The organism is Pedobacter sp. NO84 (assembly GCF_059703915.1).
In genome coordinates this window covers 1-57,671 of the sequence record NZ_AP046575.1, presented here as the reverse complement: position 1 = coordinate 57,671, position 57,671 = coordinate 1, and the positions used below count along the sequence as shown (strand labels likewise).

The window sequence follows — 57,671 nt, the reverse complement described above, 5'->3', positions numbered from 1 at the left end:
CCAAAACTGAAGCAACTAGGTTAAAAAGAACCGAGACCACAATTGAGTGGCTTACGGAAGGTAAACCTCGGCATTGGAAATATCAACGTTAAAGTTTCCAAACAATATTTGCTCCAATTATACCCTCATGATATACTGGAACTGCAACTATTTGTTCTCTTAAAAATGGGCGAATAATTCTTTTAAGATAAGGATAAACCCCAATAGGTAAATTTAGTGGATAGAATTCCAAATCCAGCGCCAGCAACTACATCACTTACCCAGTGCCTGTCGTTGTAAATTCTCAATATTCCAGTGGCTGTGGCTACTAAATATCCACCATACCCATACCACCTGGATACGCCTTTAAATTCTTGATTTAGAAATTCAGCTGCAGCAAACGCAGTAGAAGTGTGTCCCGAAGGAAAGGAATTATAGCTTGTTCCATCCGGTCGAAGACGCTTGGTCCAAGCTTTAAGCTTTGTCACAACAGTTATATTTAAACCTTGGCTCAACATCATCAACGCCGTTTGGTCTATTACATTATGCTTTCCTTTTACTCCAATTAAATCTAAACTGTACACTGTGGTTAAGGGCACATATTTCAGATAATCATCAAGGTGGGCTATAAAATTGGGATGATCTTCTTTAATTTCATTTCTTGTGCTTATGTCGAGCTCGTTTAGTTCGCCTCTGCCCAGTGCAATAGCCCCATAGGTAATAAATAGGGCTGGAATGATATACCTGTTTACTGGTGAATGTAAAGGTGGTGAATTAACTTTCTTAAAATTGTTGATCAAGCTGTCTGATCCCTGACCATAAGCTGTAAAATTTAAAAATAGTAGGGCAACCCACACCAGTGGCTGAATTGTTTTTTGCATTAGCTTTTTGTTAATTGCTTATGAGGGGGGATGTCTCTTCTAAGATAACAGAAAAGTTACATAAAACAACTGCGACAAAAACAAAACGTAAAACCATGAGGAATAGTATTTTATCAGTGATTATTTTCCCAAGATAGTTTTCACACCCTCTCGGTTAGGTTTTGACACGGGAATTTTATCTCCATTTTTCAATAATAGCATTCCACCATCTTCTTTTAGCCAACTTTTTACAAAATTGGGGTTAATTAAGTGGCTTTGATGCGTTCGCAAAAATCCATGTGGTTTTAATAAATCCGAGTATTCTTTAAGCGGTTTTGAGACGAGAATTTTATCTCCACTAATTAAAAAGAAGAAAGTATAGGTATTATCAGCTTCACACCGTAGAATATCACTAATTGCCACATATCTAATTTCATTTTGCTGGGGAAGAGCTATTTTGGGAACTCTAGCTTCTGTTTTTCTAAGTTGTTGAAGTAAAAAACCCAACTGTTCATTCTCTAGTTTATTTTTAAAACGATGCTCGGCCTTAACCACTGCATTTACAAGTTCATCCGGATTTACAGGTTTTAATAAATAATCTAGCGCAGCAAATTTTACTGCCTGAATTCCATATTGATCATAGGCCGTCACAAAAATTACTTCAAACGATTTTTCAGAAAGCTGGGTTAAGAGGTCAAATCCGGAGTATTTTCCCATCTGAATGTCTAGGAATAACAGATCAGGTTGTTGTAGGCTAATCAAATCAATTGCTTCATCTACACGTTGCGCTTGTCCAACTATTTTTACCATTGGGCAATGTTTAGCCAATAAAATTGCTAGATTTTCGAGGTTTGCCCGTTCATCATCGATTAATAGCGCACGCATTACAGCCATTGGGTTAAAGTGATGATAATTTCTGTTCCATTTTCATTAGAATTCATGTTCAATAGAAAAGGTGTGGTAGTGTAAATTGAATTTAATAAAGATATCCTGTTTTTACTGAGTTGCAAACCCAGGCCTTCATATAGTTGCGAAGTATCAAATCCTGTCCCATTATCTTTTATCGAAAGGATTAGATCTTTGTTTTGGGTGGCAAATGAAACCTTGACATGTCCTTTATCTAATTTGGATGCGATGCCGTGTTTTATTGCATTTTCTACAAAAGGCTGTAACAGCATCGAAGGGATTTCGATATTTAAATCGATCGTTTCGGCCAACTCTATTTCGTAGGCAAAACCAAAACGGAACTGCTCCATTTGCAGGTAGTCGGTTAATAATTCTTTTTCTTCGGCCAAACTCACCATTTCTTTTTGATCGAGCACATTTCTTGTTAACCGGGCAAATTTGCCCAAGTAGGTATTGGCCTCGTCCGTCTTATTTTTATTCATCAAGTTTTGGATGCCTGCTAAAGCATTAAACATAAAATGAGGATTGAGCTGAGAGCGAATGCTATTTAACTGCATTTTGATGATATCTTTCTGTTGTTGCGAAAAAAACAATTTTTGCTGGTTTTTCTTTTTGAGAAAAGCCAAACTTGCGGCTAATATGGCTCCGAATATAGCTGCGGTAACTATGCCTAGGATGATTACTTCGCGGGTTTTGAAGGTTTTTTCATCACCTTTGGCTACTACAAACCTAAATTTGGAAATATTAAGTTGATATCTGCCAATATTTTTTTGAAGATCATACCCAAGTTTTGGCTGTATCTTTATTTCATAGTCTCCAGGTTTCTTAAAATATTTTGCATCTATTTCAAAGCCAACCATTCCCTTCCCTACATATTTCCATTTCCCGCTCACCCCCCTCATTAGCTCTTTACTTATTAAATCTATATCGTAAGCGAATGAAAGGTCATTATTTTCTATTACCACCATAACATATTTAGTAGAGCTATCATTTTTAATGGTGTCCCCACTTTTAAATGCATTTCCTATATAATTATAGCTTTTATCAGTAAAAACGGAGACATAAGAGATTACTGCGGGAACTATTTTTTTATTATAAATGACAACTGTGTTAATTTTCCGATTTTCCTTGGTGTAATACATTTGTACGGTAAATTTTTTATCGAAATTATTATACACACCTAGATCTAGAGTTAAATAACCGGGATGATCACTTCCATCCGGCCATTCAAATTTTATTTTTTTCGGAATAGCATCCTTTACTAAATAATTTGTATCATTTTCTATAATAGAATACCTGTAATATTTCAAACTATCCTTATGAATTCGGCTTTCTAATTCTATTTGTTTTGTCCCTTCTAGGTAAACTAAATTACTTAGCTCCCCGAGGTTTATAAACGGATCAATCCTTTTTGTTCCTCCGTCTACTAACAATAAAATGTTGCATTTAGACCATGGTGCAAATACAGAATAATGATTCGGGTTGCCAAACTCATCAACCAAATATTTGTTTGTTTTCTTCTGCGCAAATGCACAAAGTGATAAAACGAATAGCGCAATAACAAGGAATGATTTTTTCATACACAGTGGTTTAATTATATCTAAACCTCTTCTAAATTTTTGGCAATAAAAACCGTAAAATAGTAAATAGAACTTATCAATTAGTATTTGTGGGGAGCAGGATAGAATTGGGCTTCGCCGTTTATTACGTTGACAACTATGCTTTCATCGATTTTTCTTCGAACATTTACGAATATCACCCTCGTCCGCGTTTGAAACGCGGATGCTTGAACACTGCGATTGTATCGCAATTTGTAAATTATGCAACCCTTGTTACCTGCACTGCCTTTTGTTGGCTAAACCGGATTGAAATGGAAATACTTTGTATCAACCTCGTAGGTTCTACAGAACCTACGAGGTTGTAAAAGATTGGAATGTAAAGCCGGACTATCATTCCCAAGTACCACTGCCCGTGCTTTTCTAAAGAAGAAAAATCATAGATTTGCGAAGTTTCTTTGGCTTTCGCACCTGCAAACTTCCTAAATCTAATTTAATCACAATAGATCACAGTTTGCTTAATAATTAAATACAATGCTAGTGCCCATAAAAACAAGGCTATAGATCGATTAATGATATGACTGCTCAGCGCAAATTTCTCTTGAATGTATTGTGCAAAATGAGCATAACCATATAGAGCCAAGGCCGAGCCCATACCAGAGCCCAAACTAAAAATAACCAAGGATAAATAATTGGTACGGATCCATTCGTGTAAGATTACATAATTGCCAAAAAATAGCCAGAATGGAATTTGGACCGGATTTAAGACGCCCAGCAACATGCCATAAAAAACGCTTCCCTTTTTGCTTCGATTATCTTCGGCTTTGGTCTTGGGCACTTTTTTCCGGTTGATCCAAGTAATTGTCCCCATAATAATGAAAAGCATGATCATGAAGGCATCTACATAGGTACCCAACCTCACATCACTAATATTCGAATTGATATTTACGTCACTGGATACCCATCTTGCAAAGCGCATCATACCGAATGTAAAAAAAACCTCAACGCAAGAAAATGCAAGAATAAAATATAGGGCTTGGCGCATTCCCTTATTGATCGTAAGCTGCGCTACAGTAAGATTTATATTCCCAGGAGGAATATAACCCATTGCATTTAATAAGACGCCTATAATTAAGGTTATAAAGAGCATATTTTACTAAGATACTATTTCCTCTAATTATATTATGTTTTTGATGGTTAGATGTCTCATCAAATTAAAATAATCATTTTTAATAGATTTAACGATTTTTAGTTTTAATGGTTCAAATGAGCTTTTAAAAATTGACCCGTATACGAACCTTTTTCATTCACTAAATCTTCTGGCTTGCCCTCAAAAACCACATTGCCACCTTTATCTCCACCTTCTGGACCGATATCGATTACCCAATCGGCACATTTGATCATATCCATGTTGTGCTCAATAACCAAAATTGTATTTCCTTGCTCGATCAAGGTATTTAATGCCTTCAATAACTTTTTAATATCATGGAAATGCAGGCCCGTTGTTGGCTCATCAAAAATAAACATGGTTTTATGCGCATTATTGCCCTTGATTAAGAAAGAGGCCAATTTAATCCGCTGTGCTTCTCCTCCCGATAAGGTGTTGGATGATTGTCCCAAATGCACATACCCCAGACCTACATCTAATAAAGGATTTAACTTTTGCAATATTTTGGGTTCTTTCAAGAAAAATTCTACAGCCTCTTCAATGGTCAGATCTAGGATATCAGCAACGTTTTTATCTTGATAGGTTACATCCAAAACCTGTTGCTTAAACCTTCTTCCTCCACAGGTTTCGCATGGCAAATAGATATCGGCCATAAACTGCATTTCGATCTTAACTTCGCCTTCGCCCTGACACACGTCGCAACGGCCACCTTCTACGTTAAATGAAAATGCCGCTGGTTTTAATCCACCTGCCTTTGCAGCCGGCAAGGCCGAAAATAAAGCTCTAATATCATCCCAAGCTTTAACGTACGTCACCGGATTTGAACGTGACGAGCGGCCAATCGGATTTTGGTCCACCATTTCTACTTGACTAACAAGATCGATGTTGCCAAAAATACCATCATAAGAGCCCGTTTGTTCACCGGCATAATTACCAATTGCTTTTTGAAGTGCGGGATAGAGGATTTTTTTTACCAAACTTGTTTTCCCAGAGCCTGAAACACCGCTTACGCAGGTAAAAACCCCCAAGGGAAATTTGACGTCTATATTTTTTAGGTTATTCTCTCTTGCTCCTTTAATTAGGATATGATCTTTCCAGGTTCTTCTTTTTGTAGGAACCGGGATGGATTCTTTCCCCGCTAGATACCTTCCAGTTAACGATTTGTCATCTTTGATAATTTCTTTCAACGTCCCGCTAAACACAAGGTTTCCGCCATGTGTTCCTGCCTCTGGACCGATATCGATGATGTAATCGGCAGCTTTCATCATTTCCTCCTCATGTTCTACTACCAAAACGGTATTCCCAACATTTCGAAGTGATTCTAATACGCCAATTAATTTATGTGTATCACGTGGATGCAGTCCGATACTCGGCTCGTCTAATACATAAACTGATCCAACTAGGCTACTTCCTAATGAAGTGGCGAGGTTTATCCGCTGACTTTCGCCGCCAGATAGCGTATTTGATAATCGATTAAGTGTTAAATATCCTAAACCAACATTATTTAGGTATAAAATTCTATTGGTAATTTCTGCTAATAGGCGTTTCGCTATTTTTGATTCGGTTGTAGAAAGTGGCAGGCCTTCGAAAAAAGGAAGAATGGTATCCAAAGGCATCAACACCATATCCAATATCGATTTACCATTGATTTTAACATAGGATGCATCTTTGCGCAGGCGAGTACCTTTACAATCAGGGCAAACGGTTTTACCGCGATAGCGTGATAGCATTACCCGATATTGGATTTTATAGGTCTGCTCTTCTAACTCTTTAAAAAATTGGTCAAGACCATTAAAGTAACTATTTCCGGTCCAGATTAAACGCTCCTGCGCTTCAGTTAATTCGCTATACGAGCGATGGATGGGAAAATCGAACTTATCTGCATTTTTGATAAATCTTTTAAGCCATTCACTCATTTTTTCACCTCTCCATGGAGCAATGGCATTATCGTACATGCTCTTGCTTTTATCAGGAATAACAAGGTCTTCGTCAATGCCAATCACATTTCCATACCCCTCGCATCTTTTACAGGCACCATAAGGATTGTTAAAACTGAAAAAATTAGGTGTTGGCTCTTCAAATTTCACGCCGTCTAGTTCGAAACGATCACAGAAAAATACTTGTTCCTCCTTATGTTCTACAAAGCAATCTCCTTTTCCCTCAAAAAATGCAGTCTGTACCGAATCGGCAATGCGGCTTATCGTTTCTTCTTCTTCGTTTACCACAATTCTATCAATTAAGATGCGTATGGTTGTGGTATCCGTAAGTTCGATATCCTGAACGTCCTTATCTTCTAGAACATCTTCAATTTTGGCAATAACACCTTTGAAATAAACGCGCAAAAATCCCTTTTGGAGCAATACAGCTAACTCTTCCTTGATTGAACGATTATTATGGGGATGCAAGGGACAGAAGATCGTAACTACACTATCATTGCCTAATCCTATAATATAATCCACCACAGTGGTTACCGAATCTTTTTTAACAATGGCACCTGATATTGGCGAATAAGTTACACCAATTCTAGAAAAGAGTAACTTCAGATAATCGTAGATTTCTGTAGAAGTACCCACTGTTGAACGTGGGTTAGATGTTATCACTTTTTGTTCAATAGCAATGGCAGGGGCAATACCTTTTATATAATCTACATCAGGTTTATTCATTCTGCCCATAAACTGGCGTGCATACGAAGATAAACTCTCCACATAGCGGCGTTGACCTTCGGCATATAGTGTATCGAAAGCCAAAGAAGATTTGCCGGAACCAGACATACCTGTGATAACAACTAATTTGTTTTTTGGAATTGCTACATCAATGTTTTTAAGATTGTGTACCCTTGCGCCTTTAATGATGATGTTTTTATGTGGATCTTTCTCTATTTCCTTGCTCATTTACCGCTTTCTAGACTTGGATATTAAAAATCAAAATTACGACTTTCGTTTTAACAGTGTCAAAAATAAAGTGGCTTTTACAAAATTTTACATTTTTTAACATATTTATTATTGGATTATTAAAAAAAAATACGTCTTTTGTATGTGATAACTCACACAAGTTAGAAACCAACATCTTAAAAACAAGGAGACAAGCTATAGATTAAAACAGCTACTTATTTATTTTTTAATAAAAAGAGAGATTTTAGTATACGCTCCTATGAAATTACAGCAGTATAGTGATCAGGATTTGGTGAAGTTATATCTTAACGGAGAGGAATCTGTTTTAGAAGAATTACTACGAAGACACAAATCAAAAATTTATACCTCCATTTATTTATTAGTTAAGGATCAATACCTAGCCGAAGACATTTTTCAGGATGCTTTGATTAAGGTTATTAATACCTTACGTGGTGGTAGATACAATGAGGAAGGCAAATTTTTACCATGGGTTATGCGTATTGCACATAATCTGGTAATCGATTACTTCCGCCGCGAAAAACGCACTCCGGTAATAACAAGTGCCGATGGGACCGATGTGCTTAACCTTTTGCAAGTGTTCGAAGAAAGTGCAGAAGATCGCTTATTACGTGAGCAAACACATGTTGACCTAAGAGCGATGATCCATCTTTTACCAGACGAGCAAAAAGAGGTGCTAATTATGCGCCATTACGCAGATTTAAGCTTTAAAGAAATTGCAGATCTAACCGATGTGAGTATCAATACCGCATTGGGCCGAATGAGGTATGCCTTAAGCAACCTGCGTAAAATGATGAAGGTTAAGGAGGTTAGTCCTAAATAATCGTTAGCCGAAAGTCATTGGTCTGGAGTCGAGTTATGAGTTGGGAGTGGAGATTTTTAAACACCCGGCTTGCCTCTATGCCCTTTGCCCTTCTCCCCCTGCTATATAACAAATTTGTTACGCTTCCATTTATTTTGATGTAACTCCTTAGAAATTGGCTCTTTGCGTCTAAAATCCTCATTTTTTGTCTAGAAAAACGTTTTAGGAAATTTAATTTGGAAAAAAAGGAAATTTTCTTTTGCCTATGAAATAAAATATCCGCAAATACGTTTATTTTTAAAAACCTAATTAAAATATTTCCTATTGCGTATGACAAAAACCTCTACTCCAAATCACATTGTAAACTTCCCCAACATTGCTGCAGAAGAAAAGGCTGTAGATGAGGCAGAGCAACAAGACGCTTTGTTTTATAACAGCATTAAACCTCAACTAAATGAGCTGATCAAAAATCCATCAGATGAAACCATCGATAAGATTTTGGCTTATAGCAAGCAGAAGTAAACACAAAGGCCCATCAAATTAGATTTGATGGGCTTTTTAATTGGGTTCTTCCTTCAATTTTTCATCAATGCAATTGTTTCATTAGTTCATTAGTGGGTCGATTGGTCTTCCTTTACCGTAGCAACTACTATTCTAATAGCCAGTACAGCTAAAAACCTATCCCATTCCCATTCTTTTCAACAATTTGAAATGTGACTTAATTCCCCCAAAATAGGAAGTCTGATTGGGTTGCACCCCATGTTCTTGTAACAATCGGTACAGAATTTTACTGATTTTTGGATAGTGGATGTGATGATAGTGAGGAAATAAATGGTGTGCAATATGATTATTAAATCCGCCAAGAATAAAATTTGCCGTTTTACTAAATGGATGCATATCATTTGAGCTTTTTACTTGGTTCATGAGCCACGAGCACTGGATGTATCCCCTTTCGTTGGTAGTTGGGTAGTCCAAGCCCTCCACGTGGTGGGTCATAAAAAAAGTAAACAATAAAAAAAGGGATTGCATCAAATGCATGGCTATAAAACCAGCAATAACAATATACCAAGGTTGCAAACTAAAATAAAGTGGCAGTACGAGAATGATTATAACATAGGCTATTTTTTGGAACCAAAACGAGAGATGATAACCAATTCTTTTTTTGGCGGTGTTCTCGTCCTTTTCAAGCAAAATTACTATATCTTTTATAAATACCCAGAACAGCGAATAGGTGGTATAGGCAATTGGGGCGTACCAATGCTGATATTTATGGAACCATAAATATTCGCTTCCCGGAATTACTCGAATAATCTTTGAAATCTTAAGGTCGGAATCATAATCTTCTACGTTTGGCGCATAGTGATGTGAATTGATATGGCGCGATTTCCAGGCTTCGGCGTGGGCACCTACGAGCGTATAGATTAAAGTAAAGCAAAGATTATTTAATTTTTTGCTTTTAAAAATGGTATTGTGCGAAAAATCATGGGAGAAATTGAAGGCAAATAATAAGGACATAAATCCGTATCCAACAAAACACCCTATAAAAACCATGGGATTTTCTATGGTATATAGCAGATAATAAAGCCCAAAAGTACCCGAACAAAAAAAGGTAAATTTTACTAAAATCAGCATTATAAATTTATTATCGCCAGTTTGTATTTCGTCAGCTACTTGCGCATAAATTGCCTTCAGCAGTGTACTCTCGGCGGCTATGTGAATATGTTTATCTTTCATAACGTAGGGATTTAAACGATTTTTGTGTACCCATTAATTTCAAAAACCTGAAATGTGATCGAAGTGATTCCAGGTAAGACATGTTCATATAGTTAAGCCCATGCTTTTTGGCAAGAAGTTTAAAAATAGGTACCAGTTTAGGGTAATGTACGTGAGAAACGTTTGGCAATAAATGATGAACAGCATGCGCATTAAAGCCACCAATTAAAAAGTTAAGCAAGGCGCTTTCGGCGTGATAATCAACTGAGGTAACCATTTGGAGTTTAGGCCAGCTCATGCTTAATTTATTTTGGCTATTGGGCATTGGATGTGCTACGAAATCTGAAAGATGTGCAACCGTAAGCACACCAACAAATAGAATAGAAATGATAAAATGTGAAAGTATAAAAGCAATCCCTATACTGGCCCATCCAAAAGGCAAAATATAGATGGGAATCACAATCATGTAACCGATGTAAAAAAATTTATACCCGATCAATTTAAAGGCCTCCAGAGGAGGAATATTGATTTTTATCGTTCTGCTAGAAAATTTAAAAAGCATCAGTGTTTCCCTTAAAAAAAACCAGTTAATGGTATAAAACAAATAGAGGAAAGGAATATAAATTCGTTGATAGCGATGATACCAATGCAAAGGCTGACTTTCGGTCATCCGTACCAGGGGATTATTCAACACATCAATATCACTACCTTCAACATTGGTATATAGATGATGCGACTCCACATGATTTTTGCCCCATACATAGGCATTATTGCCCAAAAGATTGAAGCTTAACGAAAAAAGAAATTCGTTCCAAAACTTACTTTTAACCGCCACTCCATGCGCTGCATCATGAGAAATATTAAAGGCAGTTAATAATACAGCAATTCCCATTAAGATGTAAAAGGCATAAAAAGCAATCAAAGAGGCACTTGTAATCATCAATAAATAGAAGAAAAGGTCTAGGCCAAAGAAAAAAAAGATCTTGATAATCATTTTATGGTTACCTGATTTTTGCAAATCATGTATAGTAAAATAATGGTTCACCAATTCATTCAGTTCTTTATAAAATGCAGTCCCTTCGTCGGGTGTAAATTTTAATTTTTTCATGGGTTGGGTTAAATTGAATGGTTTGATGAACGTATTTTTAAGGTCTTAAAAGCTATTAAAGCTGCAGGTCGAAACAACCGTAGATTACTCCAGATCAGCTGGTATTTAGATATTATCTTTAAAATTCCATCCTATTAGAGGTGTCTTTCTCTTTTGGTTTACATTCCAAAGGCCAAGCTGTACGCCTTTAAATTGCTTTGCTTTATTAAAGATTTCGATTTGCACGCCCTTCCCTTTTTCCAAATAATTATACAGACCCAACTGGGTACCTGTTCCTTGGATGGCTTCATTAAGCATCCCTAATTGAATGCCATTCATTACGTTGCTCCTCGTTAAACCTCCAATCTGAACTCCGTTGTGCTCAAAAACCATATTTAAACCTTGTACAACCGAAATCCCATTCACCTTGGCTACCAACTGACCAATCCAGCCAACACTCAGCCCATTGATTAAGCAGTTGCAAATCGTTCCTGTTGCAGACAAGCTCAATCCGTTGATCCGCTCAGAATAATCTCCTCCGGTTAATAGATCAGTCTCCATTGGGTCTTTAGGAAATAATGGCAATAATATGCCCGTTCCTATCGCTTCTAATTTGATTCCATTAGTATTGGTGCCTCTAAATTCATATCCCGATACTAGTCCAACAGAAAGGCCATTAACATTTATATCTTTTTGTTGATAGGTCCAGATAGGAAAATAGCTTTTCCTTTTAATCTGAGCCTCGGCCCCTAAACAGCAGTAGCTGATTAGCAGTAGTGTGATAAATATTCTTTTCATTTTCTTTTTTTTTTAGTTCCAACGTAAAATTAAAATATCCACAACTGGCAATTAATCCTATTACGACATTATGAATTTGATAATTTTCTAATGGTGATTAAAATTCTGACTTATAAGTAAATATTTATCCAAAATCATTACTAAACTGAATAATTTAATCTTAAATCATATAAATTAATTGTATATTCAACTTATAAATTATTCTTTATGCATACTTATCAGCAAAAATTTTTTAACAGCATCAAATCGGCATTGCCTGATTACCAAAATTTTGCCCAAAGCATTGCGGAAGCATTAGACATTAGTGTTAATGAAGCCTATAAAAAAATTAGGGGCGATAGTGGAATGAACTTAGAGCAGCTCGTTAAATTGGCAGATACCTTTGAAGTGCCTTTCACCTACAAACCAGATCAGTTACCAACGGTTACGTTTGATTATTTAAGTATAGATAAGGAAACGCCCAATATGATCGCCTATCTAAAGGACCTTTTAGAAAATCTGAAATTGATCCAGCGGAGCAAAACAAAGCATCTTACCATAACAACAGACGACATTCCGGTTTTTCATTTTTTTAAGTATCCAGAATTAACCAGTTTTAAACTCTTCTTTTGGGCCGATACCTTAAATAACACCGAATTCAAGTTTGATCAGTCCTTTATTTCTGAGGAGATGATCAGCATATCACAACAACTTAATCAGATCTATTTAGAGATACCGAGCACGGAAATTTGGGCTAAAGACACGGTGCATGGTACGATTGAGCAGATCAGATATGCCTTTGAAGCGGGTCATATTACAGATAAGGCACTGGCCGAAAAAATAGTAGAACAGGTGAAGTATTGCTTAACCGATATGAATATGTATGCCATTAGCAGTAAAAAAACCATCGACCCAACACATTCTTTCAATTGGTATACCTGTGACGTACTCGGGAGTATCGCGTATTTGGTTGATTTTAGGGAAAACATGCGTTGCTTTAATCGGTTTAACACCTTTAACTACCTTAAAACTGATGATCAATTTTATTGCATGCAAACCAAAGAGTGGATGCAGGGATTAATTAAAAAATCTGTTTCATTTAGCGGTCAGGGAGAAAAGCACCGGAACAAATTTTTATACAATGCCTTTGCCGAATGTGATAAGTTAATTCTAGAAATTAATAATTAGAGTGGTAGGGAATTAAAGATGATAGCTGGCCACGCCTCTGGACCGATAAAAATCGACCATAAATCTATATCCCTTCCAGAAGATCAACCAACGAAATTATATCCTTTTTAGATAGTTCGCTTTAATTCTGATGTCCTTATTGATAAACGGGCCCTCTGAAAATGTATGAAAACTAATTGTTGTTTGGGCATCGTTTTTTATCATCCGCTTTGCTTCTTTAAAATCTTGATTGATGGCGGCTAATTGTTCAAAAAAGAGAGACTGCATTTGGGAGAGATCAATATTAATCAAATCTTTATGCTGTTGTAATTCAAAAGCCACTATCAGTTGCTTATTTCCTTCGCTATCCTCAAAAGCGTTTAGATAAAAAGAATTAACAATAGCAACCAGCTCCGGGATTTCAGAAACTGCTTCCTGAATATCTACTGGGTTTATATTGGCGCCAAAAAAAGATACGGTCATATCGGCCCTGCCATAATGTAAAAGTATGGGCAAGTCTGTTTGGGGACTCAGCAATTCATTAGAAGTGATCCCCAGTTCATTCAAAATAGAATAAAGTTCATTAATTTGAACGAGCTGTCCCTTATCGTGCAAATTGTATCTAATTTTTGGGGCCACATAGTGAGGCCTGCAAACCGTAATTATAAGCTCACCCATCTCACTGATCTCCATAAGAAAATCGGCAGGATTATATTGAAAAACCATAGGCACCGACGTGGAATAAGCTAAAAGCCGCTTTTTCAATGATTCATTGGAGCGGATTAAACGTCTTAAACTAATTGTAAAATCATTTTCGGCAGCGATGTTCAGTTCTAAATCAGAGGCGCCAAGAGAACTATATATTCTTTTAATTCCTTTTTCCGTCAAATAATCCCTCATTCCCTCAGCCATAGACTCGCCACCAAAGATAAAAGATACCTGATAGGCCGACCAGTTAATTTTCGTTTCATCTGCAAGCAGCTTCAAAAACGGCGGGTATCCCATAATTACATAATGATGGTCTTTCCCGAAATGATTTATCGTATTGGTTATTTTAAGTAGGTCGGGGCCAACAGATTTAATTTTGGCAAAAGGAACACAGGCCATCGTCACGTTCATACCTGTTGCCCAGGCCCCTAGTGCAAAAGCATTAATGATAAACAAAGGTTTGCTTCCAAGTAAATTTTGAAGTCCAAACTTGATCATCCGACCATTTAATTTCCTTTCCCTTTTTCCTCTGATCCAGTTTGTTGCCGTGCCGCTACTGCCCGAGGATTCATCTATAATCACCCCTTTTGCAGGAATAACCCCGTGGATACAACGGGCCTCAATGGGATATATTTTAACATAATTTTCTTTATCGGTAATTGGGATTTCATGGATATTAGGTGTTAACCCGATGAATGAAGGCCGAGCAAATCCATTTTGTTTCAAAAAATCGCGGTAGGCAGGTACATTTTTCTTTGCCCTAACAAATACTGCATAGGCTTTGGCCTTGGCATTAAAATTCCTCAGCCCATTAAAGCCAGGAATAAACAATAATTTTAAACTGGAGTTAGACCAGAACAAAGGTTTACTAATAAATTCGATTAAAAGTACATAGCCCAAAATGAACAAATGACGCATGCGCTGATTATTTAAGTATAATTTCATCGGTAGTTAATCGGTAACTGCGTGTTGGCTCCTCGCTATATCCGGCCCTAAAAACCATCCATACCTCATTATCGTCGACAGAATTCCTGAATTTCGTGTTGATTTTTTGAAAGGCGTTTGGATTGGTGATTAGAGAGCCAAATGGCTGAATAAAAGCATGATCAGCAGTAACTAACAGCCAGGTCCTTGCAAGCATCCTTCCAGCCCTCAACCAGTCGTTGGTATGCCTAAATTTTCCGGAGAAACCACAAATTGTAGCCGTACCCCTAAAAGAATGTTTATAATAGCTAGCCAATATATGTTCCTTATTTCCCGTTAACCAACTTTTTGGATGCCGAAAAACAGCCTTCATCAGCAAGCCCGGAAAACACATGCACTTTGACCAAAGTCCATCTCTTTTGGCGAAGGCCTCTTTTTGGCTATACCTAAACAAATGATCAAGCTCTTTTCTGTTTAATGTAGATTGTAGGTCTTCGAAAAGTGTTTCTTGATTAAGTTCTATGATAAAATCAACCACTTTAGGATTTGAAGATGAAAAAAAGTCAAATCCAAATATTGCCGACTCCGTTTTAATTTTATTTAATAGCTCTGGTTTCAACGGTCGCCCATCGTAATTCAATCGAGATGTTTTCCTGTTAAAAATCAATCTTCTATCTATTGGTTCTTCTTGGAGAGTGGGTGAGAGCTTTAATTTTGCAAACAGGGTATTCCTCTTCGCATTGATAGTGATAGGTTCAAATACTTTTACAACCTCCACTTTTGTGGCGTAGGGTGCTGCTGCAATCGAAAGATGCTCGATAAAAATACCCATAGCAATCGTTACGAAAATGGAATTTGGATCACCTTGGGGCAGCAGGCGGGTAGGATCGTAATAGAGCTCGGCCTCTATTTCGGAGATGATTTTTATCCGATGAGGCTGCAGATTATGAACATTTGGGCACCAACGGGCGTAATCAATCAATTCTGTCCAAGTGGGCATTGTTTTACCAGTGCTAAATAAAAAACCCGTTGGATTATGAAATGCAAGCAATGTGGCAAGTTTAAATCCGCTTTTCAAAAACATCCTTCTATTATTGCGCAGCATGATTAGTTCTTTTTTCTTACAATGGTATTGTATTTAAACCATCGAAATAATTCTAAAACGATTGTCATTATAAAAAATTAATCTTTATCGACATAAAATGAAAAAATTTTAGGTTTACAATCACAAAAAGATAACTTATTAGAAATAGTGTAGGGATACGTTAAAAAAAATCGACTGGTGGCTTTAAAAATTTTTTTTACATACCGTTCTCAACTTGTCGACTTAAAAAATAGGCCGATTTTACTTTGCGATTGCACATCTTCTCGCCACTATTAACTGAACTGCTTATATTTGCCTATGCTTAAAAAAGAACGCTATCACCTTTTTGTATCGCATTTTGCGGCTAAGCAACCTAATGCCGAAACTGAGCTTCATTACAATAATCCATATCAATTATTGGTCGCGGTAATTTTATCAGCCCAGTGCACTGATAAAAGAATAAATCTGGTTACCCCTGCCCTGTTCCAACGCTTTCCGAACGCGAATGCCCTTGCAGATGCTACACCAGACATAGTTTTCGATTATATTAAAAGTGTAAGTTATCCCAACAATAAGGCAAAGCATTTGGTCGGAATGGCGAATATGCTGGTTAATGAATTTAATAATCAGGTGCCCTCGGCAATTGACGAGCTTCAAAAAATGCCGGGCGTAGGCCGAAAAACCGCTAATGTGATCGCCTCTGTAATTTATGATGCTCCCGCGATGGCCGTTGATACCCATGTATTTAGGGTTTCGAATAGAATTGGATTAACAAAAGGCAAAACCCCACTTGCTGTTGAGAGGGATTTGGTAAAACATTTGCCAGAGGATACCATCGCTATGGCACATCATTGGCTGATTTTACATGGAAGATACGTATGTGTAGCACGGAGCCCAAAGTGCAGCATTTGCGAAATAACACACTTTTGTAGGTACTTTGAAAACCACTATAAAACTAAAAAAATTAGTGATGTTGATAATTTTATTAAAATAGTTTAAATATTATTTGCATAAATCAAAATAAAATTAATATGTTTGCTAAAGTTATTAGCATTATAACATTTATTATTAGCCGATACATATACTTTATTTACTTAGCGAATTACGAACATGAATCCAAACGCAGAAAAATTAAAAGCCCTCCAATTAACATTAGATAAACTAGAAAAATCATACGGTAAAGGATCGGTGATGAAATTAGGTGATGCAGCTGTAGAAGCTATTGAATCTATTTCTACCGGCTCTATTAGCTTAGACATTGCATTAGGCATTGGTGGCGTTCCGAAAGGCCGAGTGATCGAGATATACGGTCCAGAATCATCGGGTAAAACAACTTTGGCCACTCATATTATTGCAGAAGCTCAGAAAAAGGGTGGAATAGCTGCCTTTATTGACGCGGAGCATGCTTTTGATAAGGGCTATGCAAAAAAATTAGGTGTAGACGTAGATAATCTTCTCATCTCTCAGCCAGATAATGGAGAGCAAGCTTTAGAGATCGCAGACAACCTGATCCGTTCGGGCGCAATTGATGTGATTGTAATCGATTCTGTTGCTGCATTGGTGCCAAAAGCAGAAATTGAAGGTGAGATGGGCGATAGCAAAATGGGATTACAAGCCCGTTTAATGAGCCAGGCCTTACGTAAACTAACCGGTACTATTTCCAAAACGGGATGTTGCTGTATTTTTATCAATCAACTACGTGAAAAAATTGGAGTTATGTTCGGTAATCCCGAAACCACTACGGGGGGTAACGCTTTGAAGTTTTATGCTTCAGTTCGATTGGATATTCGGAGAACTTCTCAAATTAAAGACTCTGATGAAGTTTCTGGAAACCGAGTTAAAGTTAAGATTGTAAAAAACAAAGTTGCCCCTCCATTCCGAATTGCAGAATTCGACATTATGTTTGGAGAAGGGATTTCTAAAACAGGAGAAATTATCGATCTAGGTGTTGATTTTAACATCATCAAAAAAGCAGGATCTTGGTTTTCTTATGGAGATACTAAACTTGGACAAGGGAGGGATGCAGTTAAACAATTGCTAATGGATAACCCTGAACTATCTGAAGAAATTGAAGCAAAAATAAGGGAAGAAGTTACTGGAGATAAATTAGAAGATAAATTATAGAAATAGATAACCTAAGATTAAAATGCTAGGGCTTTAAGTGTTAAGAGCCATGGCGAATCTAAGGTGTTGTAATGACGTCAGCTGTATCGGATTATTCTGATTGAGCTGACGTTTTTTGTTTCAGTTCCATCATGATTTTACAGTAAGGTAAGTTGAATGAAAAAAATTATCCGAAAGCGATTAACAAAAAAATTTAAGGCTGCCTTATATAATTTAAACACTATTGCTCCTTACCTAAAACTAGAAGCCTTCGGAGCAGTTTGATTATTATCTTCCATGAAATTTTTATCCAAGGTAAGGATTGTGTACGTTGCGATTATTATTCCTATCACCAATAAAGCCAAACCGATATAATTTTTCTTTTTGTCTTGTTTAATTACCCAAACCAGAAAAATTAACAGCGGAATTAGCATCAAACCGAAAAAAACATAACTCATCGTTCCCATAATCTATTTATTTAAAAATTCATTCTCGCCATAGGCGATACTTCTTGTCCTACAAACTCTCCAGCTAAAAACTTGTGGTAACCAGCAATAGCGATCATCCCCGCATTATCTGTACAGTACTCAAAAGCTGGGATAAACACCTTCCATCCCAAGGTTTCCTTTCTTGTTAACAGCGCATTACGCAAACCCGAATTGGCCGACACCCCCCCTGCAATGGCAATATCTTTAATCTGATAATGTTTCGCAGCTTTTTGGAGTTTATTTAGCAATATATTAACGATATTGTATTGAACTGACGCACAAATATCGGCAAGATTTTGCTCAATAAATAATGGATTTTCCTTTTGCTTATCCCTTACAAAATATAAGATCGCAGTTTTAAAACCGCTAAAACTATAATTTAGGTCTTTAATCTGAGGTTCAGGAAATTTAAATGCTAATGGATTGCCCTGTTGCGCAAATTTGTCGATTAATGGCCCTCCAGGATAAGGAAGATTTAAAATCTTTGCTGTTTTATCAAAAGCTTCGCCCGCAGCATCATCCAATGTTTCGCCTACAATCTCCATATCAAAGTAGTCTTTAACTAACACGATTTGCGTATGGCCTCCGGAAACCGTTAAACATAAAAAAGGGAAACTCGGTTTTGGATCATCCTTGCCGTCAGAATTGGAGGGTATGAAGTGCGCCAATATATGTGCCTGCATGTGATTTACAGCTATCAAGGGCAAATTTAACGCGAGGGCAAACGATTTTGCAAAGGATACGCCTACCAATAAGGAGCCCAATAATCCCGGACCTCTGGTAAAAGCAACCGCATTTAGCTCCTTTTTATTAACTTTAGCGATTGCTAACGCCTGTTGAACAGCAGGCACAATGTTTTGTTGGTGAACTCTTGATGCTAATTCGGGTATTACGCCCCCGTAATTTTCATGAATTGTTTGGTTGGCAATAACATTGGCAGTAATTTTGCCGTTGTTACACACAGAAACCGACGTTTCATCGCAAGAAGACTCAATAGCAAGTATTACTGGCACATTTATGATTATTAAGCTACAAAACTATTAAAAAACTATTAAAAATACTGCTTTGGGTAATTGCCTCAATAATTTTGTTGCTTGGTGTAGTACTATTTTCGCTACAGTTTAAGCCTGTGCAAACCTATGTCGCAAAAAAAGCGGCAGCCTACTTATCAAAAGAATTAAAAACAACTATCTCAATTAGCGGGCTTTACGTAAAGCCATTCAAATCTGTAGTACTCGAAAATTTAGTTGTACTTGATCTCCAAAAAGATACATTAGCCAATTTCCCAAAATTCTTGGTTGATCTGAATAAATTTTCTTTAAAGGAAAGAATACTAGATGTAAATACTGTACAGGTTAACAATGGCTCTTTTTTCCTAAAAGATTTCAAAGATGGTACTTCAAATCTAGATTTTATCATTGATTATTTTGATAGCCCAGCACCAGTTAGAAAAAAGAAAAGGCCAAAATTTCAGTTTCTTTTTGACAGGGTAATTTTAAACAATGTTAACTTCAAATATAAAGACTTCAAAAAAAACAGGGTAGTTAAGGGCATTAACTTTGAAGATATTAGCTTGACAAAACTGAATGGAATTTTTGAAAAGCTGAACACCAAAGGACATGTTATCCAGTCAAACATTAAAAATCTAACCTTCAAAGAAAAAAGTGGTTTTTACCTTAAAAATCTTTCCGCTTTAACTACAATTGATACCAACGGAATTGAGCTCAAGAATCTGATGCTTGTTACCAATCAAAGTCGCTTATCCGACTATTACCAGATGACATTTGGTAAGTATACAGATTTTAACGATTTCGAGAACAAAGTAAGGATGAAGGCCAATTTCAAAGACAGTCATATCTCCTCAAATGACGTTGCTTTTTTTACTCCCACCTTAAAGAAAATGAAGCTGGACCTGGATATCGATGGTCAGATTTCGGGATATGTTAGCGATTTAAAAGCTAGAAAATTATCTTTAAAAGCAGGAAAGGCAACTTACATTAAAGGAGATTTTACGCTTAAGGGACTTCCAGATTTCGAACAAACCTTCATGGATATGAAGATTGAAATGGCGGGAACGAACAAAAAAGATCTGGACGAAATTTTAACGGATATCGCTGGGAAGAAAATTAAATCTATCCCGAGCATTGTTAATAAATTTGGGAACATTAATTTCAATGGTTCATTTACTGGTTTTCAAAATGACTTCATTGCCTACGGCGAATTCAAAACCAAATTAGGTCGGTTAAAATCAGATGTCAACATGAAAATCGACAAAAATGGGATCCCATCCTACTCTGGTAATGTTAAGACATATGATTTTAATCTGGGCGACCTGCTTAATGAAAAATCATTAGGGAAGATTACCTCTGAACTCTACGTTAAAGGACGGGGCGCCGAAGTAAAAGATCTAACCGAGCAATTAAAAGGCAATGTTTCCTACATCGACTTTAATGGTTATCGCTATCAGAATGTAAGCATCAATGGAACATTTAACAAAAAATATTTTGATGGAAGTCTTAAGATAAATGATAAGAATGTTCAATTGACATTTGATGGAGGGGTAAACCTTAATCCAAAGCTTCCGGTATTTAATTTTACGGCAACGATTAAAAAAGCTAAGCTTAAAAAACTCAAGCTTTATAAAGATTCGTTAATGGTTGATGCAGTTTTTAGCACCAATTTCTCTGGAAATAATTTAGATAATATCCAAGGAAGCCTTTCGGTTCAAAAAATTACATTAAACAATAAAAAAGGTGTTTACCATGTTGATTCTGTGGAGTTAAGAGCTAGTGGCTTGGGAATCGATAGAAGCCTAACCATTAAATCTGATATTTTAGATGCAAGCATTAAAGGACAATATGATCTTAATACCATAGTTTCATACTATAAGGCTATAGCTAAAACTTATATCCCCTCCTTAAGGGCCCAGGTTTTTAATTATAATACTCAGATCTTTGATTTTAACTTAAAAATTAAACGTTTCGCGCCAGTGGCCGATCTTCTTTTACCTGGCTTAGAGATTGATGATCAAGCTATACTTGTTGGCTCATTCGATTCAAGGAATAACACGGCAACATTAAATGGGTTTGTAAAAAAATTAACTTACAAGGGCATCATTGCGAGCAATATTATCATAGACGAAAACACCACCTCTAAACAGCTCCAAGCGATTATCACTGCGGATAGGGTTGATTTAAATGACAGTCTGTTTATTAAAAACGTAAACATCACCAACGTGCTAAGAAACGATAGTCTAGCCCTGAACATTAAACTGTCTAATGCCGATGATGCCAACCAGTTGGATTTGAACGGATTGGTAGAGTTTTCTGGGGATACTACCGCAAAGATTAGCATTCTTCCCTCAAACCTAAAGATCAATAGCGAAGATTGGAACATACAAGAAAAGGTTCGAATTAATTTTAATAATGGAAAAACAGAGATCAGTAACTTCTCGCTAAGCAACAATAAACAACTGCTAAGAGTGGATGGAGTTCTTTCAAACGATCCGAAGGACCTTTTGCTGGTAGGTTTTGAAAACTTTAACCTTAAAACCATTAATCCTTTTGTAAAAACGCTAGGCATCAAGCTTGCTGGAAATGTAAATGGCAAAACACGGCTTTATGATATTTTAAATTCGCCAAAGATTACTGACAGCCTTAAAATAGATTCCTTAACCTTTAACAACACCTACATTGGAAGTTTAACGGACACCTCATCGTATGATAAGCTTAAAAATAGCGCTAAGGTTTATACGCGCATTTTAGCCGATGGAAAAGAAACACTGAAAGTAACAGGCGGGTTGGAACTTAAAGAAAAGACCATAGATCTTGATGTAAAATTAGCTGATAGCAAGTTAACCGTACTTGAGCCCTTTGTAAATAAGCTGGTATCTAACCTGAAGGGCCTGATCTCTGCAGATATTACCGTAAAAGGACCTTTAGCTAAACCGCAGATTAATGGCGACGTATCATTCAAGGGCGGTGAGCTAACAGTTAATTACCTCAAAACAGCCTATACCTTAAATGATGAAGTAGGGATTAAGAACAGTGTCATCAACATAGATGAACTGGTTTTACAAGATGCGGATGGCAATAAAGCAACTGCTAATGGAACAGTTGACCTTAACAACATCGATAATCCAGATATCCAGGTAGAGCTAAATGCCGTTAATTTTATGGCTTTAAATACCACCTCAAAAGACAACTCTATTTACTACGGCAAGGCCTATGCTACGGGTAATTTCAAGTTTAACGGTCCAACCAACAATATGTTTATCAATATTGATGCTAAAACCGAAAAAGGAACAATATTTAACCTACCGTTAAATAGCTCGGAAACGGTTAGCGATAAAGATTTTATTACTTTTGTTAGTAAGGATACTGCGGTTGTAGTTAAAAGAAAAACCAGCTTTGACGGGTTAAAAATGAACTTTAAACTAAAAGTTGATCCAAATACTACTACAAATATCTATACCATTTTAGGTAAGTTGAGCGGAAAGGGAAATGCCGAGCTTGAACTAAACATTAACAGTGTAGGCGATTTTGAGATGAAGGGTGATTACATTATTGAAACGGGGATTTTTGATTTTACCGCTCAGGAAGTGATCAATAAACGCTTTGAGATTAGACAAGGAGGTACAATTAGGTGGACTGGAAACCCCAATAATGCACAGATAAACCTTAAAGCAATTTATGCGCTCCGTGCTAGCTTATCGGATCTCTACACCGCAGCAAATAACGACAATAGCACTTATGCCAGTCAGCGGGTGCAAACAGAGGTTGAAATGGGATTAACAGGATTACTGCTTCAACCAGACATTAAGTTGGATATATTTTTCCCAGCCAGTCCGGTAGTTAAAGAAGAATTACAAGCTTATTTTAATGATGGAAATAATCTGAACACGCAAGCGCTGAGCTTAATTATCCAAAGAAGATTTGCACCAGGATCAGGCAAGGAAAACCTGGCACAGCAACTCGGTTCTGTGGGTACAAGTACCGCCAGTGAACTTATCTTTAATCAGTTTAACAATTTGCTATCCTCGCTTAACCTCACTTTCGTAGATATCAATATCCAGTCTTTTAACGAAGCCAGTGCAACATTTAAATTCTTTAATGATCGGGTTATTGTAAATGCGGGAATCGTAGACAATGCAAAGAGCTCTACCGATTATTCGATTGGTCTTTTTAAAGACAACGTTGGGAAAGAGGTCGAAATTTTAGGACTAATTAAAAAGGATGGAACATTGGTAGGCAAATTGGCCAATAAACCTCCTACTCAACAAAGTACCTTCGCAAATCCTGGGATTGACCAAAGTCAGAATGTAACCTCATTAGGATTGATCTACAGTCAGCAATTTGACACTTTTGGGGAGTTAATCAAAAAAATAACCGGTAAATACCGCAGAGAACAGCAGAAAAAAGAAGCCGAAAAGGCAAAAGAAAAACTGGATAAGGAAGCGATTATTAACGAAAGCAAGAAGAGTAATCCAAAAAAACGCTAAGCGATAAGTGCTTGGAGAAAAGGGTAAGGGAGACTAGAGATCGGCGTTGTGCTTCGCTTAACGCCGTTCGCCTAACGCCCAACTATTTCATAATCTGGTGTCCCATTTTATCCCGTTTCGTTTTTAAATAGACTTCATTGTGTTGGTTACTTTCTATTTCTATAGGAATGTTTTCTACGATTTCTAAGCCGTAGCCAATTAATCCCGCTCTTTTAGTTGGGTTATTAGACATGAGGCGCATTTTGCTTACTCCCTGGGCCCTTAGAATTTGAGCTCCTACTCCGTAATCGCGTTCATCGCCTTTAAAACCTAATTTAATATTGGCCTCAACGGTATCAAAACCCGCATCTTGTAGGTTATAAGAACGTAATTTATTTACCAATCCAATCCCTCTTCCTTCTTGGTTCATGTACACAATAATTCCTTTTCCTTCGGCCTCAAGCATTTCGAAAGCCTTATGCAACTGAGGGCCGCAATCACAGCGGCAGGAACCAAAGATGTCTCCGGTTACACAAGAGCTATGAATTCTGGTTAAGATCGGTTCATCCGGTTCCCATTCTCCTTTTCTAATGGCCAAATGCGTAGCACCATTGCTTAATTGGGTATAGGCTGTCATTTTAAAATCGCCCCACTGCGTTGGAAGGTTCACGGCAACCTCTTCCTTTATTAAACTTTCGGCCGCAAGGCGATAAGCAATAAGGTCTTTTATGGAAATTATTTTAAGTTGATGTTGCTCGGCAATTACCATGAGATCTGGTAAACGTGCCATTGTACCGTCTTCGTTCATGATCTCTACGAGTACCCCAGCAGGCTCGAAGCCGGCCAATCGGGCAATATCTATAGTTGCTTCTGTATGACCAACGCGACGTAAAACACCTTCACGGCGTGCCTTTAATGGAAATATGTGTCCAGGTCTGCCCAGGTCTTCTGGTTTCGTATCAGGATTAATGAGTGCCTGAACGGTTTTTGCCCTATCGTGGGTAGAAATACCGGTAGTACAGCCATGACCGATAAGATCAACAGACACAGTAAAGGGAGTTTGATGTAAAACGGTGTTGTTTTGCACCATTAGATCGAGCTTTAGATCGTTGCACAAATCTTCAACTAGTGGCGCACAAATTAATCCTCTACCATATTTAGACATGAAATTAATTACTTCGGGCGTTACATTTCTGGCTGCAGTAAGAAAATCACCTTCGTTTTCACGATCTTCATCATCTACCACAATTATAATTTGTCCGGCTTTAATAGCCTCTAATGCCTCGTCTATTGTATTTAACTTGATTTCCATTATGGTTTGATCTATTTGTATCGATTATTCTTATACCTTCAATACCGTACAAAGTTACAACCTTTGTTAAACAAATACACTGATAAATATCATCGGTAAGTAAATTGAATAAAGGAGCATGGGGCATGGAGTTTGGCGCATGGAGCGGGAGCCGCACGGAGCTTAGCGTTAGGCGTTGGCGTCCTGCAACCATCAATAGCAGTACTGTCCTCTCCTCTCTAGACCCGATAGCAGCGGCACGAAGTATAGCGGAAAGCGGGGCTGATGTTGCCGAAAGGCTTCTGCCTTCGTTCTTCTACTTGCGAAAACTGCCAACTGAAACTGAAAATTGTGCGAAAGGATCCCTTCCGGAAAAACTGGAAACTGTAAACTGTAAACTGATTAATCTTTCTTACGCTTGATTAACCCAATAATGAGTTGTTTATAATAATCTACATCGAATAGGGCCGAGTCAACTGTGGCTTTATACGTTAGAAAGATCCCCAACGGCGTTAGAATTATTATAGCGGTCCACATGCCGAAAACAGGATCTAGTGTTCCCTCTTTGGCTGATTTTTCAGCCACGGTTGACAAGATATGGTAGATCAGAAAGAAAACGATAGCTATCACTACCGGTAATCCAAGTCCGCCTTTTCTTATAATTGCTCCCAATGGAGCCCCAATAAAGAAGAGGAGCAAACAGGATGCGGCCAAGGTATATTTGCGTTGATATTCTACCTGTGCCCTAATAATTTCCATTTCTCTAAAATCATGGTCTTTAATTCGGTTTGCCAAGAATTCTTTGATCGAATTGGCCGAATTTAAGGCACTCTCTAAAGCGAGCGCCTGTCTATCCTTTGGGATTGCATTTAGAAGAGAAGCGTTTATTGTAACCGGGTTCCCTTTTACTTTGGTATATCCTTTAAACGAGCTGTTCTGTCTGAGATAAACTTCGGCATTCAACTTTGTGCCTTTATCTACACTATCCAATCCTTTGCGAATCGAATCCTCTCGTTTCTTTAATTCTTTCAGGTTAAGCATTGGCGCATTATTTCTGAAACTTTCTTCGTTGGTGCGGCTCATGGTATCGAAACTGGAGAAATCAAACTTCACCTCGGTTTGTTTAAAGCGCATCCTAGAAAGCGTTTGCCGTGGATTAAAAGTAACGCTCGAATTACCATTGGACTCTTCATAACGCACACCGTTCATAAGCTGCAAAACCAAAAATTTATTGTCGTCTGTTTTGGCCATTCGTCCTTTTTCGGCCTTGATAATTTTTGCAATGCCGTTTCCGCTATTATGATCGTAAATAGTAATGTTGTACAGGGAATCTGATGATCCTTCTCCTTTCCTTTCTACGAGCAATGCATAATTGGGGATACTACCATTAAACACACCAGGTTTAACTAAAAAGGATAGCTTTTTATTACGCATATCGAACAATAGCGAGCCATATTTGAGATTTGCTTTGGGCAACATATAATCTGAAAAAAGGAAAGAAGCAATAGAGAGCCCTATGATAAAGATAAATAGGGGCTGCATTGCCTTTTGGAGAGAAACTCCTGCCGATTTAATGGCTACCAGCTCATAGTTTTCTCCCAAGGTACCAAATGTCATGATAGACGATAATAATACAGCTAAGGGGAGTGCCATAGCCACATTTGCTGCCGAAGCATACATCATGAGTTCGGCGATAGTGTACCATTCGAAGCCTTTTCCTATTAGATCATCAACATATTTAAAGAGGAAAAACATTAAAAGAATAAACATCACAATAAAAAATGTGACAAAAAATGGTCTAATGAATGCTTTTATGAGCAGTAAATGTATCTTTTTCAAGCTAGGATTTTATCACCATGTAAGACATCTTAGAAGACATCCAAGCCAAACTGTTTCATTAGATGGCCATATACAAATATACGCAAAAGACGACGAAATATTATCCTCCGATTACGCTGAGCAGATAAGTAATCTGATTATCCCAGATCTGGGTCTTTTCGGCCCTAGTTTCATCGGTGGCGAAATCGGTAATGGCGAGAGCTACATCGTTGGTCAATTCGTCCTGAACAATTTCCATTTCGAAATAGCAATGTGGCTCATCATCAAGCCATTTGAACTTAACCAATCTATTTTCTTTGATGCTCAAAAGTTTGGCTTTAAGCACTTCATCATCCCACGTAAAGGTATATACCTGATCTCGGAAAATTACATCATCAGCAAACCATTGCGACAGGCCATTTGGCTCGCTAATAAAACTGAATAATATACGTGGAGATGATCTCAACTCATATTCTAATGTAAACTTTTTCTTTTCTGACATCCTAAAACACCTATATTCTTGAAAATAATGGACTATTTTTTATTATTTGTTTCTAAAGAAAAGTAAATTATTCTATATTTGCAACTCTTTAAAAAAATGTAATAATTATTGTAATATATAATAATTATTGGATTGTTTACTAATAAAGAATGGCAGGGTAGCTCTCCCGATAATTATCGGGATGGTTAGAGCGCAAAATACATATATGGCGGGGTAGCTCAGTTGGTTAGAGCGCAGGATTCATAACCCTGAGGTCACGAGTTCAACTCTCGTTCCCGCTACTTAGATAGAAAGCCTTAAGATTAATTTCTTGAGGCTTTTTTGTGGTGTAGCTCTCCCGATAATTATCGGGATAGTCAGAGGTCCCGACCATTAGTCGGGAAGGTCACGAGCTCACCCCGATAGCTATCGGGGCTCGTTCCCGCTACTTAGATAGAAAGCCTTAAGATTAATTTCTTGAGGCTTTTTTGTGGGGTAGCTCCCCTGATAATTATCGGGATGGTCAGAGGTCCCGACCATTAGTCGGGAAGGTCACGGGTTCACCCCGATAGCTATCGGGGCTCGTTCCCGCTACTTAGATAGAAAGCCTTAAGATTAATTTCTTGAGGCTTTTTTGTGGGGTAGATTCCCGATAGCTATCTGGATGGTTAGGGCGTACCAATGCAATTATCTTCACATTTTTTAACATTCATTGCTTTTCAAATCAATTGTTTTTTGTGTACTTTGCTCTCACACTAAGCGATCAATCCCATGCGCCTTTTTAAACTCTATGCCTTGCACGCCCTCATTTTCTTAGCTCCCATTAATACCATCGCTCGAATGAGTAGCAAACAAGCACCAGTTACGTCTGTAAAAGAATTAGCAGCCTTGGGCAAAGTTTGGGGCTTGCTAAAATACCACCATCCTGCGGTTGCAAATGGAACACTAGACTGGGATGCCAAATTGCTAAAAATACTTCCACTTTACCTACAAGGGGCAGATAAAAAGGCACGTAACCAGATTATCTCAAAAATGATCAAAGATCTTGGTCCCGTCACAATATCTACGAAACCAGATAGTACCATCAGCAACCTCAAAGAGAAGCCTGATTTTGCTTGGATCAAGAACAGCGGTTTTTCATCAGAACTATCCATTACGCTGCAAGACATTTCCCGAAACCACATTGGGGGCAAGCAAAAATATGTTAACCCATATAGCATGGATGGAATGACCATTTCTTTGATCACCAATGAGCTTCCATATACAGAATTAACGGAGTTGTCTCAAGAACATAAATTATTGTCGGTTTTCCGTTACTGGAATATTATCGAATATTGGTATCCTTATAAGTACATGACCATAAACAAATGGGATACCTATCTCGACAAGTTTATTGCTGAGGCAATCTCATCTAAAGATGATCTCTCCTATCTACTCATGGTACAAAAAATGGTTGCTACCATACGGGATAGTCACGCTTACGCAGCATCGAGAAAAAGCCAACAAAATATTGGTTTGCGTACACTTCCTTTCACTGTAAAATTTATCGGAGAACAGGCGGTCATCAACAGTGTTGATACTTTGGTATATAAATCTGGCGAAATAAAAAGGGGTGACGTGCTAACAAGCATCAACAACGTTGCGGTGAATAAGATCCTTGACAAATATAGGCCGTATATATCTGCCTCAAATGAAGCCGTCGTAAAACGCGAAGTGGCCAAACTATTATACCGATCGCCTGATTCTGTTGTGAATATAAATACGGCATCGGCCGATGGCAGACTGAAAGCGCTTACCCTAAAAACAGCAGCAATTGGAGCGGGCTTTGGGACTAAGAAATACGACTTTGCACACCAGCGCGACTCAACCTATTTTATAAAGGATAATATCCTGTATATTAATTTAGGGAAGTTTATGGATCAACATGCTAAAGCAGTAATTCCTTTGATCAAAGATTTGAAGGGGATTGTAATTGATGGAAGGCAGTATCCACCAAGAGGAGGAGGAAGCATCTCTATGGTTCTGGATGAGTCGCTTATGGACAAGAAAAGGGATTTTGCTATATTCTCGACCGTTGTCGCAGGCTATCCTGGATACTTTAAATATACTGAACCTATGCAATCTGGCGCAGATAATCCAAATTATTTTAAGGGCCTCGTCATCTTACTGGTTAATGAGGAGACACAAAGCACAGGAGAATTTATGGCGATGGCCATGAAAGTTATTCCCAACATGAAGGTTGTAGGCTCTACAACGGCCGGGGCGGATGGAAATGTTACTCAAGCATTTCAGCTTCCTGGAGGCATATCCACCGTGTTTACAAGTTTGGGCGTTTATTATCCAAATAAAGGGCAAACGCAACAAGTAGGCATTGTACCCGATGTGAAAGTTACCCAAACACTAGAAGGATTTAGAAGTGGTAAAGATGAAATGCTGGAGAAGGCACTGAGTTTGATCGTGCAATTTAAAAGATAGCGTCCGACATCCTCGCTACTAAAGATAAAGCCTTAAGATTATGTTCTTGAAGCTTTTTTGTGAAGAGCAATAGCGAAGTTGGTTAGAGCGTCCCGATCTTAATCGGGACTACTTCCCACTACCAGAGTTAAACGGCCCTGAAATATCGAATTTCAGGGCTTTATATTTGTATAATAAAATCAAAGAAACACAATTTAATAATTTTCGGTACCTTGTAATCTTCGACTCCTTTTCTATTAGTCCATCCTATTTAAGATTTATTTACAAAATTTACATTTTTATTTACAATCCAAATCACTCAATCCCAAAAATATCAAGCTAGATTCGCTAAATCAATTTGAAAGGATATGAAACATATGAAAAAAATCATCTATGTGCTGATCTTGCCGCTGGTTGTGGTGGGCAGCCTAGTATTTGCTAATCGTGCAATTAAAAAGGAAACAAAGCCATCCCCAAAACCATCGTCTATTGCTTACAGAAAAGCCAGCATGGATGCCAAGAAAAAATGGGAAGCTTCTCCTGACGGTATAAAGTACAAAGAATGGGAGGGTTCTCCTGAAGGTAAAAAGGTGCATGCCAGTCATGATAAAATAAAGAAACACATAAAGGATTTCACCAGTATGGAGGCGGTGGTAACCTCTGTTACTTTTCAGCGAGAAAACAGCAAATCATCAGGCCCGAAATGGCTTATAGTCAGCATTAATGGCGAAGATTACATGATGCAATTTATTCCTAAGGAATTTCAGCAGTTAAATAGCCTGAAAGTTAACGACAAAATAATTGTAAAAAGCCACAGCGCCGGGTATTCGCCTAATCATCCTTATTTGATTGTATCGGGCGACTATATTGAGAAAAATGGTAAGGTACTTTTTAAACGTGACTTTAGCAAAAATAACCGTTGCTGATGTATCCTTGCAAATCTTCCAAAAAAGTTTGACATTTCGCGTCTGCCCTCTACGATAAAAGCTTCGAGAAAATCGAGGCTTTTTTGTTTCCAATAGTAATCGGGATTCATCTTCGTTACTGGGAAACCCTCTACTACCTCAGTAATTGCGAGCTTTTTTGCTCAGTCTCTCTTCACTTACCGCTCATCTTTTCCTTATTTAAAATTATTCTAAATAATTCTTGTTATTTAAAAAACTCATTCTATCTTTGTCGTAATTTAGATTTAATCTTAATAAAGATATGAGAAAACTTTTTACACAGCTCCTAGGCATTATCGCCATTTCACTTTCTCTTTTCGGGAATGTGCACGCACAAAACAAATTAGTAACCCTTTCGGGAACCATCAAAACGAGTGATGGTGTACCCGCGGCTTATGTTAACGTTGGGTTAAAGAATACTACTAAAGCTACCCAGACTGATGCAAACGGGGCTTATACCCTAAAAAACATCCCTGCTGGAAGTTATACACTTAAGATTTCGGCGGTTGGAATTACTTCTCAAGAAAAATCCATTACCATAACTGATGGGATAGCAGCAATCGCTGATTTTTCAGTTTCAGAGTCATCTTCTCGATTAGCTGAAGTGGCGGTTACAGGATATAAGACGCCTAATAAGAAACCTGTTAACTTGGGTAAAATAAACATTGCCCCAATAGATTTACCACAATCTGTACAGGTAATCGGCAATCAGGTAATCACTGATCAGCAGGCTAATCGCTTAAGCGATGTCTTAAAGAATGTAAATGGTGTAGTTTATGGCGAAAATAGAGGCTCTGTGAGCGGCGAGACATTCTTCGCCCGCGGCTATAGCCTTGGAGCAAATAATGTATTCAAAAACGGCTCACGCCAAAGCAGTGGCGGAATGCCAGAAACCAGTACCTTAGAATCAGTTGAGGTTTTAAAAGGAAGCGCGGCCTTATTATATGGGGGAGTAACCGGGGGAGCTGTAGTAAATATGGTAACCAAAAAACCGAAATTTGAAACAGGGGGGGAAGTAGCGATGCGGAGCGGAAGTTATAACTTATATAAACCTACGGTTGATGTATATGGTCCGATTTCGAAAAAACTAGCTTTTCGTGTAATCGGTACTTACGAAAATGCAGGAAGTTTTAGAGATGAAGTAACCGCAAAACGGGTATATGTTAACCCATCACTACTTTACAAAATCAGCGAAAAAACAGATGTATTGCTTCAAGGAGACTATTTGAAAAGTGATTTTACGCCGGATTTTGGTGTAGGAACCGTAGCGAACAAAATTGTTGATTTTGGTCGCAATGCCTTCTTAAATACGCCTTGGGCTTACAACAGAACAAATACCTTAACTTCCCAGTTAAATGTTAACCATAAGTTTAATTCATACTGGAAAGTAAATATATTAGCTAACCTGCAATCTTACAATAGAAATTATTTTAGTGCAGAACGTCCATTTGCTGATGCTACAGGAACTGCCGCGAGAAATCTTACGCGCTCTAAGACCAATGAATATACGTTTAACGAACAAATTAACTTAAACGGGTCGCTTAAAACTGGTTCTATTGAACATACTGTCTTAATAGGCATTGATGCAGATCAATCAAGAACAACTTCAAACGGATTTGTTTATCCTAGCACAGCAAATGCGGCCAATCCGTACGGTCTTGCTGCTTATAATTATGGTAATGTTAACCTGCTCGACCCGTCAACATATTTTGGGTCAGGTATCATGCCCGAAACCACAGTGTTAACCCAGACTTTTGCTCCCATATTTAGAATGGGTGGTTTTGTTCAGGATCTAGTGGCAGTTACGGAACAATTCAAAGTATTAGCCGGTTTAAGATGGACATTCCAAAAAACACCTACAACAGATATTACAAATGTGATAACGGGTGTGGAAACTAAGGGAGCTGCCATTGATAAAATTGATAAAGCTTTTTCGCCTAAGTTCGGAATAGTATACCAACCATTAAAAACCACTTCGATCTATGTAAGTTACGCAAATAACTTTACCTCGAATACAGGGATTGATATCGCAACAGATGCCCCAATGGGACCGTCAATTATCGATCAGTATGAAGCTGGGATTAAAAATGATTTCTTACAGGGAAAATTATCGGCTAACGTAACCGTATATCAAATCAAAAATAGCAACCTAGCGCAAGCTGCATTAGCTGATCCAACAAAACGTGAATTTAGTGGTGCTACAAGTAGTAACGGTGCTGAATTTGATTTAACTGGGTCTATTCTCCCTGGACTAAACTTTTTAGCTGGCTATAGCTATAATTTCATGAGATATACTTCAACAATTGCAACTGGAGCAGTTGAAGGTCAACGTTTGGTAGGTACAACTAAAAATACAGCCAATGGAACGTTATTCTATACGCTTCAAGATGGCAGTTTGAAAGGTTTAAAGCTTGGCGCCTCGGCCTTTTATACTGGTAGCCGCAACGGCGGATACAATGATACCAAAGCACAGACAGTAAGTAGATTAATCCCGTTGACCGCATTTACCACATTTGATTTCTCGGTAGGTTACAATTGGAGAAACTTATCGTTGCTTGGTAAAGTATCGAACCTTAGTAACGAACTGAATTATTATGTACACGAAAATTATAGTGTTAATCCGATAGCCCCACGTCAATTTATGACTACCCTATCGTATAAATTTTAATTTGTATGCTTAGGATTAGTTTTTTATGGCCTACTAATGTTCCTTTTGATCGGGGTTCTTTTTCTCTGTTACTTTCTATCTAGGTACAGAAATAAATTAAATGTTGCTGTAGTAATTTCGGCCTTTGCCTTTAATCTTTTATGCGGGGGCACCTATTTTGCGAGTTCGGCATCAAATGGCGTGAACCTTTTTACCTTCATCCTTATTATCTTTATCCTCACATTAGTACTCTCAAAGAAGCAGTTTTGGATTTGGATTCCACTTAATATCGTTCTGCTTATCGTGTTATTGACGATAGAATATCAGTACCCTGAAGTGGTAGAAAATCTATATGATAACCCAAAACACAAACTTTTAGATCTTGCGCAAACTTTTTTTGAAGTAATTCTTATGGTGATCCTCATCACCTTGTTTATGAAAAGGAGCTATAATCGCGAAAAAGAACTGGCACAAAGTAGATTAGTGGAATTAGAAGAGAGCAACGAAACTAAAAACAAACTATTTTCTATTGTGGCACACGATTTAAAAGCGCCCCTAGCATCCATAGAAAACTACCTTTCCTTATTAAATGAACTGGAATTTAGCAAAGATGAAAAAATAGCCATCGAAAAAAATCTATTGGCCTCTACCAGACAAACTTCTGAAATGTTGCAGAATATCCTTTCTTGGTCAAGAGATCAGATGGATGGTATTTCAATAAATTTAATTCCTATTTATGTTCATCAAACCTTAAACCATACCATTCAGTTTCAAAACAGTTTAGCGAGAGAAAAGGGAATTGAGCTAAACTACGTCCCAAATCTGGAGCTTAGGGCATTTGCTGATCCTGACATGTTGCAGCTCATTGTAAGAAATTTAGTAAACAATGCGATAAAATTTTCATCGCCCGGTGGCAGGATAGAATTAAGTGCTAGAGCAGAGGGCAATACCTGTTTAATCGTTATTAGTGATACAGGAATAGGAATTAGCGATGAAAAAAAACAGACTCTATTTTTGCTAAAAAGTAAAGGCACCTATGGCACTAACAATGAAAAAGGGCTTGGTTTAGGGCTAAAACTGGCTAAAACCTATGTCGAGCTCCAACATGGGAAAATCTGGTTCGAAAGTTCGTTAGATAAAGGCACCACTTTTTATGTAAGTCTGGCAAAAGCATAAATCTTGGTAATCCTACAATCTTCGCTTCCTAGCCTTTCCTTAGCTGGCAAACCTAATCTTGTAATCCTATAATCCTATTAATCCTAGTCTTCTCCTAGTTAAAGCTACCATCTCCTCTTCTCATTACTTCCCTACCGTTCCGTGGTTTAACGCCCGACCATTTTTGTAGGCGAATACTTGCCCGTACCATGAAATAACGGCTTAAAGCATTCGTTTTAGTATCTGTGATCGTACCATCATCCCCGATGTTCCGATTAACAAAATTATTTTGGTTCAATAAATCAAAGGCCTGTACAGTTAAAGTAGCTCTACGTTTCCAAAACTCTTTCTGTAAATAACTATTTATTACGAATGGATTAGCCGTTACATTCGCATTTATCCCCGAAACGAAGTTTTTACTTGCACTGTATCCAATTATCCAAGTTTGCCAAGCAATAAATTTTCCATCAATGTTAAAAGAAAGCGTTTTTGTTAGGTTTCCAGTAGATGTTTGCAAAGTACTGTTGGATTTGATAAAGCTATAACCAACATTCGGATTAACTTCAATCCATTCGTTAGGATTGATCCGTGGTCCAAAACGATTGTTCATATTCCATACCGAAGAAGTATATTCCAAATTATCGCTAACTGCTACATTATGGTTATGGTTAATACTTCCATTTAACGAAAGATTGTATTTCCTATTGGCTAATTGTTTGCTTATCGAATAATTTCCTCCTACCCTATATACCCCCGACATATTTAAATACCTGGTTTCATACACGGTAATTCCATCTTGAACAATTCTTACCGCATTTCTTACTACAGCATTGTTAACGAAAGTAGCGTTCATATTTACCGAATAATTTAATTTTGAGTTGGCGATATAATTATTGTAGTTAGCATTGATTGAGTGATTAAAAGTGACCTTTAAGTTAGGATTACCTACAACTGGACTCTGTGGATTTGAAACATCACGAACCGGTTGGATCTGGTCAAAACTAGGCTCATTAGCATTACCAGAATAGTTAATTTGCATGCTATGTTGGCGAGACCATGAATATTGAAATCTAGCTATGGGAATTAGATTAAAGCTACTTCTGTGCGTTGTTGTACCTAAGCTCACTTTCGTGCCACTTAATAGACCGGGAACTGCAGTAACACCAAGAGAAAATTTAACTTTAGAGCTACTACTTAGTCCATAACGATAATTTAAGGCAATTCTACTCTGTGTAAAAGAGTAATCGTAGATATTACTCAGTGAATCTATTATCTGGGTTGATCCTCCCGCATTAATATTACTAGACGTTGCCTTATTGTCATATCCGTTATAATTAACTTGGCCGTTGAATTCAAATTGCGATTTTTCATTTATTGGCTCCACATAGGTTAAGCTAGCGCGATAGGTGTTCTGTAAATTGTCGCGTTCTACCAAGCGATGAAGCAATAACTGCTTATCAACTACATCGGTTGTACCTAAATAACTTACCGTATTTGAATTTCGATCCTGTTCAGATTGCTGATTAGCGATGTTTAGGCTGAGCTGAACAGACAAGTTCCTCCTTTTTTTTGCAAATAAATGCTGGTAAAATAAAGTTGCCTCTACGTTAGGTCGGGTATTAGTACTCGTATTTGAACCAATTTGATCTTGATGAATTGCTCCATTTTGAAAGATAGAAAACTGACTGCCATTTAATGAAGATGTATAATTTACCGATGGAGTGAATTTAATGTAATTGTTGCTATCTAAATCTGCCTCAAGTTCAAAATTAAAATTATGTGATTTACTATCGTTATCTCCCCTACTATCATTATTGATAAATAAAGATCCATCCTTGGTTAAACGTTCAGTAAGGCTACTATTTAGAGAATTGACGTTATTGAAGTTATAGCGATAGTTTGCATTTACCTTAACCTTTTTACTTAGGTTATCTCTAAAAGAAAAGGCTCCACTTCCATTAGTAGTTGTGCCACCACTTCCTCCAGACGAATTTCCACTGCCGTTATTGCCACCGCCGGCACTGCTGCTGCCGCCATTCCGACCTCCACCACTACCACCGCCATTATTCCCCCCACCGTTGCCCCCATTATCTCCACTATTTGCTACTCCATTTATCGTATTATTTAATCTAGCATTAATCCCTATAGTTTGATTGGCATTAATTCGAGTGCCGAAAATTGAGCCCTGATATCGCTCATTATTCCCTATTCCTAGATTGGCGTTTCCGGTGTTGCCCACAGATTTATCGGCTCTGGTAACAATGTTTAGAATTTTTTCTGGATCCCCATCTTTTACTCCTGTCCTTGCGGCCTGATCTCCATAATCATCAACCACTTGGATCTTTTCTACAATTTCTGCTGGCAAATTCTGGATAGCATTGGCCACATCACCTCCCAAATAGGTTTTACCGTTAATTTTCGCTTTTGTAACCGACTGACCTTGATGCACTAAAGTTCCATCTGTCCCTACTTCCATCCCCTCCATCTTTTTCAATAGCTCGTCAACTGTTGCATTCTCTCTAACAATATAATCTTTGGCTCTATATTCTACAGTATCTGTTTTATAGGTGATGGATGGCGTTCCATTTATAACAACGGTATTTAGCGTATTCACGTCAGACTTTAAAATGATGGGGTCCATAACAATTCTGGGAACGGCATCATTTTGTTTATATTTTGCAATTAATGGCTTATAGCTCAACATGCTAACCGACAAGGTATAGGTTGCTGATTTTACTTTTTTAAATACAAAAATTCCATCGGAGTTAGTAGCAGCTACCAAAGTATCAAGGGTAGAAGTTAACCGCACGGTTACTCCAGGAACACCCAAATCTAAAGTGTCTTTAACAATTCCGCTAATCTCCCGCGTTAGTAGAGGAGCTGGGGGAGTTTTTTGCGGTGTTTGCGCATAAACTGTCTGCCCTAAACCTATCGTTAAAAAAGCATAAATTAATCCTTTAAGCAATTTTGAAGAAATAAATGGGTATTGATTAGTCATAAAGGATATAGATATATTGATTATTTTCTTAAGAGCGTATATTTTCCCCAGAAATCTGTAGGGGTCATTAAATCTTGCATATTTTGGCCACCACCCAGGTTTCCACCCCCTCCAAAATTTCCACCTCCATTTGGTCTTCCTCCTCCATTGCCGCCAAAATTACCTCCGCCACCACCACCATTGCCGCCGAAATTCATAGCAGCCATACCATTAAGTTTAATTTGATAGGCAAAATCTTTCCCATCAGCGGCAGATAGTTCCAATAAGCTTAATGGAATAGCAAGTTCATAAACGAAAGCACCTTGTTGGTCGAATGAACCCACGGCCTTTAATCCGTATTCATTATAAATCGAAATCAATGTATCGGTGATTTCCTTAATACCCGAAACTTTTATTTCCTTAACTGTGGCAAGTGCTGTTTTACGTTGAATTAAAGAAGCTGAATCTCGTTGTTGCTGGGTTAGTTGAGTTCTATTTGGTGCGCCGCCTTGCGCACCCCCACCTCTATTCTGTCCTTGGAACTGTCCACTTCGCCCGCCTTGATTTCTGGTTCTTACCACTAATGGATAAGTAACCGAAATCGCATCTTTTTCCTTTTTCTTACCTTCTTTATTTATCGTAAAGGTGATACCGCCTAACATAATCTTATTGGCAACGGCCGAAGTTGCAGACTTTAAAACCAAATAGAGGTTTTTGTCGTCATTGGCTAAAGTATAAAATACTTCAGTTCGTTTATTTTCTGCAGCATAGGTATCATTCCATTCGTTATATTTTCCATCTATCCTTAAGTTGGCTGGTGAGGGTAAACTTGATACTTGAACATCTGGTAGTTTCTGTGCAAAGGTATTCAAGGCAAGTAGACAAAAAAAAGTAAGTAAGATTTTCTTCATTATATTAATTGATATTATTAACACGTCATTAAATTGATAGACATTAAAATAAGGCAATGGCTTAATTCTAAAAATCAAAAATTACTGCTCTATTTAACTAAGAAGAGTATAATGTTCGATTTATGAATACAAACGTACTTTTTAGTTTAATCAACATCATCATCTCTCCAAATTGTTACCATTAATGGGATGAGGAAGCATAAAAAAAATCCCTAGGGTTGTCTAGGGATTTAAAATCATTGGATTAAACTATTTGGAAAGCTGATAGGTTTCGGCCAACTTTAGAGCATTATAAACATTTACAACTCCACCGCTTACGCAGATCTCTGAAAACTGAACACGTATGTTTTCTCCTCTCTCATTTTTATATTTAACCTTGTGTTTTACTTTAGTTACGGATTTCATGATAATATCTTTCAGCTGAGTAGGAGAAAGGTCAGGATAGTAACTTAAAATTAATGCTGCTACTCCGGCAACAACTGGAGAAGCCATACTAGTACCATCATATTCATCGTACTTAGAGCCCGGTACTGTAGAGTTGATCATAAATCCTGGAGCAAAAACGTCTACATTATATTTACCATAATTAGAGAATGAGGCTTTTAATTCCTCATTATCCTTATAGGTACTGGCACCCACTTCTATCCAGTTATTAGCATGGGGCAATAAAAATTTATTTGAGTCTAATGGTGCTGGTTTCGCAAACGGATCTGGACGATTTCCGTTCATTCCTGGACCTTGTCCATATTGTCCTGGTTGCTGTCCAGGCATATCGCCAGGTTTTGGGGGAGTAAATCCAGTTTCTGGGCGTTTTTTATGCAATTTGGCATATGCCTCCGCTTCCGGACTGTCATAATATTTATTAGGATAGTTTTCTTCGATATCATTGTTATTGTTATCGTTTCCGGCGGCATGAACCAATAAAACACCTTTAGATTCTGCATATTTAACGGCTTCATCCACTGCTTTTTTATCCCATTTGTATCCTTTTCCAAAACTCATGTTTACAATTCTGGCTCCATTATCCACCGCATAACGAATACCATTAGCCACATCTTTATCACGTTCGTCGCCTTCTGGTACCACTCTGATGGTCATGATACTTACATTATTTGCAACACCTAAAATCCCAAGATTATTAGTTCGGTTGGCTCCTATAATACCCGAAACGTGGGTACCATGATCGGCACTTGGACCCATTACATCATTGTTTCCATAAAATCTTTGTGAAGAATTTGCATAATCATCGCCGATAAGTTCCTTACGTTGATCATAATTTTCGTTTAGGTTATATTTTAACATTGTTTCCAATTCATGATAACCTTTTTGAATATTTTTATAGAATTTTTCCATACCTCCATCTTCGCGGACACCCTTTTTTATAATTCTAACAACCTGTTCTTCTGTCTCATCATCTGGGGTATACTTCTCGATATCTTCTATTGAAGGTATCGTCTTCTTATTCATCATAGCAACGGAGTCCATTACTTTTTTAATCACAATATAGATAGGAAAAGTGGAACTGGCTTCATCATATCTCTTTCCGAAATCGGCTAATACTTTCTTATAGAGCAAATATTCCTTCTTTTCCGTACTGTCCAATACCGTACTAGGGATAGTAGATCTATATTTCCCTTCAAACTTTCTCTTTATTCTAACCAATTCGAGGTTGTCATAAGTAAGGTTTCCGTTTTTAGAACCTAGAAAATTCCATCCATGTATATCATCAATGTATCCATTTTTGTCATCATCTATTCCGTTACCGGGAATTTCCTTGGTATTTGTCCACAATGCATCTTTTAAATCATCGTGATTTATATCAGTTCCACCATCAATAACCGCGACGATAATTTTTTGCTTCGGTTTTTTACTATTTAGCAATTCATTATATGCTTTTTCTGTACTAACACCAAAATAACCATCGGTAGTTAGATCGAGATTAAACCAATTTGGAGGAAGAATTACATTTTTATCCTGTGCAAATGCGCTAACACCTATCGATATAAAGAATGCAAAAAATAAACTAATCTTTAATTTCATAATAAACTTTTTTAAGACTAACGTAATTTACAATAATACGGTTTTAATTTTTTTAGACCGAAGATTCTCTGGCTTTTAACAAATATTTAACATCAAGCTCTAGGAAGCTCAAAGGCTATGTATCAGGGGTTTGTTGATCTATAGTGCTATATCCAAACACCTATTAAATGTAAGAATAAATATGAAGAATGCCAGTAGGTAATCTAGCTGATTAAGACTTGTATGGCGTGATACTTATAGTGAGGCAATTCTGGCGGGAAAAAAGGGGCATAAAAAAGCCCCACCACTTTCGTGATGGGGCGTTTAAGATCTGGCACCGACCTACTCTCCCACATGTTACTGCAGTACCATCGGCTCTGGCGGGCTTAACTTCTCTGTTCGGAATGGGAAGAGGTGGACACCGCCGATATAGGCACCTGAATTTCCTTATGCCCCAAGGGGGCATATGATGACATATTATTGAAAGAAGTCTTTTCAGAAGAGCAAACAGCATTTGCCTTGATGAAAGCTTCGGGCTATTAGTAATACTCGACTGTGGTGTCGCCACCTTTACATCTGTATCCTATCGACGTAGTAGTCTTCTACGGCCCTATAAGGAATTCTCATCTCGTGGCCAGTTTCGCACTTAGATGCTTTCAGCGCTTATCTGTTCCCAGCGTAGCTACTCTGCAATGCCCCTGGCGGAACAACAGATTCACTAGAGGCTGGTCCAACCCGGTCCTCTCGTACTAAGGTCAGCCCCACTCAAAATTCCTACGCCCACAACAGATAGGGACCGAACTGTCTCGCGACGTTCTGAACCCAGCTCGCGTGCCACTTTAATCGGCGAACAGCCGAACCCTTGGGACCTTCTCCAGCCCCAGGATGTGACGAGCCGACATCGAGGTGCCAAACCTCCCCGTCGATATGAGCTCTTGGGGGAGATCAGCCTGTTATCCCCAGCGTACCTTTTATCCTTTGAGCGATGGCCCTTCCATGCAGAACCACCGGATCACTATATCCGTCTTTCGACCCTGCTCGGCTTGTCTGCCTCACAGTCAAGCAAGCTTATGCTATTGCACTCCGCGTACGGTTACCAAGCGTACTGAGCTTACCTTTGAAAGCCTCCGTTACCTTTTTGGAGGCGACCACCCCAGTCAAACTACCCATCAAACAATGTCCCCCGCTTGGCGGGGTTAGACACCGAATACAGAAAGGGTGGTATTTCAACGTCGGCTCCACGATGCCTGGCGACACCGCTTCAAAGCCTCCCACCTATCCTACACATCCTGTACCCAATGTCAATGTTAAACTGTAGTGAAGGTGCATGGGGTCTTTCCGTCCCGTTGCGGGTACCCGGCGTCTTCACCGGGACCACAATTTCACCGAGCTCATGGCTGAGACAGCGCCCAGATCGTTACACCATTCGTGCAGGTCGGAACTTACCCGACAAGGAATTTCGCTACCTTAGGACCGTTATAGTTACGGCCGCCGTTTACTGGGGCTTCGATTCAATGCTTCTCCTTGCGGATGACATCCCCTCTTAACCTTCCAGCACCGGGCAGGTGTCAGGCCTTATACCTCATCTTTCGATTTTGCAAAGCCATGTGTTTTTGTTAAACAGTCGCCTGGGCCTTTTCACTGCGGCTCCGCTTGCGCGGAGCGCCCCTTCTCCCGAAGTTACAGGGCCATTTTGCCGAGTTCCTTAGCCATGATTCACTCGAGCACCTTAGAATTCTCTTCCCGGATACCTGTGTCGGTTTGCGGTACGGGTCCTTATAGACTGGAGCTTAGCGGTTTTTCTTGGAAGTCTGATTACCTGCGCTATCCGTTCGCCCGAAGGTCCACGGTACTATCGGCTTTAAGCAAGGACTGCGGATTTGCCTACAGTCCCTATACCTACGGCCTTCAACGAACTATTCCGTCAGTTCGCGGCAGTTCCACTACTCCGTCCCCACATCGCATCTATAAAGAGTACGGTAATATTAAACCGTTGTCCATCGAGTATCCCCTTCGGGTTCCCCTTAGGCCCCGACTAACCCTGATCCGATTAGCGTTGATCAGGAAACCTTATCCTTTCGGTGGGCGGGTTTCTCTCCCGCCTTATCGTTACTTATGCCTACATTTGCTTTTCCAGAAGCTCCACCGCAGCTCGCGCTGCGACTTCGCCGCCGCTGGAATGCTCCCCTACCGTAATATAAATATTACCCATAGCTTCGGTATACCACTTAATGCCCGTTTATTATCCATGCACGATCGCTCGACTAGTGAGCTGTTACGCACTCTTTAAATGAATGGCTGCTTCCAAGCCAACATCCTAGCTGTCTGTGCAATCGCACCTCGTTAGTTCAACTTAGCGGTAATTTAGGGACCTTAGCTGATGGTCTGGGTTCTTTCCCTCTCGGCGCGTGACCTTAGCACCCCGCGCCTCACTGCCGGCCATATTATACAGCATTCGGAGTTTGTCTGGATTTGGTAGGATTTGACTCCCCCGCACCCAATCAGTAGCTCTACCTCTGTATAACTCTATGCCGACGCTGTTCCTAAAAACATTTCGGGGAGTACGAGCTATTTCCCAGTTTGATTAGCCTTTCACCCCTACCCACAGATCATCCGGAAACTTTTCAACGTTTATCGGTTCGGTCCTCCAGTACGTGTTACCGCACCTTCAACCTGTCCATGGGTAGATCACAAGGTTTCGCGTCTACCTCCCCTGACTGTGCGCCCTGTTCAGACTCGCTTTCGCTTCGGATCCGCGCCTTCAGCGCTTAACCTTGCCAGGGAAGAGTAACTCGTAGGCTCATTATGCAAAAGGCACGCCGTCACGCCACCTGGACGCTCCGACCGCTTGTAAGTATACGGTTTCAGGTTCTATTTCACTCCCCTGTTCGGGGTTCTTTTCACCTTTCCCTCACGGTACTGGTTCACTATCGGTCTCTCGGGAGTATTTAGCCTTACCGGATGGTGCCGGCAGATTCCCACAAGGCGTCTCCGACCTCGCGGTACTCAGGATACTGATGGGCCAATGGTGCATACGTGTACGAGGCTATCACTCTGTACCGCCGGGATTCCCATCCCGTTCCACTTCGCTGCATTGTAACCGTATCTCAGTCCTACAACCCCGTCCATGCCGTAACATGAACGGTTTGGGCTCTTTCCCTTTCGCTCGCCACTACTCAGGAAATCATTGTTATTTTCTCTTCCTCTGCTTACTTAGATGTTTCAGTTCGGCAGGTTTGCGCACTGTGTGCGACATGTCTTCAACATGCCAGGTTTCCCCATTCGGAAATCCGCGGATCAAGTCATATTTGCTGATCCCCGCGGCTTATCGCAGCTTATCACGTCCTTCATCGCCTCCGAGAGCCAAGGCATCCCCCGTATACTCTTTCTTACTTTCTTCCACTGGTGCGCCTTTTGCGCCGCACCGTGTGCTTTTTTGATATGATATGAACATTGAGATGTGAGATATGGGATCGCTCCCCTACCGTCAGACCCCAACAGATCAAATCGTCTCTATTGTTGTTTGCTCTTCTTATTAACTTCTTCCAATATGTCAAAGAACTTTTCTGTCCCGGCCCCGGGGGGCTATTTGCTCGGCACTTCTGTAACAGTGCCCGGTGAGGGTGGAGAATAACGGAGTCGAACCGTTGACCTCCTGCGTGCAAGGCAGGCGCTCTAGCCAGCTGAGCTAATCCCCCAAAAAAACGCTAGCTGTAGTCCCGTCCAGATTTGAACTGGAGACCCCTACATTATCAGTGTAGTGCTCTAACCAGGCTGAGCTACGGGACTAAATAGATTTTTCGATGTAGTTTCCGATCTGCGATTTGTTCCGTTTCCTTCTTAAATCGTCCATCGTAACTCGTAATCGTAATTTCCACCTGATCTCGCCCCTGCCGATATGGTATCGTGCCGATGGCTTGTTTTCTTGGTGTTTCCTTAAAGGTTATATCATTATCATTTTTGCGTAGCGAAGTGGTCTAATCCACTCCAGAAAGGAGGTATTCCAGCCGCACCTTCCGGTACGGCTACCTTGTTACGACTTAGCCCCAGTTATCGGTTTTACCCTAGGACGCTCCTTGCGGTTACGTACTTTAGGTACCCCCAACTTCCATGGCTTGACGGGCGGTGTGTACAAGGCCCGGGAACGTATTCACCGCATCATTGCTGATATGCGATTACTAGCGAATCCAACTTCACGGGGTCGAGTTGCAGACCCCGATCCGAACTGTGAACGGCTTTTTGAGATTTGCGCACCATCGCTGGCTGGCTGCCCTCTGTACCGTCCATTGTAGCACGTGTGTAGCCCCGGACGTAAGGGCCATGATGACTTGACGTCGTCCCCTCCTTCCTCTCTGTTTGCACAGGCAGTCTGTCTAGAGTCCCCACCATGACGTGCTGGCAACTAGACATAGGGGTTGCGCTCGTTGCGGGACTTAACCCAACACCTCACGGCACGAGCTGACGACAGCCATGCAGCACCTAGTTTCGTGTCCTTGCGGACTGTCCCATCTCTGGGACATTCACTAACTTTCAAGCCCGGGTAAGGTTCCTCGCGTATCATCGAATTAAACCACATGCTCCTCCGCTTGTGCGGGCCCCCGTCAATTCCTTTGAGTTTCACCCTTGCGGGCGTACTCCCCAGGTGGAACACTTAACGCTTTCGCTTAGCCGCTGACTGTGTATCGCCAACAGCGAGTGTTCATCGTTTAGGGCGTGGACTACCAGGGTATCTAATCCTGTTTGATCCCCACGCTTTCGTGCCTCAGCGTCAATAAGACCATAGTAAGCTGCCTTCGCAATCGGTGTTCTGTGACATATCTATGCATTTCACCGCTACTTGTCACATTCCGCCTACCTCTAGTCAATTCAAGCCCATCAGTATCAAGGGCACTGCGATAGTTGAGCTACCGTCTTTCACCCCTGACTTAACAGGCCGCCTACGCACCCTTTAAACCCAATAAATCCGGATAACGCTTGGATCCTCCGTATTACCGCGGCTGCTGGCACGGAGTTAGCCGATCCTTATTCCTTCGGTACATTCAGCCCGCTACACGTAGCGGGGTTTATTCCCGAATAAAAGCAGTTTACAACCCAGAGGGCCGTCTTCCTGCACGCGGCATGGCTGGTTCAGAGTTGCCTCCATTGACCAATATTCCTTACTGCTGCCTCCCGTAGGAGTCTGGTCCGTGTCTCAGTACCAGTGTGGGGGGCCATCCTCTCAGATCCCCTAGACATCGTCGCCTTGGTGGGCCGTTACCCCGCCAACCAGCTAATGTCACGCATGCCCATCTCTATCCCATGAATGTTTGACCATCCGGCCATGCGGCCGAAAGGTGTTATGCGGTGTTAATCCGAATTTCTTCGGGCTATCCCCCAGATAAAGGTAGGTTGCATACGCGTTACGCACCCGTGCGCCGGTCTCAAGCTAGCAAGCTAGCTCTACCCCTCGACTTGCATGTATTAGGCCTGCCGCTAGCGTTCATCCTGAGCCAGGATCAAACTCTCCATTGTAAAATGTTGTAGTTCGAACACTGACCATTCTTATTCTAACGAATTATTAATAGTCTTCTTGTATTCTGTATTATGTTGTCTGATGAAATCAGACCTTAAAAACGAGCTTGGTTTCATGTACTTTGAAACTGTACCTGTTTAACCTCGCCACGCTATATAATGATATCCTTTTAATGAACTTTCCGATCTTACCTCGCGGCGATCTGTATATGTTGCATCGTTCATCTTCGCTTCCCGCCAGTCTTTATTGTTCTGGCCATCGGCTTAAAATCTGATGTTTCAATCTTGTCTTTATGTCCTGCCAACATCCGCTGGCGAACTCCCGTTTTGTTTGGGACTGCAAAGGTAGAAAACTTTTTTAATCCAGCAAACTTTTTTTGAAGTTCTTGAAACTTTTTTTCGTTTCTGCTGTTATGTTCTCATCATTCAAAATCAACCTCTCTTTTCCTTTCCGTATCCCTTGTGTCGTTACCTCCGTAGCGGGTTGCAAAGGTAAGAAGATTTTCTGTTTCCCAAAACTTTTTTGACAAGTTTTTTGATGTTTCTTATAAGTAACTAATATTCAGCCACTTTTTTATTTCTTCCTTTTCTTTACCCCCGTTTCCTCCAAAGCGGGATGCAAAGATAGCAAAGATTATTGCACCTACAAACTAGAAGTAGCTTTTTCTGAGCAAATAATGCTAAGTGTATGATTTACACTATGAATAAAATGAAAAGAGCTGGCGGAGGACCTGGGTGGGAGCGTAAGAAGGCAGTTTTCAGTTATCAGTTTTCAGTTGGGGATTGCGGCTTAACCGCACAGGGGCTTAGAGTAGAAATTTATAGATGTGTTTGCAGTCCAGTTAAACAGAACCTACTTCAGTTTTCCTTCGCATGTCACCTGATAGCTTCACCACACATCGACCCTCTTCCCTTTTACGTCTTCCATTTAAACCTTATTAATACTGCCCTATGCTTAGCAATACCAGGGTGCAGGCTTCAACAGGTTCGATATCATGTAAATCGAGCATTTTTTCGAATGATGGATTTTCGGTTCCGGGATTAAAGATTACACGTTTAGGTTTGGTTTCCAAAATATAATCATAATAGTTTTGCTGTATTGCCGTACCTATATATAAGGTAATGGTATCGATATCTTGATAAACCTCCCCCGGCTTCTCTATCTTTACCCCTGCTACTTCGCCCTGCTTTATTCCAATGTTTACAATTGGGTGCCCTTTTGCCACCAACATATGCGCCGCTCGGTAGGCATAGCGATCTGTATTTGGGGTGGCGCCTATGATAAGAGTTTTTTTGATCATGATTACTCAGATTTATTTATGATTACACAGATTAACTTGGATTTACACAGATTAGAACTTCAGCAATAAGGCTATTTGCCCAGAGTGATAGGCATGATGTTGGATCAGTCCATTTACTAATTGCGCATTATTAACACCTGTACCAAGCGGCGGGTTTCTTTCATCTTTAACAGGGACAGTCCAATTTGGTGCCTGAAAATCCTCCAACAGAGCAATCAGCTTGGTGTTTGCTTTTTCGAAATCGCTCAACATCAATTCCCATTCGGTTTCTGATTGCACTAATGGAATAGGCCAATCGCCCCTTAAAGGCTCTTTGGCCAACGCTCCATTTAAACGATCGGCTACTTCTTCCGTCCACGCGGTTAGGTGAAGCACCAGTTCGGCAATAGAATGGGCATTGGGAATGGGGTGATTAAACACTTTTTGTGGATTTGCAGAACGAATTAAGCTCAATGTATTATTGCCATGCCAAGCATCGCCGTTATATGCCTTTTGAATTTCATCAACTAAATTTATCATGCCAAGAAAGATTTAAGGAATAACGTTTAACTTTTAAGAATTGTTTACAATAGCATTTACACAATTGATCCCATCTATTGCAGCCGAAACAATACCTCCAGCATAACCTGCTCCTTCTGCGCAAGGATACAGTCCGATAATTTGGGGATGCTGATAGCTTTCTTTGTCTCTTGGGATACGAACCGGTGAAGAGGTTCGGCTTTCTACACCCACTAGAATGGCTTCATTGGTGTAATATCCGGCCATCTTTTTTCCAAATAAGGGAAGTGCGGATTTTAAGCTACTTGCCACAAAATCTGGAAGGATGTTATCCAGCATTACACTTTTAGTACCCGGGAGGTAGGAATTCTTAGGTAGATCAATTGATAATTTGTTTTCTACAAAATCTACCATCCGCTGTGCTGGAGCCACTAACTTACCCCCACCGGCCTCAAACGCCAGTTTTTCGATTTCAGATTGAAAGTTAAGCATTCGTAAGGGATCATAACCCTGCACATCATTTAAGGTAACCTGAACTACCGTACCAGAATTAGCAAATGGGTTATTTCTTTTTGATGGCGACCATCCATTAACTACAATTTCATCCTGTTCAGTTGCACAGGGCGCTATAATTCCGCCGGGACACATGCAAAAAGAAAAAACTCCTCTAGCCTTTACCTGTTCTACCATACTGTAATATGCAGGAGGTAAAAATTCGCTCCTAATGTCACAATGGTACTGCGCACTGTCTATAATATGTTGGGGATGCTCAATCCTAACTCCAAGTGCAAATGGTTTGGCCTCGATTAATATATTTTTTTTCTGAAGCAACTCGTAAATATCCCGAGCTGAATGGCCGGTTGCCAAAATTACCGCATCCGCCAAAAGTTCCTGTTCCTGATTGATTATTATGCCTTTTATTTTGCCATTGGCGATAATGAGATCAGTTAATTTCGAGTCAAAGAGCACTTCTCCGCCTGCTTCTTGAATAGTTTCCCTGATGGCTGTAATAATGTGCGGCAATTTATTAGTCCCAATATGGGGTCGGGCATCGATCAGAATATCATCATCAGCGCCATGCTGCACAAAGATTTGTAATACCTTATTTATATCGCCCCGTTTATTTGAACGGGTGTACAATTTACCATCAGAATAGGTACCTGCTCCCCCTTCGCCATAGCAATAATTTGATTCGGTATTTACGAGCCCTTGTTTATTGATTGCCGCTAGATCCCTCCTTCTTTGCTTTACGTCTTTTCCGCGTTCTACAATAATTGGTTTTAAGCCATTTTCTAGACATTGCAGTGCAGCAAATAATCCCGCCGGACCCGCACCTACAATAATTACGGTTTTTTTCGGATTTATCTTTTTATAGGACAGCGTGTTTGTTTCTTCGGGCAGCTCTTCGTCTATATACACTTTAACCTGTAGCCTAAAAATAACTTTACGGGCCCGGGCATCAATAGAACGTTTTAAGATTTTATAGCCATTTATCGTAGAGAGTACAATATTTAATGCACGCGATAAATTTTGGCGGATAACCTGTTGGTTTGCTACATGTTCTGGTGCAACAGTAATCTCAATTTCTTTTTGCATAGCTGATGTCGAGTTTTTATCTCGAATAATACAAAAATATGTATTTTTAATTAGCTAATTTGCAAATTGGATAATTAGCTAATTGATGTGGCAACTTGTCAGTATTTTGTCTGTTTTCGTAACAAGGTATGAATGTTGCTATCTAAATTGAAATAGAAACCTAAAAAACAAAAAATAATAACATGAAAAAAATAGTATTAGGCATAATTGTAGTGGTAGTCTTGATTGCGCTGATCGGCGGATGTAATAGCTACAATGGTTTGGTTAAATCTGACGTTGAAGTTCAAAACAAATGGAGTCAGGTCGAAACCCAATATCAACGTAGATCAGATTTGATCCCTAATTTAGTAAGTACAGTAAAAGGAGCCGCTAAGTTTGAACAGAGCACATTAACTGCAGTAATTGAAGCACGTTCTAAAGCAAGTCAGATTAAGATCGATCCAAGTCAGCTAACTCCTGAAAACATAGCTAAATACCAAGAAGCGCAAGGTCAGGTTGGACAGGCATTAAGCCGTTTAATGGTTTTAACGGAGAATTATCCAGAATTAAAAGCCACTCAGCAATTTAGCGATCTTTCGGTTGCATTAGAAGGAACCGAAAACAGAATTGCAACTGCTCGTAAAGATTTTAATGATGCGGTTAAAGGTTATAACACGAGCATCAGAACATTTCCAAGCAATATTTGGGCTGGCATGTTTGGGTTTAAACAGAAATCTGGATTTGTGGCCGAAGTTGGTGCTGATAAAGCTCCTAAAGTAGAATTTTAATATAGGCTAACCTTTTAGGGTAATGTATGTTTATGTTAAGCATACATTACCCTTTATTTTTATAGATACAGATTATGGGTCTTTTCACAACAGAAGAACAAGAATTAATTGCCAATACCATAGCAGATGCCGAGAAAGCTACTTCTGGCGAAATTAGAATAGCTATAGAGAAACATTGCCCTACCACTGCTTTTGAACGAGCTACACAATATTTTGCAGAGTTGGGCATGGATAAAACCGCGCAACGCAATGGGGTGCTGATCTATTTGGCATCAGACGATAAAAAATTTGCCATAATAGGCGATAGAGGTATTGATACCGTTGTTCCAGATGATTTTTGGGAAACCACTCAAGTTGCCATGAAGGCTCATTTTCTGAGCGGAAATCTTGCTGAAGGAATTATCGCCGGTATAGCCTTGGCAGGCGAAAAACTGGCTTTGTTTTTTCCTTACCAAAATGGCGACGTGAACGAACTGCCAAATGACATTATCTTTATGGATAAAGACGAAACTAAATCATAGATGAAAAAATTAATCATTTTATTGCTCTTCACTTTCAGTTATCACTTTGGATTTGCCCAATTTCCAGAAAAGCCAAGTTCGTATGCTTTGGTAAACGATTTAACTGGGAATACACTTACTGCAGATCAAATCGAAAACCTAGATAGAAAATTAAAAATCTTTGAAGATTCTACCACTAACCAGGTAACGGTAGTGATTGTGAAATCTGTTGGAGATTATGACATCAATGAATATGCACTGGAATTGGGCAGAAAATGGGGGATTGGTGGAAAGGCTAAAAATAACGGTGTAATTTTATTAGTAGCCGTGGGCGATAGAAAAATGTCTATCCAAACAGGTTATGGATTAGAAGGGGCATTGCCCGATATCTATACAAAACGGATTATTGAAAATGATATTAAACCATTTTTTAAAGAAGGGGATTATTATGCCGGAGTTGATGCAGGTACAAATTCTATCATTTCCTTAATTAAAGGAGAATATAAAAACGACAATCCAAAAACGAAATCAAAAAGCAGTGGTCGAAGCGGAGCTGGACTTATAGTTATTATTATCATTATCATCATCGCAGCCATTATTAGAAGAGGTGGCGGGGGCGGCGGAAATCAAGTAATTGGTGGAAGAGGCGTTGCAGAGGCTTTATTATTTGGAGCTTTGTTAGGTGGAGGTCGTAGTTCTGGCGGAGGTTGGGGAGGCGGAAGTAGCGGCGGAGGAGGGTTTGGAAGTGGTGGTTTTGGCGGTGGAAGTTTTGGCGGCGGCGGAAGCAGTGGCAGCTGGTAACTGTAGACTTACGAAGTCTTGAAACTCCGTAAGTCTAAAATTTAATTAACGTGTATAAAAGAGATCTCATCACCTCAGAAATCGAAAAACTTGCGCAGGTTTTAGCAAGAATTGTTGGTCTAAAGAAAGAACTGCGGTTAAAAGAAGCCGAAGCACTTTTTGACGAAACGTTGTTAACAAGCTTTAAACTCAAAAAATACATACTGCTAAGCCCTGATGATGAAGATTTTATCAATTGGCTAAATACTTCAAACCTTGGTCCAGAAAAATTAAACTCATTAAGCGATTTCCTTTTTGCTGAGCTCGATTTTGAAAACTACATGATCACTTCACAATTGATTGCTCTAAAATTAGACCTTGTTTATTCCTACTTAGCCAATCAATACCAGATTGTGCATTTAATTAATCTTGGACGTCAGAAATACATCAAGCAATATATTTAAAGATGGAGATATTAAAATGGCAAACGCTGGCCAAGAAATATTTGGTTCAAGAAAAGTGGGCAACACTGAGGGTAGATACCTGTAAATTACAGAATGGGGCAGTAAAAAATGATTATTACGTATTAGAATACCCAAATTGGGTTAATGCCATTGCTTTAACGGCACAAAACAAAGTTATTTTAGTGAGGCAATATCGTTATGCTGCTGATATTATTTCCCTGGAAATACCTGGGGGCGTAATTGATGATGGCGAAGAGCCCGAAACAGCAATTATACGCGAGCTACAAGAAGAAACGGGTTACACTTTTGAAAGTTGTGAACTCATTGCCACATTGTACCCAAATCCCGCAACATCAACTAATAAAACCTTTACCTATCTGTTAAAGGGGGGGATTAAAACCCATCAACAGCATTTGGATGACCATGAGATTCTAAATGTAGAAGAGTATACCATTGAAGAAGTTAAACAACTACTTGCAACCAATAAAATTGATCAGGCACTTCATGTGGCTGGACTTCATTACGGATTGACAAAAATTTAAATCTATCAATATCTTATTTTTTAACAAAAATGTTCTCATTATGAAATTTAATTTAACCCGAATTTTATTCACCTCGGTTTTTACATGCCTGGCATTTTGGGCATCTGCACAGACCAATGCTTTATGGCTGCGTTACCCTTCGCTATCTCCAGACGGAAAAACCATTGTTTTTGGTTACAAAGGTGACATTTATAAAGTTAATGCCGAAGGTGGCGTTGCTACTCCATTAGTCATTTCCGAATACCATGATCAGATGCCGGTATGGAGCCATGATGGGAAGTTTATTGCATTTGCGAGCAACCGTTATGGAAACTTCGACGTTTTTGTTTTACCTATCAATGGAGGAAGTGCTAAACGCTTAACATTTAATAGTGCCAACGATTATCCGACAGATTTTACGATCGATAGTAAGAGTGTGTTGTTTTCTTCGGGCCATCAATCAACCGCGGCGAGTGTACGTTTCCCAAATAAAGGGTTATTTTTAAATCTTTATACTGTGGCTGTCACTGGAGGCCGACCCTTACTGGTTAGCGCTGCAGGGGCTGAAAATGCCCATTACAATAGCAAGGGAACTAAAATTGTATTCCAGGATAGAAAAGGATATGAAGATGCGTTTAGGAAACATCACACATCTGCGGTAACTCGGGATATTTGGGAACTAGATCTTAAAAGTAGTACCTATAAAAAACTTTCAGACTTCGAGGGCGAAGACCGTGAGCCCGTATATAGCGCAAATGATGATCAGGTATTTTATTTGAACGAAAAAGATGGGACTCAAAATGTGTACAGCCTACCCACCGGCGGAATAGCAAAGCCACTCACTTCATTTAAAGATTATCCGGTTAGAAATCTTAGCATTGCTGCTAATAATACCCTATGCTTTACAAATAATGGAGAAATATATGTGATGACTCCGAATGCACAGCCACATAAAATAGCCGTACAAATCCAAAATGAGACTACTGCCGAAATAGAGAAGAATATTCCAATTAATACCAATATCAGTGAATTTGCACCCAGCCCGAACGGAAAGGAAATTGCTTTTGTTTCGCGGGGAGAAATCTTTGTTTCCAGCGTAGAAAACGGCCAGACCAAAAGAATTACCAATACACCTCAACAAGAGCGGTCGGTAACTTGGTCGCCCGATGGCAAAAGTTTAATCTATGCTGGAGAAAGAAATGCAAGTTGGGATATTTTCAAAACGGTAAAGCTACGTTCATCAGAGCCTTATTTTTATGCATCAACTGTGTTAAAAGAAGAGGCAATTATTGCAACTACTGCAGAAGATTATCAACCAGAATTTTCTCCGGATGGCAAAGAAATAGCCTATATAGAAAACAGGAATGTATTAAAGGTTTATAACATTGCCTCGAAAAGCACTAGGACCTTGCTTCCTGAAGGGCATAACCATTCGTACAGTGATGGCGATTGGGGATTTAGATGGAGCCCAGACAGTAAGTGGATGATCGTTGATGATCAAAAAGGCTATTTTTTCGCCAATAACCTTGCCCTGATTAAAGCAGATGGTTCTGGTGAGATTAAACACCCTATTAATAGCGGTTTTGGAGAATCAAATGGGAAATGGGCATTGAACGGGAAGGCAATCACGTGGATGAGCAGTAAAAATGGAAGAAAATCTTTAGCTATGCAAGGGTCGTCTGAGACTGATGTGTACATTGCTTTTTTTGATAAGGCGGCTTACGACAATTTTAAGCTCTCCAAAGATGAATTTAATCTTTGGAAAGAAACCGAGGCAACTAAAAAAGACACGACTACCAAAACACCACTTAAAGCTGTGGCCAAACCCATTAAAACAGATACCATCAAACCAATTGTTAACTTGGATATAAATGAGCTAGATAATAGAATAGTTAAATTAACGATAAATAGTTCTTCAATTAGCGATTATGCGATAAATGCCGAGGCAAGTAAGATTTTTTATTTATCACAATTTGAGTATGGATATGATTTATGGGTAACCGAGCCACGCACTGGCGACACGAAGATTTTGGCAAAATTGGGCGGATCTCCTAGTGGTATTGAAATGAGTAAGGATGGAAAATCTCTCTTTGTGAGCAACAATGGCCGTTTGGTTAAGGTTGATGCAGAAAGCGGAAAAATATCCCCTATCAACATCAATGGAGAAATAACGTTGAATACCGTTGGCGAACGCGCTTATATCTTTGAACATGTTTGGCGCCAAGTAAAAGAGAAATTTTATGACCCGAAACTGCATAACGTTAACTGGGATGCCTACAAAGCTGGTTATGCCAAGTTTTTACCGCATATCTCTAATAACTTTGATTTTCAGGAATTGTTGAGCGAGCTATTGGGAGAGTTAAACGGATCGCACACGGGTGGAAGATATGGGCCCCGCCCAGTCGCTCCAGACCAAACCGCTTCGTTGGGGGTGTTAATAGACGAAACCTATGCTGAACAAGGGATCAAGATTGCTGAGGTTTTAACTTCGGGTCCTCTTGATAATTCGACTTCCAAAATTAAAGCAGGATACATTATTGAAAAAATTAATGGTAATGAAATTGCTGCAGCAGATGATTGGGCCAAATATCTGAATAGAGAAGTTGGTAAAACTTTGCTCTTGAGTATTTATGATCCAATAGCTAAGGTGAGATTTGATGAAACCGTAAAAACTATTTCTAGCGGAGAAGAAAATGAACTCATGTACAAACGTTGGGTTAAAACCATGCGGAAGATGGTTGATCAGCTTAGCGGCGGAAAAATAGGATATGTACATGTTAGAGCAATGGATGATGGTAGTTACCGTAATTTTTACGACGAAGCTCTGGGCATAAACCAAGAAAAAGATGCCTTAATTGTGGATACTAGATTTAATGGAGGCGGTTGGCTTCACAATGACCTGAATGCATTTTTAAGTGGCAAATCCTATCTAACCTTTACCTCTCAAGGCAATCCGCTTAAAGGTGCTGAACCGGCTGGAACATGGACCAAGCCAAGCACAGTTCTAATGAGTGAAAGCAATTACAGCGATGCTTTTATATTTCCGTATATCTATAAACAAACAGGAACCGGAAAACTGATCGGAATGCCCGTGGCTGGTACAGGAACCGCGGTTTGGTGGGAAACACAAATAGATCCTACAATCGTATTCGGGATTCCAATGATTGGCACTATTGGCAAAGAGGGCCGAACTACTGAAAATTTACAGGTTGAACCAGATATTAAAGTTACCCTTCCCTACGAATCTTTCCTTTCAGGAAAAGATACACAGATTGAAGCGGCCGTTAAGGAAATGTTGAGGGTTACAAAAAAGTAAAAAGAAATAAACCACATAGAAACATAGATAACATAGGGAAAATATCTAGGTGTTCTTTGTTCCTATGTAGTCAAAACAGCTATAATTAAATATAAAAATAAAGCCTCCCTAGTTGGAGGCTTTATTAGAATTAAACCACATAGAAACATACATAACATAGGGAATATAATCTATGTATTCTATGTACCTAATTGGTCAAAAAAGCTTTATTTAAGTATAAAATAAAAGGCCTCCTAGTTGGAGGCTTTTTATGCTTAAATCAAAATGAATTAGTTTGCTTAACCCCCTACTCGTCCTCGTTTGTAACGAGGATGCGCGAGAACAGCGATTGTATCGCTTATTGAGATTATACCCAATTGGTTACCCTGAGCTTGTCGAAGGGTATCATTTTGATCTTCGAGGACCTCAGACGGACAGCTTTAGAAGTTAGTTACTACACTCCGCTCCCCGTCACTAATTGGTTAATTAGCTAATTAAAGCTAACTCATTTTAAGTTTCTTCTGGATATCGTTTACGTAAGCCTTAAATTTCTTATCTGTTTCTATTAGATCTTCTACTGTTTGGCAAGCGTAGATTACTGTAGAGTGATCTCTCCCGCCAAAGAAAGCACCAATTGTTTTTAATGATGATTTGGTATGGCTTTTAGATAAGTACATCGAGATTTGACGGGCCTGCACAATTTCACGTTTACGTGTTTGCGATTTTACCATATCTATTGGTACTTCAAAGTATTCGCACACCAATTTCTGGATATACTCCATAGAAATCTCTTTTGAAGTATTTTTGATAAAGTTTTTCAGCATTTGTTTAGCCAAAGCTAAATCAATGTCCTTTTTATTTAGCGTAGATTGTGCCAATAACGAAACCATTGCTCCTTCTAGCTCACGCACATTATTATCTATATTATGTGCAACGTACTCTACTACTTCTCCTGGCAGCTCAATACCATCGGCATACATTTTCTTTTTAAGAATGGCAATTCGGGTTTCTAGATCAGGAATCTGCAGATCAGCGGAGAGCCCCCATTTGAAACGGCTTAATAACCTTTCTTCCAATCCAGCTAAATCTTTTGGAGCTTTATCTGAGGTTAGGATTACCTGTTTACCCGATTGGTGCAAATGGTTAAAAATATGAAAGAAGATATCCTGTGTTTTTTCTTTGCCCGCAAAGTTGTGCACATCATCCATGATGATCACATCCATTGCCTGATAAAAATTCACAAAATCATTGATCGTATTATTCTTTAATGAATCAACAAATTGCTGGCAGAATTTTTCACACGAAACGTAGATCACCAGTTTATCTGGCATACTGCGCTTAATTTCGTTACCGATAGCCTGAGCCAAATGCGTTTTACCTAAACCAACACCACCATAAACCATTAATGGATTAAATGATGTTCCTCCTGGCTTTGCTGCAACAGCGTAACCTGCAGAGCGGGCCAAACGATTGCAATCTCCCTCAATATAATTTTCGAAGGTATAGTTAGGATTTAGTTGTGGATCTACATTCAGTTTTTTCAATCCAGGTATAATAAAAGGATTTTTAATATCCTTATTTATAGATACCGGTATTGGCATTGATTGCATTTTTGCTTCTGCCCCATTTCCGTTAGAGGGCATGTTTGTAGTGTAAGGAGATCCGCTGTTCGACGATTTGTCGACAACGATATTGTATTCTAATCTGCCTTCGTCTCCCAATTGCTTTTTTACAGTTTTACGAAGCAGGCCCACATAGTGTTCTTCGAGCCATTCGTAAAAAAATAAACTAGGCACCTGGATGGTTAAAACTTTGCCTTCTAATTTAAGTGCTGATATCGGTTCGAACCAAGTTTTGAAACTTTGGTTCGGAATGTTATCCTTAATTATTTGAAGACAGTTCTTCCATACTTCGGTACAAGTTTTTTCCATTGTTATTCTATAATTTGTTGGTTTTCAGTCTTAATAAGCGCATTACGGACATGCACTTTCGAGTCATCGAATATTCAAAAAATTATCAACAAAAAAAACA

The 57,671-nt window shown here is 39.2% G+C and carries 39 protein-coding genes, 3 tRNA genes and 3 rRNA genes (1 of these 45 running past the window's edge); 18 read left to right on the top strand and 27 right to left on the bottom strand.

Annotated elements, in window-relative coordinates; genetic code table 11:
- On the top strand, positions 1 to 92 hold the end of the coding sequence (locus AC6H0V_RS00225; protein WP_497561687.1) for a YdeI/OmpD-associated family protein. 514 nt of this gene lie to the left of the window's left edge; only the last 92 of its 606 coding nucleotides appear in the window; its start codon lies beyond the left edge, outside the window; the stop codon is at positions 90 to 92.
- 90 nt (positions 93 to 182) lie between these two features.
- Here the strand turns inward: AC6H0V_RS00225 and AC6H0V_RS00220 are convergent, their stop codons facing one another.
- From AC6H0V_RS00220 to uvrA, 5 genes are all read right to left on the bottom strand, one after another.
- On the bottom strand, positions 183 to 860 hold the full coding sequence (locus AC6H0V_RS00220; RefSeq protein WP_497561686.1) for a phosphatase PAP2 family protein: 678 nt from the start codon (positions 858 to 860) through the stop codon (positions 183 to 185).
- Positions 861 to 980: 120 nt separating this feature from the next.
- A complete protein-coding gene (locus AC6H0V_RS00215) occupies positions 981 to 1,733 on the bottom strand; it encodes a LytR/AlgR family response regulator transcription factor (RefSeq protein WP_497561685.1) in 753 nt (250 codons plus the stop codon).
- Positions 1,724 to 3,325 carry a sensor histidine kinase gene (locus AC6H0V_RS00210; RefSeq protein WP_497561684.1) on the bottom strand — a complete coding sequence of 534 codons (1,602 nt, stop codon included), beginning with the start codon at positions 3,323 to 3,325 and terminating at the stop codon, positions 1,724 to 1,726. The genes AC6H0V_RS00215 and AC6H0V_RS00210 overlap by 10 nt, the downstream gene beginning before the upstream one ends.
- 469 nt (positions 3,326 to 3,794) lie before the next feature.
- Positions 3,795 to 4,409 carry a LysE family transporter gene (locus AC6H0V_RS00205; RefSeq protein WP_497561683.1) on the bottom strand — a complete coding sequence of 205 codons (615 nt, stop codon included), beginning with the start codon at positions 4,407 to 4,409 and terminating at the stop codon, positions 3,795 to 3,797.
- A 146-nt stretch (positions 4,410 to 4,555) separates the two neighbouring features.
- Positions 4,556 to 7,360 carry an excinuclease ABC subunit UvrA gene (gene uvrA / locus AC6H0V_RS00200; RefSeq protein WP_497561682.1) on the bottom strand — a complete coding sequence of 935 codons (2,805 nt, stop codon included), beginning with the start codon at positions 7,358 to 7,360 and terminating at the stop codon, positions 4,556 to 4,558.
- Positions 7,361 to 7,619: 259 nt separating this feature from the next.
- Between uvrA and AC6H0V_RS00195 the strand changes: the two genes are divergently transcribed.
- Together AC6H0V_RS00195 and AC6H0V_RS00190 are read left to right on the top strand one after the other, a co-directional pair.
- Complete coding sequence (locus AC6H0V_RS00195; protein ID WP_497561681.1) at positions 7,620 to 8,201, top strand: RNA polymerase sigma factor; 582 nt, start codon at positions 7,620 to 7,622, stop codon at positions 8,199 to 8,201.
- Positions 8,202 to 8,510: 309 nt separating this feature from the next.
- Positions 8,511 to 8,702 carry a hypothetical protein gene (locus AC6H0V_RS00190; protein ID WP_497561680.1) on the top strand — a complete coding sequence of 64 codons (192 nt, stop codon included), beginning with the start codon at positions 8,511 to 8,513 and terminating at the stop codon, positions 8,700 to 8,702.
- Positions 8,703 to 8,858: 156 nt separating this feature from the next.
- Here AC6H0V_RS00190 and AC6H0V_RS00185 read toward each other — a convergent pair whose 3' ends face one another.
- The 3 genes from AC6H0V_RS00185 to AC6H0V_RS00175 all read right to left on the bottom strand — a co-directional run bounded on the left by AC6H0V_RS00185 (position 8,859) and on the right by AC6H0V_RS00175 (position 11,778).
- On the bottom strand, positions 8,859 to 9,914 hold the full coding sequence (locus tag AC6H0V_RS00185) for a fatty acid desaturase family protein (protein ID WP_497561679.1): 1,056 nt from the start codon (positions 9,912 to 9,914) through the stop codon (positions 8,859 to 8,861).
- Complete coding sequence (locus AC6H0V_RS00180) at positions 9,904 to 11,001, bottom strand: fatty acid desaturase family protein (protein ID WP_497561678.1); 1,098 nt, start codon at positions 10,999 to 11,001, stop codon at positions 9,904 to 9,906. The genes AC6H0V_RS00185 and AC6H0V_RS00180 overlap by 11 nt, the downstream gene beginning before the upstream one ends.
- A gap of 105 nt (positions 11,002 to 11,106) precedes the next feature.
- Complete coding sequence (locus AC6H0V_RS00175) at positions 11,107 to 11,778, bottom strand: LA_2272 family surface repeat-containing protein (protein ID WP_497561677.1); 672 nt, start codon at positions 11,776 to 11,778, stop codon at positions 11,107 to 11,109.
- 207 nt (positions 11,779 to 11,985) lie between these two features.
- On the opposite strand from AC6H0V_RS00175, the gene AC6H0V_RS00170 reads away from it, so the two are divergent.
- A complete protein-coding gene (locus tag AC6H0V_RS00170; RefSeq protein WP_497561676.1) occupies positions 11,986 to 12,945 on the top strand; it encodes a helix-turn-helix domain-containing protein in 960 nt (319 codons plus the stop codon).
- 96 nt (positions 12,946 to 13,041) lie between these two features.
- Here the strand turns inward: AC6H0V_RS00170 and AC6H0V_RS00165 are convergent, their stop codons facing one another.
- Entirely contained in the window at positions 13,042 to 14,577 is a 1,536-nt protein-coding gene (locus AC6H0V_RS00165) for a phenylacetate--CoA ligase family protein (protein ID WP_497561675.1), read from the bottom strand.
- Complete coding sequence (locus AC6H0V_RS00160) at positions 14,558 to 15,640, bottom strand: hypothetical protein (RefSeq protein WP_497561674.1); 1,083 nt, start codon at positions 15,638 to 15,640, stop codon at positions 14,558 to 14,560. Before AC6H0V_RS00160 ends, AC6H0V_RS00165 begins: the two co-directional genes overlap by 20 nt.
- 318 nt (positions 15,641 to 15,958) lie before the next feature.
- On the opposite strand from AC6H0V_RS00160, the gene nth reads away from it, so the two are divergent.
- A complete protein-coding gene (gene nth / locus AC6H0V_RS00155) occupies positions 15,959 to 16,639 on the top strand; it encodes an endonuclease III (RefSeq protein ID WP_497561673.1) in 681 nt (226 codons plus the stop codon).
- Between the two features lie 111 nt (positions 16,640 to 16,750).
- Positions 16,751 to 17,764 (top strand): recombinase RecA, encoded by a 1,014-nt coding sequence (gene recA / locus AC6H0V_RS00150; RefSeq protein ID WP_497561672.1) that lies wholly within the window; start codon positions 16,751 to 16,753, stop codon positions 17,762 to 17,764.
- A gap of 230 nt (positions 17,765 to 17,994) precedes the next feature.
- Here the strand turns inward: recA and AC6H0V_RS00145 are convergent, their stop codons facing one another.
- Together AC6H0V_RS00145 and tsaD are read right to left on the bottom strand one after the other, a co-directional pair.
- Positions 17,995 to 18,210, bottom strand: a complete 216-nt coding sequence (locus AC6H0V_RS00145) for a hypothetical protein (protein ID WP_497561671.1) — start codon at positions 18,208 to 18,210, stop codon at positions 17,995 to 17,997.
- 11 nt (positions 18,211 to 18,221) lie between these two features.
- Positions 18,222 to 19,244: a tRNA (adenosine(37)-N6)-threonylcarbamoyltransferase complex transferase subunit TsaD gene (tsaD, locus tag AC6H0V_RS00140; RefSeq protein WP_497561670.1), complete on the bottom strand. Its 1,023-nt coding sequence runs from the start codon at positions 19,242 to 19,244 to the stop codon at positions 18,222 to 18,224.
- A 116-nt stretch (positions 19,245 to 19,360) separates the two neighbouring features.
- Between tsaD and AC6H0V_RS00135 the strand changes: the two genes are divergently transcribed.
- Positions 19,361 to 23,731 carry a translocation/assembly module TamB domain-containing protein gene (locus tag AC6H0V_RS00135; RefSeq protein ID WP_497561669.1) on the top strand — a complete coding sequence of 1,457 codons (4,371 nt, stop codon included), beginning with the start codon at positions 19,361 to 19,363 and terminating at the stop codon, positions 23,729 to 23,731.
- Between the two features lie 82 nt (positions 23,732 to 23,813).
- Here AC6H0V_RS00135 and AC6H0V_RS00130 read toward each other — a convergent pair whose 3' ends face one another.
- The 3 genes from AC6H0V_RS00130 to AC6H0V_RS00120 form a co-directional block, all read right to left on the bottom strand.
- Positions 23,814 to 25,022 (bottom strand): bifunctional 3,4-dihydroxy-2-butanone-4-phosphate synthase/GTP cyclohydrolase II, encoded by a 1,209-nt coding sequence (locus tag AC6H0V_RS00130; protein ID WP_497561668.1) that lies wholly within the window; start codon positions 25,020 to 25,022, stop codon positions 23,814 to 23,816.
- Positions 25,023 to 25,403: 381 nt separating this feature from the next.
- The gene (locus AC6H0V_RS00125; RefSeq protein WP_497561667.1) at positions 25,404 to 26,840 is read right to left on the bottom strand and encodes an LptF/LptG family permease; all 1,437 of its coding nucleotides are present in this window, start codon (positions 26,838 to 26,840) and stop codon (positions 25,404 to 25,406) included.
- A gap of 100 nt (positions 26,841 to 26,940) precedes the next feature.
- A complete protein-coding gene (locus tag AC6H0V_RS00120; protein ID WP_497561666.1) occupies positions 26,941 to 27,321 on the bottom strand; it encodes an START-like domain-containing protein in 381 nt (126 codons plus the stop codon).
- A 207-nt stretch (positions 27,322 to 27,528) separates the two neighbouring features.
- Here AC6H0V_RS00120 and AC6H0V_RS00115 point away from each other — a divergent pair.
- The 5 genes from AC6H0V_RS00115 (at position 27,529) to AC6H0V_RS00095 (ending at position 34,521) form a co-directional block, all read left to right on the top strand.
- Positions 27,529 to 27,602, top strand: a tRNA-Met gene (locus AC6H0V_RS00115).
- Positions 27,603 to 28,071: 469 nt separating this feature from the next.
- Positions 28,072 to 29,775: a S41 family peptidase gene (locus tag AC6H0V_RS00110; RefSeq protein ID WP_497561665.1), complete on the top strand. Its 1,704-nt coding sequence runs from the start codon at positions 28,072 to 28,074 to the stop codon at positions 29,773 to 29,775.
- Between the two features lie 356 nt (positions 29,776 to 30,131).
- Complete coding sequence (locus tag AC6H0V_RS00105) at positions 30,132 to 30,680, top strand: hypothetical protein (RefSeq protein WP_497561664.1); 549 nt, start codon at positions 30,132 to 30,134, stop codon at positions 30,678 to 30,680.
- 280 nt (positions 30,681 to 30,960) lie between these two features.
- A complete protein-coding gene (locus AC6H0V_RS00100; RefSeq protein ID WP_497561663.1) occupies positions 30,961 to 33,366 on the top strand; it encodes a TonB-dependent siderophore receptor in 2,406 nt (801 codons plus the stop codon).
- A 36-nt stretch (positions 33,367 to 33,402) separates the two neighbouring features.
- Complete coding sequence (locus AC6H0V_RS00095) at positions 33,403 to 34,521, top strand: sensor histidine kinase (RefSeq protein ID WP_497561662.1); 1,119 nt, start codon at positions 33,403 to 33,405, stop codon at positions 34,519 to 34,521.
- Between the two features lie 94 nt (positions 34,522 to 34,615).
- Here the strand turns inward: AC6H0V_RS00095 and AC6H0V_RS00090 are convergent, their stop codons facing one another.
- From AC6H0V_RS00090 to AC6H0V_RS00040, 11 genes are all read right to left on the bottom strand, one after another.
- Positions 34,616 to 37,498, bottom strand: a complete 2,883-nt coding sequence (locus tag AC6H0V_RS00090; RefSeq protein WP_497561661.1) for an outer membrane beta-barrel protein — start codon at positions 37,496 to 37,498, stop codon at positions 34,616 to 34,618.
- Between the two features lie 20 nt (positions 37,499 to 37,518).
- The gene (locus AC6H0V_RS00085) at positions 37,519 to 38,388 is read right to left on the bottom strand and encodes a hypothetical protein (RefSeq protein ID WP_497561660.1); all 870 of its coding nucleotides are present in this window, start codon (positions 38,386 to 38,388) and stop codon (positions 37,519 to 37,521) included.
- A 249-nt stretch (positions 38,389 to 38,637) separates the two neighbouring features.
- Positions 38,638 to 40,428, bottom strand: a complete 1,791-nt coding sequence (locus tag AC6H0V_RS00080) for a S8 family serine peptidase (protein ID WP_497561659.1) — start codon at positions 40,426 to 40,428, stop codon at positions 38,638 to 38,640.
- Positions 40,429 to 40,736: 308 nt separating this feature from the next.
- Positions 40,737 to 40,848 (bottom strand): 5S ribosomal RNA (gene rrf / locus AC6H0V_RS00075).
- A 78-nt stretch (positions 40,849 to 40,926) separates the two neighbouring features.
- Positions 40,927 to 43,807 (bottom strand): 23S ribosomal RNA (locus AC6H0V_RS00070).
- Between the two features lie 224 nt (positions 43,808 to 44,031).
- Positions 44,032 to 44,105, bottom strand: a tRNA-Ala gene (locus AC6H0V_RS00065).
- A gap of 16 nt (positions 44,106 to 44,121) precedes the next feature.
- Positions 44,122 to 44,196 (bottom strand) — tRNA-Ile (locus AC6H0V_RS00060).
- Positions 44,197 to 44,398: 202 nt separating this feature from the next.
- Positions 44,399 to 45,918, bottom strand: a 16S ribosomal RNA gene (locus AC6H0V_RS00055).
- The 16S, 23S and 5S rRNA genes sit together here with 2 tRNA genes alongside, the layout of an rRNA operon.
- Before the next feature lie 938 nt (positions 45,919 to 46,856).
- The gene (locus AC6H0V_RS00050) at positions 46,857 to 47,216 is read right to left on the bottom strand and encodes a CoA-binding protein (RefSeq protein WP_497563397.1); all 360 of its coding nucleotides are present in this window, start codon (positions 47,214 to 47,216) and stop codon (positions 46,857 to 46,859) included.
- A gap of 54 nt (positions 47,217 to 47,270) precedes the next feature.
- Complete coding sequence (locus AC6H0V_RS00045; RefSeq protein WP_497561658.1) at positions 47,271 to 47,738, bottom strand: DinB family protein; 468 nt, start codon at positions 47,736 to 47,738, stop codon at positions 47,271 to 47,273.
- Positions 47,739 to 47,771: 33 nt separating this feature from the next.
- A complete protein-coding gene (locus AC6H0V_RS00040; RefSeq protein ID WP_497561657.1) occupies positions 47,772 to 49,313 on the bottom strand; it encodes an NAD(P)/FAD-dependent oxidoreductase in 1,542 nt (513 codons plus the stop codon).
- 182 nt (positions 49,314 to 49,495) lie between these two features.
- Here AC6H0V_RS00040 and AC6H0V_RS00035 point away from each other — a divergent pair, with 182 nt between their 5' ends.
- From AC6H0V_RS00035 to AC6H0V_RS00010, 6 genes are all read left to right on the top strand, one after another.
- Positions 49,496 to 50,080 carry a LemA family protein gene (locus tag AC6H0V_RS00035; RefSeq protein ID WP_497561656.1) on the top strand — a complete coding sequence of 195 codons (585 nt, stop codon included), beginning with the start codon at positions 49,496 to 49,498 and terminating at the stop codon, positions 50,078 to 50,080.
- Positions 50,081 to 50,154: 74 nt separating this feature from the next.
- The gene (locus tag AC6H0V_RS00030; protein ID WP_497561655.1) at positions 50,155 to 50,601 is read left to right on the top strand and encodes a TPM domain-containing protein; all 447 of its coding nucleotides are present in this window, start codon (positions 50,155 to 50,157) and stop codon (positions 50,599 to 50,601) included.
- Positions 50,602 to 51,381, top strand: a complete 780-nt coding sequence (locus tag AC6H0V_RS00025; protein ID WP_497561654.1) for a TPM domain-containing protein — start codon at positions 50,602 to 50,604, stop codon at positions 51,379 to 51,381. It begins immediately after the preceding gene.
- 50 nt (positions 51,382 to 51,431) lie between these two features.
- Positions 51,432 to 51,824: a hypothetical protein gene (locus AC6H0V_RS00020; protein WP_497561653.1), complete on the top strand. Its 393-nt coding sequence runs from the start codon at positions 51,432 to 51,434 to the stop codon at positions 51,822 to 51,824.
- Positions 51,825 to 51,826: 2 nt separating this feature from the next.
- Positions 51,827 to 52,366: an NUDIX hydrolase gene (locus AC6H0V_RS00015; protein ID WP_497561652.1), complete on the top strand. Its 540-nt coding sequence runs from the start codon at positions 51,827 to 51,829 to the stop codon at positions 52,364 to 52,366.
- A gap of 40 nt (positions 52,367 to 52,406) precedes the next feature.
- The gene (locus AC6H0V_RS00010; protein WP_497561651.1) at positions 52,407 to 55,661 is read left to right on the top strand and encodes a S41 family peptidase; all 3,255 of its coding nucleotides are present in this window, start codon (positions 52,407 to 52,409) and stop codon (positions 55,659 to 55,661) included.
- A gap of 479 nt (positions 55,662 to 56,140) precedes the next feature.
- Here the strand turns inward: AC6H0V_RS00010 and dnaA are convergent, their stop codons facing one another.
- Entirely contained in the window at positions 56,141 to 57,571 is a 1,431-nt protein-coding gene (gene dnaA, locus AC6H0V_RS00005) for a chromosomal replication initiator protein DnaA (RefSeq protein WP_497561650.1), read from the bottom strand.
- Positions 57,572 to 57,671: the final 100 nt, after the last annotated feature.

What these genes read in the sequence shown, in the direction of transcription:
- AC6H0V_RS00220 (WP_497561686.1), bottom strand. Translation starts at nt 860, where the DNA reads ATGCAAAAAACAATTCAGCCACTGGTGTGGGTTGCCCTACTATTTTTA.
- AC6H0V_RS00215 (WP_497561685.1), bottom strand. Translation starts at nt 1,733, where the DNA reads ATGGCTGTAATGCGTGCGCTATTAATCGATGATGAACGGGCAAACCTC.
- AC6H0V_RS00210 (WP_497561684.1), bottom strand. Translation starts at nt 3,325, where the DNA reads ATGAAAAAATCATTCCTTGTTATTGCGCTATTCGTTTTATCACTTTGT.
- AC6H0V_RS00205 (WP_497561683.1), bottom strand. Translation starts at nt 4,409, where the DNA reads ATGGGTTATATTCCTCCTGGGAATATAAATCTTACTGTAGCGCAGCTT.
- uvrA (WP_497561682.1), bottom strand. Translation starts at nt 7,360, where the DNA reads ATGAGCAAGGAAATAGAGAAAGATCCACATAAAAACATCATCATTAAA.
- AC6H0V_RS00195 (WP_497561681.1), top strand. Translation starts at nt 7,620, where the DNA reads ATGAAATTACAGCAGTATAGTGATCAGGATTTGGTGAAGTTATATCTT.
- AC6H0V_RS00190 (WP_497561680.1), top strand. Translation starts at nt 8,511, where the DNA reads ATGACAAAAACCTCTACTCCAAATCACATTGTAAACTTCCCCAACATT.
- AC6H0V_RS00185 (WP_497561679.1), bottom strand. Translation starts at nt 9,914, where the DNA reads ATGAAAGATAAACATATTCACATAGCCGCCGAGAGTACACTGCTGAAG.
- AC6H0V_RS00180 (WP_497561678.1), bottom strand. Translation starts at nt 11,001, where the DNA reads ATGAAAAAATTAAAATTTACACCCGACGAAGGGACTGCATTTTATAAA.
- AC6H0V_RS00175 (WP_497561677.1), bottom strand. Translation starts at nt 11,778, where the DNA reads ATGAAAAGAATATTTATCACACTACTGCTAATCAGCTACTGCTGTTTA.
- AC6H0V_RS00170 (WP_497561676.1), top strand. Translation starts at nt 11,986, where the DNA reads ATGCATACTTATCAGCAAAAATTTTTTAACAGCATCAAATCGGCATTG.
- AC6H0V_RS00165 (WP_497561675.1), bottom strand. Translation starts at nt 14,577, where the DNA reads ATGAAATTATACTTAAATAATCAGCGCATGCGTCATTTGTTCATTTTG.
- AC6H0V_RS00160 (WP_497561674.1), bottom strand. Translation starts at nt 15,640, where the DNA reads ATGTTTTTGAAAAGCGGATTTAAACTTGCCACATTGCTTGCATTTCAT.
- nth (WP_497561673.1), top strand. Translation starts at nt 15,959, where the DNA reads ATGCTTAAAAAAGAACGCTATCACCTTTTTGTATCGCATTTTGCGGCT.
- recA (WP_497561672.1), top strand. Translation starts at nt 16,751, where the DNA reads ATGAATCCAAACGCAGAAAAATTAAAAGCCCTCCAATTAACATTAGAT.
- AC6H0V_RS00145 (WP_497561671.1), bottom strand. Translation starts at nt 18,210, where the DNA reads ATGGGAACGATGAGTTATGTTTTTTTCGGTTTGATGCTAATTCCGCTG.
- AC6H0V_RS00130 (WP_497561668.1), bottom strand. Translation starts at nt 25,022, where the DNA reads ATGGAAATCAAGTTAAATACAATAGACGAGGCATTAGAGGCTATTAAA.
- AC6H0V_RS00120 (WP_497561666.1), bottom strand. Translation starts at nt 27,321, where the DNA reads ATGTCAGAAAAGAAAAAGTTTACATTAGAATATGAGTTGAGATCATCT.
- AC6H0V_RS00110 (WP_497561665.1), top strand. Translation starts at nt 28,072, where the DNA reads ATGCGCCTTTTTAAACTCTATGCCTTGCACGCCCTCATTTTCTTAGCT.
- AC6H0V_RS00105 (WP_497561664.1), top strand. Translation starts at nt 30,132, where the DNA reads ATGAAAAAAATCATCTATGTGCTGATCTTGCCGCTGGTTGTGGTGGGC.
- AC6H0V_RS00100 (WP_497561663.1), top strand. Translation starts at nt 30,961, where the DNA reads ATGAGAAAACTTTTTACACAGCTCCTAGGCATTATCGCCATTTCACTT.
- AC6H0V_RS00095 (WP_497561662.1), top strand. Translation starts at nt 33,403, where the DNA reads ATGTTCCTTTTGATCGGGGTTCTTTTTCTCTGTTACTTTCTATCTAGG.
- AC6H0V_RS00090 (WP_497561661.1), bottom strand. Translation starts at nt 37,498, where the DNA reads ATGACTAATCAATACCCATTTATTTCTTCAAAATTGCTTAAAGGATTA.
- AC6H0V_RS00085 (WP_497561660.1), bottom strand. Translation starts at nt 38,388, where the DNA reads ATGAAGAAAATCTTACTTACTTTTTTTTGTCTACTTGCCTTGAATACC.
- AC6H0V_RS00080 (WP_497561659.1), bottom strand. Translation starts at nt 40,428, where the DNA reads ATGAAATTAAAGATTAGTTTATTTTTTGCATTCTTTATATCGATAGGT.
- AC6H0V_RS00045 (WP_497561658.1), bottom strand. Translation starts at nt 47,738, where the DNA reads ATGATAAATTTAGTTGATGAAATTCAAAAGGCATATAACGGCGATGCT.
- AC6H0V_RS00040 (WP_497561657.1), bottom strand. Translation starts at nt 49,313, where the DNA reads ATGCAAAAAGAAATTGAGATTACTGTTGCACCAGAACATGTAGCAAAC.
- AC6H0V_RS00035 (WP_497561656.1), top strand. Translation starts at nt 49,496, where the DNA reads ATGAAAAAAATAGTATTAGGCATAATTGTAGTGGTAGTCTTGATTGCG.
- AC6H0V_RS00030 (WP_497561655.1), top strand. Translation starts at nt 50,155, where the DNA reads ATGGGTCTTTTCACAACAGAAGAACAAGAATTAATTGCCAATACCATA.
- AC6H0V_RS00025 (WP_497561654.1), top strand. Translation starts at nt 50,602, where the DNA reads ATGAAAAAATTAATCATTTTATTGCTCTTCACTTTCAGTTATCACTTT.
- AC6H0V_RS00015 (WP_497561652.1), top strand. Translation starts at nt 51,827, where the DNA reads ATGGAGATATTAAAATGGCAAACGCTGGCCAAGAAATATTTGGTTCAA.
- AC6H0V_RS00010 (WP_497561651.1), top strand. Translation starts at nt 52,407, where the DNA reads ATGAAATTTAATTTAACCCGAATTTTATTCACCTCGGTTTTTACATGC.
- dnaA (WP_497561650.1), bottom strand. Translation starts at nt 57,571, where the DNA reads ATGGAAAAAACTTGTACCGAAGTATGGAAGAACTGTCTTCAAATAATT.